Raw genomic sequence first — 57,671 nt, 5'->3', positions numbered from 1 at the left:
CGGACTGGAACCGCTGGCTCAAGGTGAACGGAGGTCTGGCGACGCTGCTCAGCTACGGATTCAGCCGGGAAGAATTGATCACACTGTCGGGCGAGGACTTTCACCTGCCGGATCTGCACTCGGATGCGCTGCTGCAGCATCTGGCATTTATCCGGGAACTGCCGCTCTATTACGAGACATCCGATTATCTGTATGTACATGCAGGTGTTGAACCGGGCAAGAGCGCAGCCGAGACGGCGCCCCGCCAGCTGTTCTGGATCCGGGAACCTTTTCATACCGGCTATCAGGGGAAGCAGCTGGTCGTGTTCGGTCATACGCCCACTTTTTATCTCCATCAGGATGCTGCCAACTTCAATATTTATTACGGGATCAACCGGATTATCGGCATCGATGGAGGAGCCGCCTATGGTGGACAGCTTAATGCGCTGGATACGACGAACGGTATCTCTTATGCGGTGCACAAAAAATAAGGCACAGGGATGTCATTCTCCCTATGCCTTATTTGGATCGCTTGAGTCATTATGCTCCTTGCCTGGTGCTTAGTCCTCGCAAGGCTGAGCCAGTACTTCGTCTTCTTTGCGGGTACGGAAAGAAGCTCCGCAGCCACAGGTAGCAATGGCATTCGGGTTATTGATCGTGAATCCCCCGGCAAGACCAGATTCCTCGTAATCTATTTCCAGACCATTCAGCAGGCCAAGGTCTTCCTTGTTAACGACCACTTTCATCTCCTGAACGTCCATGTATATGTCCTGTTCTGTCTCTTCACTGTCAAAACCCATGGCATAAGAGAATCCGCTGCAGCCGCCGGCACTGACACCCACACGCACAAACAGCCCCGGAATATCCTGTGCAGCCATAATTTCCTTCATACGTGAAGCCGCTGTATCACTAATTGTAATCATTCGTATTCCCTCCTTTTCCCTTTTCATTATACTCTTCTGCCGGTATTGCCTCAAGGATGAATCCCTGCAAAAACCTTCATTTTTTAAGTAATTGTGTTGCCCGTGTCTGATGAGAGGTTTATAATGGATAAGTGAACAATGACGTGAAATGTCGAAATTATGTCAAAAACAATTGCGTTTTTAGCCTTATTTACCGTTGTAACTTTTTTCACAATTATTGTTAATATGGATGACTTCTTATGTACATTGTTGTATATTGAATATTAGGCGTTATTTCAAAACTGATATAGTTGTGTCGAATGTTGTGACAAATCACAGATAACCGAATCATAATATAGGCTTCTATTATTCAATAGTGCCAAATTGGTGTAAGACAGGACAAGAGCGTCTTACGGGATTAGACACCATAGACAGAAGCGTTACAGGAGAACAGGAGGAATCTAGCATGTCCACCCTTATTACACCACATACGGATACCCGGATGGCAGAGATCATTAACAAAGTACGTGCAGGTGAGCGTTTATCCCTTGAAGATGGGGTATATTTATACGAGAGCGAAGATATCCTGACCATTGGCCAGCTGGCGAACGAAGCCAATCTGCGCAAAAATGGCAAAAAAGTATACTTCATCGAGAATATGAGCCTGTACTTCACCAACGTATGTGAAGCCCACTGCGCTTTTTGTAACTTCCGCAAGGATGAAGGCGAAGAAGGTTCGTACACACTGAGCGGCCAGGAAATGGTGGATTATGTGAATCAGCATATTCATCCCGGCATACGCGAGTTCCATATCGTTGGCGGACATAACAACAATGTACCATTCCAATACTATGTGGATTCCCTCAAAGCACTGAACGAAGCATTCCCTGAAGTTACACTTAAGGCTTATACTGCAGCCGAGATTGACTTCTTCACCCGGATCAGCGGACTTGGCATCAAAGAAGTACTCCTTGAGCTGCAGGCAGCCGGCCTGGAATCGCTGACTGGCGGCGGTGCCGAGATTTTGTCGGATGAATACCGCAAAAAAATGCGCGTCGACAAAGCCAATGTCGACCGCTATCTGGAAGTGCACCGCACTGCTCACGAACTGGGCATGCGCACGCATACAACCATGCTGTACGGTTCGATTGAAACCTATGAAGACCGCGTTAACCATATGATTCAAATCCGCGAACTTCAGGACGAGACTCACGGCTTCCAGGTCTTTATTCCATTATCCATGCAGCCAAAAAGCAAAAACGCAAGCATTATGCGTCGCAACTCGGCTTATGAAGATCTCAAAACGATCGCGATCAGCCGTCTGATGCTTGACAATATCGATCATATCAAAGCTTATTTCATTAACATCGGTACCCAGCTGACCCAGATGGCTCTGACGTTTGGCGCATCCGACGTGCATGGTACAATCCTCAAGGAACGTATCAGTCACGCTGCCGGAGCCCTGACGCCGGAAGGTCTGACTCGCAAGGAACTCGTCTGGCTCGTCAAAGGCGCAGGCCGCATTCCGGTGGAGCGGGATACCTTCTATAACGAAATTCAAGTGTACGAATAACCGTCGATCTGCAGAAGTCTAACCGCTCCTGCAGGAACACCTTTATTTGCGCCTCGCATTTCACTATACACCGGGCTTTACTTAATTGAACAGGCATGTTTAGCTGCATGCTTTCTCATTGAAGTAAAGCCCGTTTATCCGCCTGCCGATAAACCTATTATAGCGTCAGGCGATTGGCATTACCCGGTCTCTGCTGTGAATTCCCTGTGCCGGATGATGTCAGTATACATTATCGTTTCCAAGCTATGTAATGCTATCCGGGAATCCATAACATTCTCAATTAATCACACTGCATAAAGGGAGAAGATATTATGAAAAACTTAGTCATTCTCGGCGGAGGGTACGGTGGAACCACCCTGCTGCATGAGCTGCTGGATCACAAAATTCCGGCGGACACTCAATTAATCCTGGTGGATCGCATGCCATTCCAGGGACTCAAGACTGAATACTATGCGCTCGCAGCAGGAACATCCTCCGATATGGAGCTGCGTGTCAAATTCCCTGTTCATCCCAAGCTGTCGATCCGCTATGGTGAAGTGAACGGAATCAACATGGATGAGAAAAGTATCTCCTTTGCTGACGGTGAGCCGCTGCAATACGATCAGCTCGTTATTGCTCTTGGCTGTGTCGATAACTTCCACGGTGTACCGGGAGCCGATACTTTCACCTGCACGATCCAGACGTTTGAAGCTACACGCGAAACGTACCGCCGGGTCAACAACTTGCCTCCTCAATCGACTGTCAATATCGTTGGCGGCGGACTGAGCGGTATCGAGATTGCAGCCGAGATTCGCGAGAGCCGTGAAGATCTGCATGTACGTATTCTGGATCGTGGCGAAAGACTGCTATCCGCTTCTCCTCCACGCTTGTCCAAGTATGTACAGGACTGGTTCAAGGATCATAACGTAGAGATCCGCAACAAAATCAATATCAGCCGTGTGGAAGAAGACTGTGTATACAACGGACCGGATGAACGTATTCCTGCAGACATTACCGTATGGACAGCAGGTATTCGCCCTGTACCATTGGTAGATGAGCTGAACGTCAACCAGGATAACTCCGGGCGCGTCATCCTGGACGATCTGTACCGGATTCCTGGCCGACCGGAAATCTTCGTATGCGGAGACTGCGCTTCCCTGCCGTTCGCAGCAAGCGCACAGGCTGCCGAAGCACAGGCCGAGCAGATTGCCAATGTTATCGTAGCCGGCTGGAAAGGTGAGCAGCCAAAAGTACAACCACTCAAGCTGAAAGGCACACTCGGTGCACTCGGCAAACATGCCGGCTTCGGTTCAGGCTTTGGGTTTGGTGGCAAAAGTTCCGTTACCGGCCGCGTACCACGTCTGCTGAAGAGCGGTGTGCTCTGGATGTCCAGACACCATTTTGGTTAATGAATGTTGTTCCATTACGCCTATCCCTGGTGATATATTGAATAATTGTCGTTATCCGGCATGTCTGTGAGTACAAAAAAGCTGATCTCAATCAAGATCGAGATCAGCCCAGGCATCCGCCTCATTAATTTTATCCATAATTAATGTATATAATTCATCCTCATCTTCGGATGCGACAATTTCTCCGTTAACCAGCGCATACGGCATCGCATAACATTGACCACAGTTGCCCAGACAACCGTATTCGATCACATCGTAATCCGGGTTGCTGTCAAGCTGCTTCATAATGCGGTCTGTGCCATTATGCATATTGCTCTGACAAAATTCAATAATGGGTCTCATGTGATACTCTCCAATCTATATCCTTTCAATTGTGCCAATAACGACGGTTTTCTGCTCGGTACATCTGATCTATTTTAGCATGTTCTATGCCAATTGTGCCGGAGTAGTGACTCATTTTCAAAATAAATTTGAAATGAGTATAAAAATCAATGGCGCAAATGCTGAAATTGGTTTACTTTTATATTATAATATACTTACGAAAGGAGTTGAACAATATGAGTGAAAGCGTACAAGCTGAAATGTATGATGAAGTAATGGAAGTTCTGGACAAACTGCGTCCATTCCTGCAGCGCGATGGCGGTGACGTGGAACTGGTTGATGTTGAAGACGGTATCGTCAAACTGAAACTGATGGGTGCATGCGGCAGCTGCCCAAGTTCTACAATCACACTGAAAGCCGGTATTGAGCGCGCCCTTTTCGAAGAAGTTGAAGGTGTGGAAGAGGTAGTGCAAGTATTCTAAGTCATTCCTTTTCATGCATTGATCTATAGGCATTTGCCACCAAAAGAGACCTTCCAGCAGGAAGGTCTCTTTTTTTACGATGTGAAACTACATAGTGAGATTGTCCACAAGGACGACAAGAAATACAAAAACTCAATAAAGCAGGCGTGGAGCCTCACTCCGTGCCTGCTTTATTTGAGGCGATCTATTGTTTACTTTACATAAGGACGAATCGGGTCCAGCCCGCCCGAGATCTCCATAATATTGCCGGTAATAAAGTCTGAATTATTCTCGCACAGGTAGGCAATGACACGGGCGACGTCTTCGCCGCTGCCTGGTCGACCGCGCGGTGTCTCTCCGTCACTCATGCCGATAACTTCATCGATCCGCTTCTCCTTGTTATCCCCGCGGATATCCCCAGGACAGATCATATTGACCGTAATCCCGTTGGACGCTTCTTCTACTGCCAGTGTTTTGGTAAAGGAAACCAGACCAACTTTGGCCGCTGCATAGACGGCGCGATGCGGCCAGGCTCTCGATTCCGCAGCATGACCAAAGCCAAAATGGATGATCCTGCCCCACTTGCGCTCACGCATACCTGGCAGTACCCGGTGATCGAGCAGCATCGCCCCGATCAGATTGCCCTGCAGCATATCCATAATCTCTGAACGTTCATAATCCATAAATAAACGGCGCTCCCGAATAAAAGGGCCGGCATTGTTCACCAATATATCTACACTGCCCAGCTGCTGCTGCACTTCATCCACCAGCCGGTCAATATCCTGTTCTACCGATACATCTGCCTGTACAGCGATACAGCGTACACCGATCTGCTGAATCTCCTGCTGCAGCTGCAGCGCCTCTGTCTCGCTGTTTACATAATTTAGAGCAATATCATAGCCCTGACCGGCTAGCGTAAGCGCCGTCATTTTGCCAAGTCCCTTGGCGCTTCCTGTAATTAGAGCGGTTCTGCGTTCCAATACTATGCCTCCCTGGTCATCAATACTCAATTCGAGTCTATTCATAGTGTACAAACTAGTGATAGCAGATGTCAAAAAGGTTCTCCGGATTTCATCCAATCTTCTTTTTGCGGTTGAATTCATGCTTTATTTTGGATAGATTAGAACCAGAGTACGATTATCGGCAGAAAGGAATCCTGATCATGAGCACCCATAAACAAAAAACGAATGCCATGCGCATTCTCGACAAGGAACAGATTCAGTACCAGATCTACGAATACGATCCGGAAGACGGTCAGATTCACGGTAATGCCGTAGCTGTCAAAATCAACAAGCCTGCCGAAATGGTTCACAAAACGCTCGTGACCCAGGGTAAACAGGGACTGTATATCTTTGTGATATCGGTTGGTGCAGAGCTGGATCTCAAGCAGGCCGCCCGCGCTGCCGGCGAGAAAAAGCTCGATATGCTGCCAGTTAATGAACTGCAGAAATGGACGGGGTACATCCGCGGTGGCTGCTCTCCGGTAGGCATGAAAAAGCTGTACCCTACCTTTATCGATCAGCAGGCAGCGTCACTTGATCGGATGATTGTCAGCGCAGGACGGATTGGTACCCAGATCGAACTGAGGCCGCAGGAACTCGCTCAGGTTGTTCAGGCACAATTTGAGCCATTATGTATGGAGGAATAATGCCGATCTCCCCAATCGCTTTATTCATGCAAAAATACGGTGAGCCATATCTATGGGCTCACCGTATTTTGGTTATTGCTATGCTTATTTCGTTTCGAATGCCGGGATTACTACGCCTTTATACTGCTCTTCGATAAATTTCTTGGTATCGTCGGAAGTCAGTGCTTTAGCCAGCTTTTGGATCGCATCGGAATCTTTGTTGTCTTCACGGGATACCAGATAGTTCGCGTATGGTGCGCTGCTGTCTTCCACTACCAGTGCAGATTTAGGATCGATTTTGGCTTCGAGTACATAGTTCATGTTGATCATCGCCATATCTACCTGGTTCAGCTGACGAGTCAGCATTGCTGCATCCATCGGTATGAATTTCAGGTTTTTCGGGTTAGCTGTAATATCTTTTACATCCGAAGTGATCTTCGTTTTGTCTTTCAGTTCAATCAGTCCGTTATTCGCCAGCAGGATCAGTGCACGTGCGCCGTTGGATACTTCGTTCGGGATGGCGATACTTGCGCCGTCAGGAAGCTGATCCAGGGAAGTGTACTTTTTGGAATATCCGCCGAATGGCTCGATGTGTACGCCTTGTACAGTTACCAGGTTCATGCCGCGGGATTTGTTTTGCTCATCCAGGTAAGGCTTGGTCTGGAAGTAGTTGGCATCCAGTTTGCTATCGTTCAGCTGTACGTTCGGCTGGATATAATCCGTGAATTCGACCACTTCCAGGTTGATGCCTTCTTTGGCCAGAGCCGGTTTGAGGTGGTTAAGGATCTCGGCGTGTGGAACAGCGGTTGCGCCGACACGAAGTGTTACTTCTTTGCTGCCTTCAGCTGCTCCGGATTGTGCGGAATCTCCAGTTGTTTTGCTGCCGCAAGCTGCGACAACAGCGATCAGCATGATGCTGATCAGAGCGAGTGCCCATTTTTTCATAGTATGTTTGCCCCTTTATGATAGTTTGGTTGATCTATTGGTGATATGGAATTCGGAGGAACCGATTCAGGCAGCGCCTGTACCTGTTCTTTCCTATCTCCGTGAGAAATAAATGACCAGACGGTCGCCGATCATCTGCAGTACCTGCACAATGACGACCATCAGCACAACCGCCACCAGCATGACGGCTGTCTCATAGCGGTAATATCCATAGTTAATTGCCAGCGTTCCCAGTCCACCGGCGCCGACCATACCGGCCATTGCCGTATTGGAGACGAGTGCCACGACCGTAACGGTCAGACCGGCAATCAGTCCAGGCATCGCTTCCCGGATCAATACCCGGCTGATAACCTGCCATACGGAAGCGCCCATCGCATGAGCGGCTTCGATCACGCCGCGATCCACTTCACGCAGCGCCGTCTCCACCAGTCTGGCAAAGAACGGCGCAGCTGCGATAACGAGCGGCGGGATCGTTCCTTTGACACCAATCGTCGTACCGACCAGCTTATCCGTCAGCGGCAGCAGTGCCACGATCAGGATAATGAACGGTACCGACCGCAGAATGTTCACAATCACCGACAGTACCGTGTATACGACGCGTACGACAGGTGATGTGGAACGGGCCGACATAAACAGGATGACTCCCAGCGGCAGTCCCAGAATAAGGGTGAACAATGCCGAAGCGCCGAGCATGGCGAGTGTATCCTTGGTAGCTGTACCAAACTCTGTCCAGTCTACCTGTGTAAAATCAAGTGCTCCCACGTCCATTACTCGATCACCTCCACATCCAGGCCTTCGCCGGTCAATATTTCAATCGTACGGCGGATCAGCGCCTCTTCCCCTTCAAAACGAACAATAAGCTGTCCGTAAGGGACATTTTTCAGTGTGGAGATAGTACCCTGGATAATGGCAAAATCCACGCCTGTCTGACGCACGGTCTGCGATAGAATGGACTGATACGTCTTGTCACCCAGGAACGAAATCTTCACGGCCAGTGAGGAAGACGCATGCGGTGCATCCAGCGCGATATCAAGCAGTTCGGCATGGGTGTACTCCCGGTTGATAAAGTCGCGGGTCACAGCATGCTGCGGCTTCAGGAACACTTCGGCCACAGGACCTTTTTCCACAATTCCTCCCTGATGAATAACGGCTACACGGTCACAAATGCTCTGAATAACGTGCATTTCGTGTGTAATCAGTACAATCGTCAGGTTGAAGCGGCGGTTGATATCCAGCAGCAGCTTCAGAATGGAGTCGGTTGTCTGCGGATCGAGTGCAGATGTTGCTTCATCGCAGAGCAGCACATCCGGATCACTTGCCAGCGCACGAGCGATACCGACACGCTGCTTCTGTCCACCGGACAGCTGGGCCGGATATTTGCGTGCATGAGCTTCCAGACCAACCAGCGCCAGCAGTTCTTCCACTTTGGCACGAACATTCTTTTCCGGTGTCTTGACGAGACGCAGCGGGAAAGCGATGTTGTCATAGACCGTAGCCGAGGACAGCAGGTTAAAGTGCTGAAAAATCATACCGATCTTGCGGCGGCGGGATTGCAGCGCGGATTTGCTGAGACGGGTCAGGTCCACTCCATCGATCCATACCCGTCCGGAAGTCGGGCGTTCCAATAAATTAATACATCGTATAAGCGTACTCTTACCAGCACCCGAATGGCCGATAACGCCGAAAATCTCGCCGCGTTCGATCGAGAGATTCAGCTCGGACAAGGCAGGGGTTACATTTTTGCCTTTGCCATAGGTTTTGGTCAAATTCTCCAGTTGAATCAAGCTTCAGATCCTCCTCCTTGTAGCTTGCTCGGTTACGAGCCTTTATACTGTCATTCAGTAATTTTTCTTCAAGCGACCGCTTTATACACAAAAAGAGCCCTTTGCAGAAAAGGGCTCTCTATCATCTAGATATTGCCTTCTCATCTGCCAAAATCGCAGGATGCTGTAAAATATGCATCTGCCATTTTGAAGGATTTAGCACCATGTCATTTGGAAAATAAGACCTTAACGGTCATTTCCAAATCGGCTGCCGGGTTTCATCGGGCCAGTCCCTCCACCACTCTCGATAAGAAAATATGAAAACGTCGAATGAAAATCTTTACTCAGTATATTGAAGATCACATCGTTTGTAAAGCAAAAATATATGGAATTTCGATGAATTCAGCAAAATTTCATCAAATACTACGTAAAGTTAATCAGAATACTTGGGATTCGTCAAAAGTTACATATTCCGGTGCTGAAATAGAAGGCTGGTCGCCGGTAAACAGGCTTGGTAGAGATTGGGAGGAAGCTTTCCTTTTCAAAAGGTGGAAGTGGCCTCTTACTCTTTTTCGTCTGAAAAGGGGGATTATGTTAGATCTTTTTCTTGGGCTGGCAGAGTCGGTGAATCGTTATGCAAAGAAAATTCATTTTCATTGGTGGGTATTTGTGAGAGCGTCTCTTGTTGTGACGAGCGGTGTATAGTTCGATGTATAGTTCATCCGCTTCGAGAAGAGATTCTACCATTCCCTCCGGTTAAGAATGGAGATCTTGAATAACCGCTTGCAGCAGTCGATCTCCATTCTTAAATGTCGGTCATTGGTAGAATTCTCTTCTCTCCGCTTAGTGCAAGGTGAAATTGTTGCGTGGTCCAGGAAGAAAAAGTAATCTTACTGCTCTTACTGCTCTTACTGCTCTTACTGCTCTATTGTGATGTACTCTGTTCAATGCAAATAAAAAAGCCGTCCGGTGATGAAGGACGGCTTTGGTACGGTGATCTGTAATCTACAGTTAGACTGCGCTGCTAATAATACATGTGAGACAGTGCAGCTTGTCTATTGTTCATGCATCTAAATAGGAAGCGACAGATCAATGACGCAATTATAAATCAATTAATGTAAAGTACCTGTCTTCTGGTCCGCGGTACTTGTGCCTTCTCCCCAGGCATTCGGGGCCAGGCGGCCGTAGGAGCCGCGGCTGAGCTGCCATACGCGCAGGCTCATGTAGCAGAGGATGCCGAACAGGAACTGAATGATCAGCGTATGCGACATGGTGGCGAAGAAGTAGACTTCCGGTGTATCCATTGTAAAGATGTTAATTGCTCCGCTGACAAATTGCAGCAGGATGAACAGTACAGCCAGGATTCCCATTTTGCGGATACCCGGGTTGTGCGGATGGCGACGGTAGGCGTAGTGGCCGAGAATGGCAATTACGATGACGAGTGCCACAGCCGCGACGCGGTGCAGGAAAGCTACCGCTACGCCGCCGGACAGTTCAGGGACAAGTGCTCCGTTACAGAGCGGGAAGCCCGAACAGCCGCCGCGTGAATCAGTATGCGTCACAAAAGCACCGGTATACACAACGATGTAGGTAAAGATCGTAGCGAACCAGGTCAGATTGCGGAACCCTTTGCTAACCGGAGGCTCGTCGGCAATATCGTGAATGATCTGCCGCAGATGCAGCCGGCGGGTGCTGAACGCGAGCAGCGACGAGCTGGCAAACGCGATCATCGAGAAACCGAAGTGCAGTGCCATAACGGCAGACGATTGGGAAAATACGACTGCAAATGCGCCCATGATTGCCTGCAGAATGACAAAGAACAGAGTAAATGAAGCGTACACGCGCAGCTCTTTGTTTCTATTGAAAAACATGAATCCAATAAAGGAAAACAGTGCCGTAAGTCCGGCAAATCCGCTGACTGCACGGTGTGAATATTCAATCAATGAAGCGATCGTATACGCCGGGATAAATTTGCCGTGACACAGCGGCCACTGTGCTCCACAGCCCATACCGGAACCCGTCTTGGTCACAACCAGGCCGCCCATCGTCGCCAGGAACATGGCGAGACAGGTGATATAGCTCAGCCATTTCAGTTGCTTAATCGTTATTAGTGGCTTTTTTGCCATGATGAGAATCACCCGCTATTTATATGATAGTGACGTTCATTTGAAGTCAATCTTATTATATCAATTCTGATCGAATCCTAGCGGCCGGTTTGTGACAAAAAATGATCAATCTCTGTAGTATGACAGAACGGGAGGACGGTAGATATGATGTTTGATACGGGAATACCGGATTCTTTTGAAATCGGTTATATAATGTCTTATCTCACCTATCATCCACTGTAAAAAAGCAGCCTTTGCCATATCCATAGGCTGTAAGCATCAGGGTAAATGTATATCACCCCATGCCCGACAAGTCTCAGGATTGGAAAAGGCTGCTTTTATTCAACATATTATTCTCACAGGCAGACTTATCTGCGCTGCCGATGATATCGTTTTAGTTTTGCTGTCTTACTTTACTCCGCTGCCTGTGTATGGAGCGTCTCATACACAGCCACCGCGCGGTCCAGGAACTGTTCGATTTCCTGGCGGGATTTGCGGGCTTTGTTGACGAAGCGAACCAGTTCTTTGCCACTCGCATAAGCGACAAAGCTTGGAATACCCAGGATATTCTGCTCCTGGCTCACATCGCCTACGCTTTCCACGTCCACTTCCACCAATTGAAGACGATCTGCATAATCAGCTTCGACTTCAGGCATGAATGGATCGATAAATTTGCAGTCTACACACCAGTCGGCCTTGTAGACGGCAACCGTCAGCTTGGGAGAGTTAATTGCTGTATAAAAGCTTTCGCTTGTTGTAATCATTTGCATAGAGATAAATCCTCCTTTATTTGTAATGGATGATCAGCCTTTGCGGGATTGCAGACGCATCAGCGGTGACAGCAGCTTGCGCAGCGGTCCCGGATACGAGGACAATTCTTCTGAACGCACCACGCGCAGGATCACCAACATCACCGGATACAATACCAGTGTCGCTATTCCTACCATACAACAACCAAGGAAAAATGCAACCCTGTCGTTCATCCAGGCCGTTAGTCCGATCCCCGCCTGATTCAGCACGAGACCGACCAGACCGAGCAGCACGACGGTAATCAGGAAGCCCGGCCAGCGGCTGCCCAGTACAGAGAAGTTGACCACCTGATGCAGCGAACGCAGATTCAGTATCGTAATCAGCACAAAGCATAATCCGGTCGCCGAAATAATGCCGTAAATGCCAAAAAATTGCGACAGCACCAGACTCAGTACCAGCTTGAGGGCAATCCCGGCCAGTACGTGAACCATCGACAGATTGACTTTGTTAATCCCGATCAGCATCGAGTTGCTCGTCATCATCGTAATCTGGAAAATCGTACAAATCGTCAACAGCGCAATAATGCTTGGTGCATCTGCCCCGCCGCTGTCATTGGCACTAAACAGCAGTCCATTGATGCAGTAGGCTGCCGTCGCCAGCATCAGCACGATCGGCACTCCGGTCAATACCGATATCCGCAGCGCCAGAGTCATCTGCTTTTGCAGATTCTCCTGTTCTTTGCGGGCATAGGCTGCCGAGATAATCGGAATCAAGGAGGTACTGAGCGCGATAGCCAGAATCGGCGGAATTCCCGCAATACTCTGTGCACGCTGTCCCAGAATACCAAGGGAAGCTGTCGCTGCCAGATTGCCGACCTGATCGATCAGCAGCGGCTTGATAATCGAACTGTCGATAATATTGACTGCCGGAATCGTCAGCGAGGCGATAACGATCGGTATGGACAATTTAAATATATCCTTGTAAATCTGACCCAGAGGAATGACCGATTCTTCGCCGGTCTTTTTCATTTCCATGCGGCTGGCTGCATCCTGTTTGCGCAGCTTGAAGGTAAAGTAAATCATGACCGCAAAAGCACCGATACTGCCCAGCACACTGCCGAATGAAGCGGCAGCAGCTACTTCCACATCACCATAACCGATGCGGACGAGCAGATACGCCAGCAAAATAGCCGTGAATACACGGGCAAACTGCTCCACAACCTGCGATACACCGCCCGCTATCATCATATTGCGTCCCTGGAAATAACCGCGCATCATGGCGATTGCCGGGAACAGCAGCAGAGATGGAGCAATCGCCTGCAGCGACAGCGCCGCCGCCGGCTCCTTGGACATTGCCGCATAATACGGCGCTCCAAAATACAGCAGCAGGGTTATCACCACACCTGCCGCTCCGGCAAACAGAAGCGCCGCATAATAAATGCGCTGCGCTTCATGCGGGCGTCCCAGCGCATAACGCTCGGACACCATTTTACTGAGTGTGCTCGGAATGCCTGCGGTAGCAACCGCCAGCAGCATCAGATACACATTATTGGCAATCGAAAATGCCGCATCCCCGGTAAAACCGAGTAAATGCTCCAGCGGTACACGCTGTGCCAGTCCCAGCACACGGGCGACCAGTGCCGCCACGGCCAGGATGATCGTTCCTTTGATAAATGATTCTGCCTTAGCCAAAATAGTTCCCCTTCTCTCATGTCACATCATGGATGCACAGTATTCGGATCATCTCATTATATTCATTGCTCTGCCGCCTGCTGCCTATTGGCCTGTACAGCAGATTCATCTGCAGCATCCGAAAGATTGCGGACTGTCTATGTAACCGAATCGGCACAAAAAACCGGAAGGCTGATTCGCCTTCCGGTCGTCGTCTTACGTCAGCATTACTATTATAGACAAGCTTCTGCGTAATTCGCAATGTACATCCGCTTAATGCACGACAATCCAGATAATCCAAATGATAATCATGCCCAGCTGGAGAATGATCTTCACGATTGCGCTGGACAGCAGTCCAAGCATCGTTCCCCAGGCGACTTTGAGTGCCGTCTGGAAGTTCTTGCCGCTGATCAGCTCACCGGCGAGTGCCCCGATCAATGGACCCAGAATCAGACCAAAAGCCGGAATCACAAACGGTCCGATAATCAGACCAATCGTGGACAGGATGACCGATAGCCTTGTGCCTCCGAACTTTTTGGTCCCATAGGCGCTGACCAGATAATCTGCCACAAACAGGGCAATAACAATAACCGTCTGGATAATCCAGAACCACGGTCCAAATTCAGCGAACGAGAAAAACCATCCGTATACAAAAAATGCAAAATATATTGCCAATGCTCCCGGTAATACGGGATAGATCGTTCCGAGCATCCCGATTACAAACAGGGCAATGACCAGTATCCAACCTATAACTTCCATCTGTCATCTCTCTCCTTTGTCCGATCCGGACTATCCGGATTGGCACATTATCATCCATGTTCATTCAGGGAGTATCTTCACAGCGCAAGGTATACTCTAACTCTAGCTGCGCTTCCGCAGAAACAGACCTGTTCGCCTGCTTCTGCAGATATACTCTACTATTTGTATACCTGTATACTGTCCAAATGACACATTGGTTTCAAATTGTGCGGAGAATGTGGAGACTCCTGCAGGTTAGACCAAGATATGATCGCGAATCACTTCGACGATTCCATCATCATTGTTGCTGGCGACGACCAGATCGGCTTCGGATTTGACGGTCTCCTGGGCATTGCCCATCGCTACGCCAAGTCCTGCAGCCTGGATCACTGCGAGATCGTTCAGGCTGTCACCGACAGCGACCACTTCGGACATATCAATATTCAGCAGCTGGCACACTTCGGCGATTCCTGCCGCTTTGTTAATGCCAAGCGGGTTGATTTCCAGATTGTAAGGAGAGGAGTTGGAGATTTCCAGTCCGCCCATGTCCTGCAGCGCCATCAGAATCTCATGACGAAGCTGGTCATTTTCGGTATTATAGCCAAATTTGAGCCATTCCACCTGTTCCAGCGGTGTATTTTCCAGCCAGCGGTCACGGTTATACAGACGCTCGACCGAATAGGCCCAGAACCATACATCCTTTTCCATCGCCAAGTCGTGCATCTGGCGTACCAGCGCCGGGTCCAACAGGGTGCGGCGGTACAGCTCACGCGGTGATTTCCATACTTCACTGCCATTCACGGTCACCATCGGCGTCTCCAGTCCCAGTTCCTGTCCATACGGCAGTGCACTGCTGGCTGCACGACCAGTCGAGAGGCAGACATGAATGCCTTCGTCCATCGCTTTATTGATCCATTTGCTCGTTTCCAGGGTGATCTCATGATTGTCGTTGAGCAGTGTTCCATCCATATCAAGTGCGAGCAATTTGTATTTGCGTGTTGTCATTGCGGGGTGTTCCTCCATCCATTTTCTTTATTTATTTGTAAACTGTTGCTTGCACAGCTTTGAACCGCAGGGGTATCAGAGGTATTTTAGCATATTATGTTCAACGCTCACAAAAGCTTTTGTAAAGTGGGAGTTATTTAGTGACTGTTCGTAATGAAGGCGGTAATGGCAATTACCTGAGGGAATTGAAAATGTACAGGTGGTGAGGGCAGCCACTGCGGCAAGGAATAAGGGCACGTCCTCCGGTGGAACGCAGGAATCTACAGAGTAGGAATATATGTGGATTCCCGCACTCCAATGTCGTCCTTTGCCCTTATTTCCTTGCCTGCGTTCCATGCGTATTGTGTCATTTGCAATGTACTTATTTAATTCTATACTTAGACACACATGAGATCCATTATTGAATTTTGTCAGAACAATATGCATAATGATACGGTTCTTTTTGCAGCAAAAAATGACCAGCAGGCTATACTGGTCATTTTGTTTACATTTTTATATGCTGTTTTTAACGCAGATCAATCTGTGGTTCATGAGATTTTTATTCTGCGGCAGCAGATGCTGCAACTCGTTTTTGCTGCAGTTTACGGAACAGAATACCGTGACGTGGAGATAGCAGGAACGTAATGATGAACAGGATACCCGCCACGGTTACGATGCTGCCGCCGATGGAGGCGTTAAGCACATAGGCGGTGTAATAGCCCGCAATCGAGCTGACGACACCGACGATGACGCTGTAGACCAGCATTCTGCCAAGGCGGTCTGTCAGCAGATAGGCCGTAGCGGCCGGGATGACCAGCATGCCTACGACCAGAATGGCGCCAACACTTTCAAAGGAAGCAACTGACGTCATCGATACCATACCCATAAGCAGATAATGGAACAGCATCACCGGGATGCCGCAGGCTGCCGCCATTGCCGGATCAAAGGCAGTGATTTTGAACTGCTTGTAAAACAGACCAAGCAGCGTCAGAATGACCAGCAGCGCGAATCCCAGCATCCATACCGAACGCGGACCCATATCCATGCCATTCATCATCCAGGTATCCCACTGTACATAGGCGATTTCCCCGAACAATACACAGTCCAGATCCAGATCGATATTACGCGCATTCAGACTGACCAGAATGACACCAATCGCAAACAATGCGGTGAAAATAATACCGATCGAGGCATCTGATTGAATACCTGAACTCTGCAGCCATTGGATCAGAAATACAGCGATCAGCCCCAGCGCAGTGGCCCCGATCATCATCGCCATCGAATCACGTCCACCGCTCAGCAGGAAAGCAATAGCAATCCCTGGCAGCACCGCATGGCTGATCGCATCCCCGATCAATGCCATTTTACGCAAAATCAGAAAACACCCCAGCAGCCCGCAGCACGCTGACATCAGCGCAGCCGTCAGCATAATCCAGAAGTCACTGCTCATGAGATACCCCTCCCTGCTTTTGCCATTCCAGCCGATTCTGCCGATGCTGCCAGAGACGGGCGACCCATCCGCGGCGTGGTGCGAATAAAGCGGACACTGCAAATATGAGCGTCGCTGCCAGTACCGTGACCGGTCCCGTCGGCAGCTGGGATACCATACTGCTCCATACCGTGCCTGCCGCCCCGCTGACCGCACCAAAGATACCAGCCAGGATGACCATAATATGCAGCCGGTCTGTCCAGTAGCGTGCAGCTACAGCCGGTGTAATCAGCAGCGCAGACATCAGCACTACCCCGACGGCCTGAATGCCCGCCACGACGACAAGCACTGTCAGCAGCAGAATGATCTGCTCCAGCCAGACGACCGGCCAACCAAGTCCACGTGCAAAGCCGCGGTCAAAGCTCACCAGCTTGAACTGCTTGAACAGCAGCGTACAGATAGCGATCAGTAATATGCTTATACCGGTTAGCAGATACAGATCTTCCCGCATCATCGAAGCGGCCTGACCAAACAGGAACTTGTCCAGTCCACTCTGTCCACCGTTGCCGCTATGCTGAATACGAGTCAGCAGCAGCACCCCAATCCCGAAGAAAAACGATAAAATGATGCCCATTGCCGCATCCTGTTTGATCCGGGAATGTTCGGTAATCCAGCGAATACCTACCGTCGCCAGCATGCCGGCGATTAATGCTCCAATCAGGAAGCCTGCGGTCGATTTGACTCCGAGCAGCATAAAAGCGATACAGATTCCCGGTAGTGCCGCATGAGCCAGCGCATCGCCGATCAGACTCTTCTTTTGCAGCACCATAAAGGAACCGATCACGCCGCTGCTGAGACCAAGCAGCATGCAGCCGAGGATAATCCAGCGTACATTGGGATCGTTCATGATATAGACAAGCATATCCAGCAATGTAGTCCCTCCTTATTTCCCCGCCATAATTATACTGCCGCTATCCTGCAAAAAGGTCAGTCGACCGCCGTAGGTACGCTGCAGCATCTCGGTATTAAATACATTCTCCACCGGCCCGGCAGCGATCAGTTCCCGGTTCAGCAGCAGTACATCATCAAAATAGGACTCAACCGTCGACAGATCATGATGCACGACCAGCACGGTCTTGCCCTGCTGCTTGAGCTGCTCCAGCAGCGTAATAATCGCTTTCTCTGTTGCGGCATCCACACCGGCAAACGGTTCATCCATCAGATACAGATCAGCCTGCTGGGCCAGTGCCCGGGCCAGAAATACACGCTGCTGCTGTCCCCCGGACAGCTGGCTGATCTGACGGTCCGCATAATCGGCCATGCCTACTTTGGACAGCGATTCCAGCGCAATCTCGCGCTCCTGACGCCCCGGACGACGGAACCAGCCGAGACGTCCATAGGTGCCCATGAGTACGACATCCAGCGCATTGGTCGGGAAATCCCAGTCGACCGACTCGCGCTGGGGCACATAACCAATCCGTTTGCGCTGACTGGCATAAGGCTTGCCGTAAATGCTCACTTCTCCGCTGATTGCAGGCACCAGTCCAAGCATTGCTTTGAGCAGTGTCGATTTGCCGGCTCCATTCGGTCCGATCAAGGCGACCAATCGACCTTCATCAAGGGTAAAAGATACATTTTGTACAACAGGCTTTTTGTGGTAGGCCACAGTGATGCTCTGGGCATTCAGCGGACTGACTGCTGTGTGAATCGGTAGATTAACAGGCTTTGTATTCATTTTAATTCCTCCTTTTATCGTTAGTGTGAAGATGACTTATGTCCGTACATTCTATAGATATGGACTGTGTTTGACCTGGTTTCGAAGAAATAATATCCGTCTCATCCAATGGACAGCGAGCTTTCTGCCATCTGCAATCTGTTCTGTTATGAAGAGCGACTGTAAAAAAGACAGTTTATGCTTACCATTACTCTGTTTTGTCCTGTCTTTTACCGGAGCGCCTTGACGATGGTATCCGTGTTATGGCGAACCATACCGATGTAGTCTCCGGCATCGCTGCCCTGTTCACCGAGTGCATCGGAGTACAGTTCACCGCCGATATTCACCGTATGTCCCTGCTGTGCTGCTCCGGCGATAATGGCTTCCATGGAGCGCGCAGGCACACTGCTTTCGACGAAGACGGCCTTAATACCGCGCTCCACCAGCATATCGCGCAGTTCACTGACATCCCGGGAACCGTATTCCGAAGCGGTACTGATTCCCTGCAATCCGCGTACTTCAATGTTATACGCATCTCCATAATAGCCAAAAGCATCATGAGCGGTCACCAGCACTCTGCTCTGCTGTGGAATAGAGGCTATCTGCTCCCGTACATCCTCATCCAGCTGCTTCAGTTCAGCCAGATAGGCTGCAGCGTTGGCTTGGTAATCCTGTGCATGATCAGGATCAGCAGCGATGAGTGAATCGCGAATCTGCTCGACACACTGCATCCACAGACGCACATCAAACCAGATATGCGGATCATGCTCGCTTGAATTCTCTTCGCTCTGCCGCAGCTCACTGACAGGGATGGAGGCAGTAACAGCGGCTACATTGCGGGTTCGGCTCATCTTTTCCATAATATTCGTCATGCTTCCTTCCAGATGCAGTCCGTTGTACAGTACGAGATCGGCTTCATCCAGCTTGCGGATGTCTCCCTGGGAAGCTTTGTACATATGCGGATCGACGCCGGGCCCCATAAGGCCGGTGACGTATACATGCTCTCCGCCTACCTGACGAGCTGCATCCGCAATCATACCGGTTGTGGCGGTAATCCGGAATTTACCTGCTCCCTGATCGGCTGCAGCATTTTCTGAAGCAAATGGATTATTGCTGCAGCCTGTCAGTATCACGATGAGCAGAAGCAGCAGAGCTGCAGATCCAACGGTAGACAGCCTGTGTTTACGCTGCTGAATTTTGTGTTTGGACAGCCTATGAATCAGGCTTTTATCCTGAACCTGTACATCCCGCTTCATAATCTCTCTCCTTTTACTATAGAAATTTGCTGTGAAAGTGAATGGCTCGCATGAGTCTGATGTTATGAAGTATTTTCTGTCTCTTTAACTATTGCTCATTCACAAAAGTATTTCCTATATGACTTTATTTTTATATTTTGAAATAATGTTTCCTTGATGCAAATTTTAAGGTGTAAAATGTAAAATTGCAAGTACTAAAATAAAGCTATGATATATTAAAAAAGGCTCCCTCCCGATAAAAGGGAGAGAGCCTGATGATATAGCTTGAATAGTTTCAACAGTTTGAAACTTGCGCCAAGGTAATGATCATCTCATAGATTACGAGCTGCTTACTGTGCGGATTCTCCAGCAGTTGCCTCGTCTGTAGTGGCCGTCTTTTTCTTTGGAATGCCATCCAGGCCGTATTCCTGATCATAAGCATCAAAGATCTTGATCGCTACCGGTGCTGCACTTCGGGAACCGAAGCCGCCTTCCGGAATGACTACTGCCACGGCGAGCTTTGGATTATCACGTGGAGCAAAAGCGATAAATACACCGTTATCGACGATTTTGCCGTATACGGACTGCTGGGATGTACCGGTCTTACGGGCTACATCATAATGATAGCCATTCAGGGCATCCACTTTACTGCGCATTCCGTTAATGACTGTGTTCCAGTACTCTGGCGGGAAGTCGACGGTATTCAGCACTTCCGGCTTGGTTACTTTTACGACATTGCCTTTGGCATCCGTAATCTTGCTCACGAACTGCGGCTTCAGGCGTTTGCCTTTGTTGGCAATGGTGGTGACATACTGGGCAAGCTGGAGCGTCGTATAACGTCCCTGCTGACCAAAGGAAGCATATGCCATCGCTGCCTGTACACTACCTGCTGCCTTAAGGTTGGTATACTCGCCACGGCCTTCACTCTCATAAGGCAGACCGCTCTGAGTTGTTACGCCAAGACCAAATTCTTTCATGTATTTATCCCATACATCAATGGCCTTGCTGCCATGTTTAACCACGAGCTGTTTACCAACCATATCAACCATAAAGGCATTGGATGATTTTTCAATAGCTCTTGTTGGATTTAATGAATTCAGCACTTCTCCCAGGGCATTTCGTACTCTGGTTTCATGACCTGCTTTACCAAATTCGGCATAACCGCGATCATAGTACCATGTATCTGCAGTAAATAATCCTTCTTTCAGACCGATCATAACGCTGAGCGGCTTGATAACGGAGCCCAACAGCACCATGGAAGATGCACGTCTGCCGTTATAAATCTCCCGGATCGTTCCGTTAGGATAAACAGATGCCAGATCAGCAATTTGCTGCTGCGTCGGTGACTTCGACCAAATATTGGAATCATAGTCAGGCATACTGGCCATAGCGATTACATTGCCGGTCTGTACTTCCATCGCTACAGCATATCCGGTCAGTGCATTACCGGTACCTCTCTGGTAACGCAGCTGGGCAACCTGATTCGTGATGGCCTGCTGAGTCGCGAGCTGCACATTTTTATCGATAGTCATCCAAATATTATGACCTTTTTGTGGTGGTGTCAACGTATCACGTCCATCGGCACGATTCAATGCATTGACCGGTGTGCTGCGTACCCCATTTTTACCACGCAGTTCATCCTGATACATATACTCCAGTCCATCCATACCTACAAACTCTGTATCTAGATAACGTTTGCTTGCTCCGGTAAGATTGCTTCTGTTTTTATATTTTTTCACAGTTTCTTTAACTCCAGAAAATCCCTGAAGATAACCGACTGCCTGGACAGCTACACGATCCGGGCTGTATTGACGAATACTTTCTTCGCGGACTTCAATTCCTTTGTAGTCGCTCTTATGCTCCAGAAAATAGGCAATCTCTTTATTACTAAGATCCTTTTTAATCCGGCGCGGCGTATAACCAAAGTTTTTACGATACGTAATGTCCATAGCATCGATAATTTCTTCAGCCGTCATTCTCTTATCGGGATCACCATATTTGTTAAACACCCGCTTCAGATCGCCGACAATTTTGTAAAATTCCGGTTTGTTCTTTTCCAGCTGGTAATCCTTGTTCAATGTAAAATACAGAGACTGTGTCGGAATCGAGTATGCCACTTTGGTACCGGAAGCATCGTAAATAATCCCGCGGCTAGGCAGAATCGGCGTCTCGTTGTTGGTAATGCTGGATTCTTCCTCTGTCAGCGTGGGACCTTCCACAAACTGCAGAATCGCCAGACGTACGACCAGTATACTAAATATCAGAAACGTAGCAAAAAAGAAAATATTCAGCCGGATCGAAAACTGGCGCCGATGACTCTCTTCAAATTCTTCCGATTCGGATGAACCTATTTTTTTCATGAACGTCATAAACCTCCCTTTATTCTGGATGTATCCTCTATTTTAGAATGCTCTATAAATAAAGCATGCCATAATATGTAGTTGTTTCTTCATTTTAGCATAACTTGACGCGGGAACACATCCTTAGAGCGTTATCTATTAACCGCATTCAGCCATTGTACAAGCAGTCATATTTAAAAATATATCTATCCCATCCTGAGCCGCTGAATGAGGATCATGTTCAGACCAAATACTGCGCAGCATGCGCGATAAATCTTTCGGCTCCTGCATGTGCATATCCTCCATTTCACCTGTTACTTATCAAATAAAAACAGGAAGCAGACTATATAGTCTGCTTCCTGTTGGTTTCAACAATTGGTAGCTAATCGTTCTGTTGTTAGATCATATAATCCGTACAAAAACAAGTAATGCCAGGCAATGAATAACATCATTCTGCTTGTCGATTCATCTTTTACTGATTGCTGTCCTGTGCCGCAGCATCAGTAGCAGCTTTTTTCGGTACGCCATCCAGGCCGTACTCCTGATCGTAGGCTTCAAATATTTTGCGTGCTACAGGCGCTGCACTTTGCGCTCCGAATCCACCTTCCGGAATAACCACGGCTACTGCCAGCTTTGGGTTCTCCCGCGGGGCAAAGGCAATAAATACACCGTTATCCACAGTATGTCCATAAATGGATTGCTCGGATGTACCTGTTTTACGGGCCACATCATACTGATAATCCTTGAATACAGATACTTCACTGCGCATGCCGTTGATGGCTGTGTTCCAATATTCATCCGGCAGATTGATCGTATTGACAACTTCCGGTTTGAATTCTTTTACTGTATTGCCTTCGGCATCCGTAATTTTGCTGACAAACTGCGGCTTCAGACGTTTGCCTTTGTTGGCAAGCGTCGTAACATATTGTGCCAGCTGCAGTGTCGTATATTTACCCTGCTGGCCAAAGGAAGCAAAAGCCATCGCTGCCTGCGCACTACCTGCTGCTTCCAGATTCATATACTCGCCTGAACCGGCGCTTTCACCTGGCAGTCCGCTATTAGTAGATACGCCCAGTCCAAATTCCTTCATGTATTTATCCCATACATTAATAGAGTCAGCCTGATATTTTCGATATAATGGCAGTCCAATTTTATCAATCATAAATGCATTGGAAGAATGTTTAATAGCTGTGGATGGAGTCAAATAACCATAGACATGACCGCTGGAGTTACGCACTCTGGTTTCATGTCCTTCCTTACCAAATTCTGCATATCCTCTATCCTGATATCCGGAGCCAGGTGAGATCAGTCCTTCTTTCAGACCGATCAGTACAGTAAGCGGTTTGATAACCGAACCCATCAGTACCATGGAGGAAGCATGACCTTCACGATATACCTCTTTAATCGTACCATTGGCTACATGAGGCTGAATCTCTTTATACGTTTCACTTGTCATGTTTTCCCAGACGTTAGTATCGTAGTCTGGCATACTGGCCATAGCGACCACTTTACCAGTATTTACTTCCATCGCTACTGCATAGCCTGTCTGAGCATTCGGTGCATAAGAACTGCCACTTCGATAGGAATGCAGATAGGAGAGCTGATCCGTAATCGCTTTTTGCGTAGCCATCTGTACATTTTTATCAATCGTCATCCAGACGTTATTTCCTTTTTGTGGAGCTGTCAGCTCCGTACGCCCTGTTGCAATATTAAGTGAGTTAACAGGTGTTGTTTTCAGTCCATTTTTACCACGCAGATCATCCTGGTAGGCATACTCAATGCCATCTACACCAACATACTCGGTAGACAGGTACTTCTCATCAGCGTCGGTCACTCTAGCCTTGTTGATATAATGATCCATCGTGGTGCTGACACCGCTGAACTGGCGCAGATAACCAACGGTTTGCGTCGCCACCTGATCGGTATCATAGTGACGTACACTTTCTTCTACAATCTCAATTCCCTTGAACTCATCCTTATGCTCCAGGAAATGAGCGATCTCTTCATTGGTCAGGTTCTTTTTGATTCTTCGCGGCGTGTATCCGAATTGTACTTTGGACTCGATGTCCATCGCTTTGATGATCTGCTTGGCGGTCATCTTTTCCTTGGGATCACCGTATTCATTGAACACTTTTTTGAGCTTGCCGACAATTTTATACAGTTCCGGCTTGTTCTGCTCCAGTGTATAGTTCTTGGTCAAAGTAAAATAGAGCGACTGTGACGAAGTGGAATAAGCGATTCGTGCTTTACCCGAGGCATCCATAATATTTCCGCGAATCGGCGGGATCGGCGTGCTTTTGGTTGAGATACTCGCTTCCTTTTCCCGCAGTGTCGGTCCTTCGACAAACTGCAGAATCGCAAGCCGGACAATCAGCACCGTAAATACAATAAATGTCGCAAAAAAGAAAACGTTCAGACGGATAGAGAACTGACGTTGATTTCGGAGTTCGCGCTTGGACGACTCATCAATACCCGATTTTTTCATTTCTTGATCTTTCTCCTTCTTCTTAACGGCATCATAAGGCAGCGCCTTCTTTGGGGAAAGACACTGCTTTATGATGCCTAATCGTTCGTATTTACCGGAGTAAACCTGTATATGCGCCGCTATTCACAGACCAACCTTTATAAAAGGCTCTGTATTGTACGGTTTTGGGCTCTACTACTCAACATGTATTATATTAGCATAGCCAGCAGGCTAATGAGAAATTTCGCGTTTGCAGGTCCATCAGCTGCAGGCTCGCTTAAACCCTGCAGCTTTATAGTACGCTTTGTTCGATATGCGTCTCTGCGAATTTGGGCGGGTTGAACCAATTGCCTGCGGATGCCCATGTCGGATCAAGCGGAATCCACTGCTGCTGATCCGGCAGATAGACTTCATTCCAGGCATGCGGTCCATAACCACCCTTGCCGTTATATCCCAGCCCCGTAACGACACGCACATCAATTCCCTGTGAACGGGCCATTACGGCATAGAGACGGGCATAGTCGATACAGACACCCATGCGGGTAGCAAATGTATCTTCCGGCGTCTGTTCATGCCATACGCCTCGCTGCTCGTAATCCGCTACTTTGCCATAATCATAACTCACTCGCGAGCCGACCCAGTCATACAGGCGCCGGGCCTTGTCTTCCGTTCCACTGGCATCCGCTGCGATCGATGCCGCCGCTTCCTCGATATCTGCCGGAATGCTGCGGTCCACCACATCGTATTTGCGCTGGAAAATACCCGTCAGTTCCTGCTCCACTGCACTGGTGAATACCGGCAGCGTATCCTTGATAAAGGAACCGGTCAACGGCTGCACGACAGCTGTTACGGTATGATTATAGAGCGAGGAAGCTTCCACATAAGAAGACATTCTTGTGTTTGGATACAGACTGATCGCGATAAATAACACCAGAATCACGATCCCGCAGCGCAGCAGTCCGTTCACCAGACCGATCCCCCCGCCCAGCACACGGCTGAACCATGAGGAACGCCGTTCTTCCGCAGGCAGTCCTCCCTGCCGCCATCTCTCCGGCAGCAGCAGTACAGCCAGCAGTGAAAAGCAAATGCTGGCTACGACATAGCTCAGCATAAACAGCACCACAAAGCGCAGCAGTGAGAACTCCGAGATCAGGTAGACCGCCGAGTAATACATTTCCCACCACCACTTGAGTTCGCCCTGCGGGACAGATGACGATACCTGCTCTGCCCAGGTCTGCACATACGGCGATGACCACAATGCAAAAGGAGCAGCCAGAATGATCGCCAGAATAGTCAGCAGTGTTCGCCCAGCCCAGGAGAACAACCGGCCAGCCGAGCGGATAACGCCATGGCGTATCCCCTGCAGCACGGACAGCAGCACAATGGCATACAACAGACAGGAGATCAGACTGCTATCAAATAATGCCTGAATACTACTCAGTTCCATACGTCACTTCCTCCTCTGATTATGTCCATGCTGCTCATCAGGAAGAAGCTCCTGCAGCTGTATTTTGCTTGGCCTGATCGATCAGCGAACGGATCGTACTGTTGATCTCCCATTCTCCCAGCGGCACTCCGCGGAAGGTCACACCGACTTTGCCTGCTCCCGGTGTTCCTTTCAATTCAACCGTCTCGCTCTTGATCGTATACGTTCCGTCCCCATTTTGAATAAAACGGGCACTCTTTGCTTCATCCTTCATCACATCCATGGCCTGCTCCTGCAGAGCCGCCACTGTCTGCCCGGTTACTCCGGAGACCGTATCACGAATCTGATCCATGGAAATACCGCTGTATATGAACACGGCAACAACAATAATAATGACGATCAGCCATTTGATCACCGTTTTGACCAAGTTGATGACCATAAACAATATAATCAGGGCAACCAGAATGATCAGCCAGTTCTGCCTGAAAAATTCACTCCATACCTGCCAATCCATCTTGTTTCCCCTCCATTCTTTTGCATTTGCTGAGTCAAATTCAGCACAATTGGTGTATTCATTACAATTCAGTAATTTATCATTTGCTCCCGGTTTTGCAGGCAAGCTAGAATCATTATAACCGAAGTATATACAGGGTGTCAGCAGTTTCGCGTACTCGTGTTTTTGCATAGGAAGAGCCACATCCTATACAATTATTGATAGAGGTGATGACCTTGATTCATATTATCGTCGAAGGCAAAAATGACCGTAGCAAACTGCGAAGGCTGCTGCAGCCGGAAGTGGAGATCTTGTGTACCTTTGGTACACTGAACTCGCAAAAGCTGGAAAAGCTGCGCAAGCAGGTCGGCCAGGACGAAGTGTATCTGTTTATGGATAATGACCCGTCAGGACGCAAGATCCGTGCCGTACTGAGCGACGCTTTTCCGGACGCCACCCATATGTATACACGGCGCGGTTACGCGGGCGTGGAAGGTACACCGGATGAATACGTAGTGGCCCAGCTGGAAAAAGCCGGACTGGACGAATATATTATCGATCCCGATCTTCCGTGGTCCTGAATGAATGGCTGCCTATTAAAAATGCCGCAGAGATAAAATGCACTCTGCGGCTACAATAATAGAGATTCGGTATTACCCGGGAAATGGAGAATATGCTCTTCCATTTTTTGAAGAAACGATAATTTTATTTATGAACCGTATCAATAATCATCAGGATGAAGCTTATTGTCAGGTAGTTGATCGAGAAAATAAATGCGGTTTTTGCCCATTTATCCGTATCCGGCTTGCGGAAGCCCGATACGGCCATGAACAGCCATACGACCGACAGGGCCAGCGATACGATCATGTAGATGACGCCGGTATAGTTGTACACATACATCAGAATCGGGATCGGAATCAGCAGTGCAATATACGGCAGCATCTGATACTTGGTACGCTGGATTCCTTTGACAACGGGAAGCAGCGGGAATCCTGCCGCACGGTATTCTTCCACCCGGCGTATACCAAGTGCCCAGAAGTGCGGAGGCTGCCACAGGAACAGCATCGCAAACAGCAGCCAGGCGGCCAGATCAATATGATTGGTCACGGCTACATAGCCGATTACCGGCGGCATCGCACCGGAGATTCCACCAATGGAAGTACTCCATGTAGACGAGCGCTTCAGCCACAGTGTATAGATGACCACATAGACGAACATACCGAGCACGCCCAGAGCAGCAGCGAGCAAGCCGGAGAATACAGCCAGTACACCAAGACCCAGCACACCGAGTCCAATCGCATACCAGAGCACCACATTAGGTGACAGGCGTCGTGTTGCCAGTACCCGATCCTGTGTCCGTGCCATCTTGGTATCCAGATCACGGTCAAAATAGTTGTTAAATACACACGAAGAAGCCATAACGAGCATTGTACCGAGCAATGTCCAGATCAGATGTATAAAATGAACATTCCAGCCGGAAGCAAGCCAAAAGCCGCCAAACGTAGCCACCAGATTCGATCTAAGAATCCCAGGCTTGGTTAAAGCGACAAAATCTCTCCAGGTCACGACCTGGTCTTGCGGAGATGGGCTTACGAACGTTGTGGAATCCGGGGGAGTCTGATAACCCAAATGTTTATCCACGTTTATAAGTTCCTCCTTAAAATTCAGCTGAAAACAGCCGATGAGTAAACAAGAAGTATAGTCATAAAAATATTCACTCTCTGTATATCATCTGAAAATGCACTTCACATTTTTACAGATTTCCACAAAAAGTGAATAAAATAAATCAAACAAAATAATTGCTCTATAAACTTTATCATACCTGTATGCAAATGTCTTTGGAATTCAGAAGCATGATCGGTCATTATTATGACAATTTATTGACAAGGCACTCCAATTTATTAGAGTTTAATATTTTCATCTTCCGTTTATGGTAAACTACAGGCTAACCGAAACGGATATATATTTATGAAAGAAACCAGGCAGCGACGATGCTGCTTCTGTTGTGCCAGCCCTCCTATTCCTCATGAATAGAGACATCCTGAAAGTCATAAGGAGAGAATACCGAATGGATACTGCCACCCATTTTGCCATGGGTTTTGGACTTGCCGGACTTGCCTATGTTGACCCTGTTGTCGCTTCCGATCCACGGCTCGCTATTGCCGTTATGGTCGCGACCATAATTGGCTCCCAGGCACCGGATTCCGACACCATTTTACGATTGAAAGATAACGCGACCTATGTGCGCAATCATAGAGGTATCACCCACTCCCTGCCATTTATGGCACTGTGGATTGCACTGATCAGCGGATTCACTTCGCTGCTGCTGCATCAGGAAGGCTTCTGGCATATTCTGCTGTGGACAGCCGTAGCGGTAGGATTACACGTTTTTACAGACCTGTTTAATACGTACGGCACCCAGGCGGTACGGCCATTCAGCGAGACCTGGATCTCCTGGAACATTATCAATATTTTTGATCCGTTTATTTTTGGGACTCATATCATAGCGCTGCTGCTGTGGCTCACCGGACTGGTGGCGCCGGCTCCGCTGTTCGTCACCTTGTATGCGGTCATTGCCGTTTATTATGTATGGCGCACGCTGACCCACTGGTATCTGACACGCAAAGTCGAGCAAATGGATATTGAGGATGGCCGCTCTCCGGAGCCGGACGGTCACTATGTGCTCATCCCTACTATTTCCCTACGCCGCTGGCATGTCGTGCATGCCAAAAAAGACGGCAGCTACCGGATCGGCTGGTACACTCCGGACAAACTGATCTGGATCGATTCGATTCAATCGATGAGCCATCCGGCAATCGAAGCTTCGCGCAATCATCGTGATATCCGTGCGTTGCTTTATTTCTCTTCCTATACCGTATCCGAGGTGGAGAAGACATCCAACGGTTATATTGTACGCTGGGCGGATGTACGCTATCGCCATCGTCGTCAGTATCCGTTCGTCGCTGTGGTGGTTATGGATGAGAATTTTAACGCCATCGATTCCTATGTGGGCTGGCTGAGCCCCGACAAGATGAACGACCGAATCAGCCTGCATATGAGCTAAGGAATCAGCATATGCACAATTGAATAAGATGTGCTTAGTGAACAGTATATCTGTGATACACACAGTATGATTTGCTAAATGAACTGAATAAAGCCCCTGCTTTTCTCTATACGATCAGATGGAATTCATCTGGATACAGTATGAGGAAAGCAGGGGCTTTTTGAGTTAGCTATTTTGAATGCGATGGATTTCGCTTGACCCATGACTCGCTGTCAGGCACAATAGATATAGAACATTGTTATACGCTTACATCACCTATAACCCATTCATTTTATATCACTAATTTTATTTTTCAGGAGGCTGTTATCCCCATGAGTAAAGCTCTTTCCCTATGGTTCGCCGTTTCTTCCATCATGCTTCTGCTGCTCTGCGCGATCGCCATTTCCCATTCCGCATGGCTCGCTGTACTGCTTGGTGTACTGGGCGTTGCCAATATCGGTTGGGGCTTTGTCATCAAAGCCCAGCGCGAGCGCCGCAGCAGCAACTATCCGGCCTGAATTAGAATCCTTTAGGCAGGAATCCCATTTTATCTTTGACTCCGGTTAGAATTTTCTCCGCTGCGGCCTGTGCGTTTTGTGCACCCTGGCGGAGAATATCGCGGACCTCACCGGTCTGACGAATCTCCTGATACCGCTGCTGCAGCGGCTCCAATCCGGCTACTACCACTTCTGCCAGATCCTTTTTGAACGGGCCGTACATCTGGCCTTCGAATTTCTCCGCTACCTGTGCCAGTGACATTCCCGAGAACTGCGAATAAATGGTCATCAGATTGCTGACTTCCGGTTTGTTGGCCGGATCATATTGTACTTCACGTCCGGAATCTGTTGTCGCCCGGCTGATTTTTTTGCGAATGACATCCGGCGGATCAAGTAGAGCAATATAGCTGCCTGTGTTCGGGTTGCTTTTGCTCATTTTTTTGGTGCCGTCATCCAGGGACATGATGCGTGCACCAACTTCCGGGATATATGGCTCCGGCAGTGTAAAGAATTCACCGAATCGGTGGTTAAAGCGTGCTGCCAGATCGCGGGTCAGCTCCAGATGCTGCTTCTGGTCATCGCCAACAGGCACGACGTCTGCGTTGTACATCAGAATATCGGCTGCCATCAGTGCCGGGTAGACGAATAATCCTGCACCGACATTTTCTTTGCCTGCCGATTTATCCTTGAACTGGGTCATACGCTCCAGTTCGCCCATCGAAGCGAGTGTTGTCATAATCCATCCGAGCTCTGCATGCTGCGGTACATGGGATTGCAGGAAAATATTTGCTTTGGACGGATCCAGTCCTGCCGCCAGATACAGAGCAGCTACCGATTCGGAAGCTTCGCGCAGTGCCGCCGGGTCCTGGGCGACTGTGATCGCATGCAGATCCACCACCATAAAGTAGCAATTGTACTCGTTTTGCAGTTCCACAAAGTTCTTGATCGCGCCGATATAGTTACCGATGGTCAATAGACCGCTCGGCTGAATGCCGGATAATACAGTTTTCATCAATGATTCCTCCTCAAAGTAATGATGCATGGGGATACTTTTAAATAGTGACTTCAGCAAAGCCTATCTATCCGATCTGCCATGGCAATCATCTGCGGCAGAGCCGGCTATCGCTTTGTTCGGCTATACTTTTACCATATTACGGAACGCAAAAAGGCCACACATCCTGCAAGGGACGTGTGACCGTGGTGCCACCCTCATTTACCGGTATCGATGGCTGCAGCACAATCACCACAGCACGGATCGAGTCCGGCCTTATCTGCGTTCCGTTAACGGTGAACAAACCGGCCCGCCTAATCCGGAATCATCCGCAGATGTCCATTTCAGCCAGGCACTCCTGAGTCCATTCAGCAGACCATCTTCACCGGTTCGCATCAACCACCGGCTTTCTGGAGAAGCATTCTTCTGCCTACTACTCTCTATCATCGTATTCCCAGTATCTTGCACTCATCATAATTCCCAATTCCTTAAATGTCAAATTCCTTTTTATCCGTAAAATCTGGTATGATAACTGTATTATTCTCACTCCCATTTGTTCTGAAAGATCAGGAAGGAGCAGCGCAATGAAAGTGACCAAAGGAACCTGGAATAAATACGAGACGTACATTTTAAAAAGCAAGCAGCTCGAAGTGACGCTGCTGCCCAAGCTCGGCAACAATGTTATCGGTATTCGCGACTTACAGGAGAACCGCGAGATTCTCCGTCGTCCAGAAGAAAGCGAGCTTGATTTTTATCTGCAAAAACCGTACCACTTCGGCATGCCTATGCTGATGCCGCCTGGCCGGATTCGCCGCGGGCATTTTGAATATGATGGTGTGGAGTACCAGTTTGACCAGAACACCGCCAATGATAATCATATCCATGGCTTGCATCGTACTCAGCCATGGCGTATATCCGATATCGATGAGAACGATGCCGGCTGCCAGATCGTCACCGAGCTGCTGACAGCGGATGATCCCAACTGGATCAGACAGTACCCGACACCGCTCAAGCTGGAAATGACGCTTCAGCTGCAGGGGACTTCCCTGATGCAGCGGCTCAAAATTACCAATCTGGGCGAACATTCCGCTCCATTTGGATTTGGACTGCATACCTGGTTCCTGCTGGATGGCGAGCCGGAACGCTGGACGCTCAAGATTCCGGTGAGTGACCAGCTGCTTCAGGACGAAGAGCAGATTCCGACCGGTGAAGTGGTCCCGCTGGATGAATGGGAAGAACTGAATACCGGTATGAACATGGCCAATCGCAACTGGGATAACCTGCTGCGCATTGGTGACAAGCGTCCGGTAAGTGCCGAGCTGAAGCGTGATGACGGCTACGGTCTGCGCTATTCGGCAGATCCCGATTATTTCAAATACTGGGTATTGTATACCAAAGGCGAAAGCGACCAGTTTCTCTGCATCGAGCCGTATACCAGCCTGCCGGATGCTCCCAACTCTTCGCATCCACCGCAGTTTACCGGCCTGATCGAACTTCATCCCGGTGAACCGGTTGAGCTGAGTCTGCAGCTGGATGTAGTCGAGAAGTCTACCATGCTGTAATCTGACATAAAATTATAAAAAGGGCTTCCCGATTGGGAAGCCCTTTTTGCCAATGTTCCATCCCAGTACACCGGGTATGCGGCTCAATCGAACCAAATGGAATAATATAATATAAACGTATAATGGCAGTAAACGTGATGCCTGTTCAGATACAATGGCGGTGTTATTGCTTTTTGTTACTTTCTCAAAAATGAAATGGTACATTGCTGCTTGCAGATCATTCTCATGACTTTACGATAATTCTGCGTTAGTATCGCTGTATGTAGCTCTTGGATAGCGAATCATGTGGTTAGCCATGTTGTAGTTCGATTCAATCACCGTGTCGACCGCGATCAGCCCTTTGCGCACTGCAAATTCATAGCTGATTTCCCCATGCGTCCAATGGTTTTTGAATTTGAGCGATTCAATTGCCATTTGGCGAAACGATTTGATTTGAATCGCACTCAATCCCTCTTCAGGACCATTCCACTCTCCGTCTCTACCAGCAATCGGGTTGTGCTTGATGCCAAACTTTCCAATCATGTTATTGCGGATCTGAATAAATACCGTCCCCGAATCCAGATAGGATAATTCACTCTCAAGCTCCTTAAAGACGATATCAAGTTGTCTCGCCAGAGAAACCAGATCATTTTTAGGCATATGTTCCCCTTCCCCTCTCCATCTAGTCCCATGTAATCAGGACTTAAGACTCATTATATGTCGATTATTACAATCTATCAAGTCATAGATGTAAATTTAGGTATTAAGAACCATTATTCGACATGAAATTCCTTTAACTACTAAGTGACTTTATTTTTATCTTCTCTTTGAAATATATTAAGTTCATTTTCCCTTTCTTATTTTTCGAAAAAAATGATTGAACAAAAACAGCCTTCTCCATCTCCTGTACGGAATATGGAAAAGGCTGCTGTTATTCTTTGCCCCTGATCAGGAACGGGCATAGGAAGCTGTCATTTTCAAGAACAGCTGTACATCCGCAATACCAACATCTACCGCTCCCTGCCAGAATTCCGGCTGGGTCAGATCGACGCCCAGATGCTTCTGTGCCAGTTCCTCGACGGTCATCCGTCCGGTATCCTGCAGCAGCGCATCATACTTGGCGGCAAATCCTGCGCCTTCACGCTGAGCGAGCGCATAGATGCCTGTGCTGAACAGATAACCGAATGTATACGGGAAGTTGTAGAACGGCACACCTGTTTTGTAGAAATGCAGCTTGGATGCCCAGAAATGCGGATGGTAGGACGACAGCGTATCACAGAAAGCTTCACGCTGCGCTTCTTCCATCAACTGGCTCAGTTCTTCACTGCCAACCATGCCGGAGCGGCGCTGTTCGTAGAATCGTGTCTCGAACAGGAAGCGAGCATGGATATTCATGAAGAATGCAATGCTGCGCTGGATTTTATCTTCCAGCAGAGACAGCTTTTCTTCCTCGCTTTTTGCTTCTTTCACCAGAGAATCTGCGACGATCATCTCGGCAAAAGTCGATGCCGTCTCGGCGACGTTCATCGCATACTGCTGACTGAATGCAGGCAGATCATTCATCACATGCTGATGATAACCATGTCCCAGTTCATGAGCCAGTGTCGATACATTGGAAGCCGTACCGCTGTAGGTCATAAAAATACGTGTCTCCTTGCTCAGCGGCAGGGAGGTACAGAATCCGCCTGGACGCTTGCCGGCACGATCTTCCGCTTCAATCCAGCGCTTCTCAAAAGCCTGGGCGGCAAAATCAGCCATCTCCGGATTAAACTTGCGGAACTGCTCCACGATCAGATCAGCTGCATCATCATAACTCACCGTGCTGTCCACATTGCCGATTGGTGCATCGACATCGTTCCAGCTCAATCGCTCTACACCGAGCACCTGGGCTTTACGCTCCAGATAGGAGACGAATACCGGTTTGTTTTTGACAATAACATCCCACATCGTATCAAGCGTCTGCTGGGACATCCGGTTGATCGCGAGCGGTTCCTTCAGTACGCTGTCCCAACCGCGGCGGTCGTAAAGCTTTAGACGGAATCCGCCAATGTGGTTCAGTGTATCCGCACAAAAGTCCTCCACACCTGTCCATGCTTCTTCCCATTTCCGGAACATCTCTTCACGAGTATTGCGGTCCGGGTCGCTCATCTTGTTGGCTGCCTGGCCTGCCGACAGCATCACAGTCTCTCCATTTTGTTCAAATGGAATACGTACATGGCTGACAATCGTATCATAAAAGTCGCTCCAGCCATGATAGCCGTCTACCGCAAGTCCCAGTGCCAGACTCTCCAGTTCAGGAGACATCTTCTCACGGGCAACCGCACGAATCTCATTCAGGTAAAAGGCGACCGGTGCTACCTGTGGACGCTCGATCCAGCCAGTGAATACCTCATCAGACGTATCCACGAGAATACTCTGGAACTGTACGAACAATGCCTGCAGATTGGCCGATAGATCGGACAATGCAGCAGACAAACGGGTCGCCTGTTTGTCGCTCTGATCCTGGGCGGTAAGACAGCCGGCAAATGATCCCGCTTCACGCAGACGTATGCGTGTATCCTGCAGCTGTTCCAGCAGTATATCAAAGTTCTGTGTCTCTTCTACCTGCTGCGGAGCCTTCTGATGCTTCAACTCGGACGTCAACCGATCGATGTCCTCTGTCAGCTTGCCCAAAAATACTTGTAATTGTTCCGAAGTGGAGCCTCCTGCGAAAATAGGCTCCAGATTCCAGGTTGGATTCAGCGGATGGTTCATGTTGAGACATCACCTTTCTGTGTAGGTCTGCATGCAGACAGAATATGAATATGACCAGTGGTTAATTACAGTTTGCGGCAGTGCATCATGTTCAGCATTTCTCTGCTTCATAAAAGGTCAGATTGTTCATCCATATGTATGGTTCGTTTCTTGCGGTGAGCGGACAGAAGAGCAGGAGAATGATTAATGGCTTGCTAAGCCCTTTATATTGCCTTTTAGCTGCTTCTGCTCACTCATAAGGGGATGAACAAATGCCCTGTTCATGGAGCTCTCGGAGCCGTAATATCAGGCTGCTGCTAGCTTCCTCTGTGCCGGATTGAGCAGTATCATCGCCAAGAGGGTATAACTATAGTATACTCTAATTCAATACTATTTTGTAATGAGGAGGGAGCCTTTGATGCGACCACTACAGATTTCTGCGGATACGGCTGTCAAACTGGCCGAGAAGCTTAATGTTCCTCTGGAGCAGCTCATGCATATGCCACAGCACATCCTGATGCAAAAGCTGGCCGAACTCGCCAAGGATGAGTCAAAGGGCGGCAATGAATAATGATTCCATTTAATCAGGCCTGGCCTTACGATATTGTAATGAACGATGTATATATTCAGGATTGTCCTTTCTGTCAGACTGCCAATGTACTGCTGCCAATTCGTCCCAAAGAGCTGGCGACCATTCATAATGGCAAAAAGAAACTACTGGTCTTCCCATGCTGCAGCAACCGTGTGACCCTGCTGGACAGCGACTCGGATTATCTGCTGACCGATACGGTACTGCGCTAAGCAACGCACAGCAGTTCAAATGAGTGATAGCCTGCTGCTGTAATTTGTATACCTCTGCCGTCACCATATAATGATGCGATCAGACGATACTGTACATTCTGCTCAATCAGCCATCAAAAAAGGAGCCCTCTTCCGGAGTGGCTCCTTTTTTCTGTATCATCGTTGATTTGGTTTGCCTTACTGCTGCATCTCTTCCGGCAGATCGATATTTTTGGACAGCATCTGTTCCCGCAGTACAACCCACTGTTCACGCGAGGCTCGAATCATTGCCGAATCGGTAATACGCTTATCGTTAATGACACGCGAGAACCATTTCACTGCATCGTTGAATTCACCCAGACGACGATGCAGTTCCCCGATCAGATACAGGAGCTTGGCATCGCTGCCGCTAACACTTTCCAATTCAAAGACGCGGATATACGATTCCAGACAATAACGGATAAACCGCAATTCCTGCTCGGTCTCTCCATTGTAACGATACAGCCAGGCAATATGATGCAAAAAGCTGGCCACGATACGTTCACGATCCCCTACCGTCTGTGCACACATTAGTGCGAGTTTGTAAGCTTCCAGGGCCTGTTCCCCCGTACGCTTCCCGCCCATATCGCGCTTGGCGACACGGCTGCCGATCTGCTTCATATATTTTTTTTTCTGTTCATTGCTCAGCTTGGAGACAGAATTCTCGGTCGAGGCGAATCCGCAGTGCGGGCATATCCGTACCACATAAAAATCAGGATTCTCATGCTGATAATAAGCACAGAAATCCGAATCCCGTCGTACCGCCCGCTTCATGCTTGGACGAACACGACTGGTTTTAAAGTCCTCCTCGCATTGTGGACAATTTACCGTTATCTGATATAACGGCTCTAGTTCCAGTGACTCCCCCATCTGATCCATCTTCCCCCAACATTAATTTGTATTTACAAAGTGGTGTGCCGGTCCGGACAGACGGTCTATGATAAAGACACGCAGTTCGTCCTCTACCCCAATATCAGTCAATGCTTCATTCATACACGCCAGCCACGCATCCGCTTTTTCATGCGTAATCGGAAACGGCATATGCCTTGCTCTCATCATTGGATGACCATGTTTTTCCGAGAACAGCGGTGGTCCGCCAAAAAACTGCGACAAAAACATATATTGCTTTTCCATTACCGGATCAATATTTTCCGGAAATAAAGGACCAATCAACGGATCACGCTGAACTTTCGGGTAAAATGCTTCAACCAGACGACGAAGACCTTCATCTCCGCCAAGCAGCTCGTAAATGGATTGATCAAATTTCACAGTGAATCGCCAACTTTCCATGCGTCATTACCAAAATTATAACATAGTTGGATGGGTACTTGAATGAAGGGGGTATAATTTCCCATAATATTAGCCATTCGGATATGAACTCAATAAAAAGAACGCTAAAGTAAATTAGCGCTCCCTGCCATTCCACACCTTATACAGTGAAAAATGGATATATGAGTAGAAATTAAGTTAGGTTAAAGTGTCGAAACAATCAGTACATGCTTCCGTCTTCTTCACCAGGATGTGTGAACGAGGATCGGATGACATACACAAACGCACATACAACAAGACCGGATATAATACTTACACTCATCTTGATCACTCCGTTTCTCAAAGTTATGTTGACTTCCGACGAGAGGTACGTTTTATTCTTGTCTTTATTTTACCATACACTATATGAAATAGGACTATTTTTGTAAGCGTTTACTTTAACAATTAGATTACAGGCTCTTTACAAAACGGTGTATTGTTGCGTTTATATTGCGCCTACGTAACTATCTGGTTTTCCGGTTAATTATTCAGTAAAACATTGTGTTCCCTGTAAGAATTGATTATCATCAAAAGTGAGTAGGTTAACCATATTGGACAAAGGAGCTTCCTTAACTTGAGATACTATGTACTTGATCGCGGAGACCAATTATCCATTGAACTTAGTGAACGATTCCATAAGCTGGCTGCCAAGTACGGTTTTGAACTCGATGCGGAATCACCTGAGATTGTCGTCTCCATCGGTGGAGACGGTACGATGCTGCATGCTTTTCATACTTTTATTGATCATATTCCTGACCTTGCCTTCGTCGGTATTCATACCGGACATCTGGGCTTCTATGCAGACTGGAAAGCCGATGAATTAGAGGAACTGGTCAAATTTATGGCAGGTGAGTCCGGTGACAGCATGGAACACCATCCGAAAATCGTCAAATATCCGCTTGTGGATCTGGAGATCAACACCAAGAGCGGTACATCCCATTACACGGCTCTGAACGAGTTTACGCTCAAAGGCGTAGACGGTACAACCGTAGTCGCTCAGGTCGATATTAATGACGAGATTTTTGAAATGTTTCGCGGCGACGGCATCTGCATCTCAACGCCATCAGGAAGTACTGCCTATAACAAAGCACTTGGCGGGGCAATGGTACATCCTACTATCGAAGCACTGCAGATTGCAGAGATTGCCTCAATCAACAACCGTGTCTATCGTACCCTTGGTTCATCCATGATGCTGCCCAAGCATCATCACTGCGATATTCATTCCCGCAAGCAGCAGCGCCTGCAGCTGACAATTGACCACCTGAATCTGTCGATTGATGATCTGATCTCCATTCGCTGCCAGGTGTCCAAAGTACGAGTCAGCTTTGCCCGATATCGCCCGTACCCGTTCTGGAACCGGGTCAGACAATCTTTCCTTGGCTGATTACGCCAGGACCGACGGATAGCGAGTAAAAGCGCATTTTCTTTTATATTCCTTCTTAATGCTATATTGTTTATTACATCGTCCTATCGTTACAAAGATAACTGTGCTGGTTACTCTCACCGGGCAGCAGACAGATTCAAAAAAGCTGACTTCGTAAAAGAAGTCAGCTTTTTTGCGTATTCTATCCATCTTATTGCGTTCATATGCAAGATACCAACAGCACTCTGTATAGCACAGAAAAAGTCGTAATACAAGGGACATCCATGGAGCCATGCATTCTTCCAAGCAGATGAGTTATTCCGGTCGCTGTGAAGCTTCCTCATGATTCTCAGCAGTACGATTTGGTTCTTTGGGCAGCGGCGATGTCATTTGATTCTCCGCTGCAGGCCTTGGTGTTGTTCCAACTGCAGACTGCAAAGATGCGTTTTTGGTTTCCACCGCTGGCTGTTCTGCTGTCTGCTTAGCCTCTGTTAACGGCTGCGACACTTTAGTTTCCACTACTGGTTGCGATGCCGGTTGGATCTCAGCTGATGACTGCAGCGGTGAGACTTTGCTCTCCACTACCATCGGCTGCACTGCCGCCGGTTTAACCTCGGCTGGTACCTGCGGCCGTGAGACTTTGGCTTCCCCTGCCGGCTGTGCAGACGGTTTGGATCCGGCTGCAGGCTGCTGTGAAGCGACTTTAGTCTCTCCTGCAGACTTGGACCCTCCATTGCCTCTGGATCGGGAACCGCTGTCCGCTGATGCGGTTTTATCGGTTTTGTTGTGCTTATCCTGCCGGTCCTTGCGCGAGCCATGTCCTCTGGATGGCTTATCCGGCTTCTCGGCTTTTTCTCCTTCGGCAGCAGATTTAGGCGGATTTCCGGTATCTTTTACCTTTTGAAGTACAAAATAGGCACAGCCAAAATTGCAGTATTCATTAATATATTCGGTCATACTGGATAGCGATGTATCTTTACCCGCTTTAGGATGACCATCACGGTAAAATCCTTTGAGACGCAGCTGGTTGTATCCCCAGTCGCCCAGAATATAATCGTAGCGGTCCAGCACTTCACTATAGCGGTCACGGAATACTTCCACATTCCATCCGTCCCGGTTTTCTTTGATAAGCTCGTAAGTTTTGCCACCAATCTGAATCAAGTTTTCCCCGCCTTTCAGCAATTAAACGGTCGAAGCTTCCTTCGACTTGGATGCGGATTTCACCTGTTCATGCGCATGATAAGAACTGCGGACCAGCGGACCGGATTCTACATGACTGAATCCGCGTTTGAGTCCTTCTTCTTTGAGGATTGCGAATTCTTCGGGAGTATAGTATCGAGCCACGTTCAGATGTTTGGGACTTGGCTGCAAATACTGACCCAGTGTCAGAATATCGCAATCCACCGCACGAAGATCATCCATTGCTTGTAAAATCTCATCCCACTCTTCACCTACACCCAGCATGATACTGGATTTAGTCGGGATGTCTGGTTGAAGTTGTTTGGAATTGCGCAGCAGTTCCATGGACCGCGGATACTTGGCTCTTGCTCTGACACGGTCAGACATCCGTTCCACGGTCTCAATATTATGATTAAGAATATCCGGCTTGGCATCCATAACGATTTTGAGGGAATCAATATCCCCCATAAAATCAGGAATCAGTACTTCCACACTACAGAGTGGAAGACGCTTGCGCATCGCACGGATGGTCTCCGCGAAAATGGTTGCGCCTCCATCTTTCAGATCATCGCGGGCCACACTCGTAATAACACAATGATTCAGGCCCATCTTCTCAGCGGCTTCCGCTACCCGTTCTGGCTCTTGCAAATCAAGCTCCGTTGGCATTCCCGTATTGACAGCGCAAAAACGGCAAGCACGCGTACAAATATCTCCCAGTATCATAAACGTTGCAGTACGATTGGCCCAACATTCGTATATGTTCGGACAGCGCGCTTCTTCACACACCGTATGCAATGTTTTGGAGCGCATCATGCTCTTGATTTCCTGATAGTTTTCGTTGTTGGTCATCTTGATTTTGATCCATTCGGGCTTCGGTTGCTTAGCTTTTGTAGACAAGATGTTTGACCTACCTTCCTCGGTTGTATTGTTTTTCAGGATTTATTGATCATTGGGATACATTATAACACGAAATGCATGAGGCTGAAATCTTTGCTTTCTTCATTCCCCATGATCGTATACACTGTATGTTGTTGCATAGACAACGAAATGTTTTTTTGGAAAGGACGATTCCTGTATATGAACAAATCTGCTTCACCCAGCCCTCTGACTGCCGCGGGCCTGACCAAATCCCGGCGGCTCTGGATTGCCCTGATTCTGGGCTCCCTATCGGCTTTTGCTCCTTTATCGATTGATATGTATCTGCCTGCGCTGCCTACACTTGCCGAGCATCTGCAGACCAATGCCTCGCTGGCACAGTTGAGCCTGACAGCCTGTCTGCTCGGTCTGGCCTTCGGACAGCTTATTGTAGGTCCGCTCAGCGATGTCAAAGGACGCCGTACACCGCTGATTATTTCATTAGTGCTCTACGCTGTGTCTTCGCTGCTTTGTGCATTGACAGGCAATATATGGATGCTGATCCTGCTCCGCTTTATCCAGGGAGTGACAGGAGCCGCAGGCATCGTCATTTCGCGTGCGGTTGTGCGTGATCTGTACTCCGGTCATGAACTGACCCGTTTCTTTTCGCTGCTGATGCTCATAAATGGAGTCGCACCAATTGCAGCGCCTATTATTGGCGGACTGCTGCTCAAATTTGTACCGTGGCAGGGTGTGTTTATCGTACTTGCTGCGATTGGCGCGATTATGTTCGTTATGGTTCTGTTTGGACTGCCGGAGACGCTCTCTCCAGCGCGTAAAGTCAGCGGCGGATTGGGTAATACACTGCGTACATTCGGTCGGCTGATTCGGGATCGCGCTTTTATCGGCTTTGCCCTCTCGCAGGCTTTTATAACCGCTGCCATGTTTGCCTATATCGCCGGATCGCCTTTTGTTGTGCAGGATATTTTCGGCGTTTCCGCACAGGGATTCAGTCTGTTTTTTGCCATTAATGGGGTGGGTATCGTTATCTTTGCCCAGCTTGCGGGCCGCCTGTCCGGCAAATACGGCGAATACCGGTTGCTGCGGATCAGTCTTGTGATTGCCTTTATCGCTTCGCTGCTGCTGCTTGTTATTGCTTTTGCAGGGGGCGGGTTGATTCCGATTGCTGTGATGCTGTTCCTGGTCGTATCATGTGTAGGTTCGGTAGGGGCCACTTCCACCTCGCTGGCGATGCAGAGCCAGGGCAGTTCGGCAGGCAGTGCATCTGCGCTGCTGGGACTGCTGCCACTGCTGCTCGGCGGCGCGGCTTCACCTCTTGTCGGCCTCGGCAGCGGATTAACCGCGGTACCCATGAGCCTGGTGATCTTTGGCGCGGAAGTGCTGGCTGTACTGAGCTTTGTCGTACTGGTTCGACGTCAACAGCAGTAAGCTGTCTGCTGGCATAAGCAAGCAATCGGCAACGCTGGTACCAGCCGTAAGCACACAGTAGGCAATGCATGCTGATGCAAGCAGTGAATAAAACAGGATAGCACCAGCATGTTGATCCGAATTGAATATAACACTGCTTCCATAGCTGCTGGATGCGGCTGGATATGAATAACGGGTAAATTAAAAACACCGTAGAGACAGAAGAACGCTCCTCTGTTTCTGCGGTGTTTTCTATTTTCAAATATTAGCACAGTGGTTATTCTACAGTCTCCGCTGACGCATCGCCTCAAACAGCAAAATCGTCGAGGCCATCGCCGCGTTCAGTGATTCGGCCTGTCCCTGCATCGGGATCAGGATATGCTCGTCCACCATGGCTGCTGTAGACTCGGAGATCCCTTTCCCTTCATTGCCGATTACAATCCAGGCGCCACTGCCAAAATTATACGTATAGCATGACTTCTCCGCCTGCAGCGACGTGCTTAGCAGCACAGCGCCCTGCTCTTTGGCAGCAGTCAGGATGTCCTGCAGATTGCCTTCCAACACCGGCAGATGGAACAGGGAACCCATCGTGGAACGAATCGTTTTGGGATTGTACAGATCGGCACAGCCTTGTCCAAGTATTACACCAGCCGCTCCCGAAGCATCCGCACTGCGGATAATCGTGCCGACATTACCTGGGTCCTGCACACCATCCAGTACGATTACGATTCCTTTCGGCACTGTCAGAATCGATTGCAGCAGCGCATTACGCTTGTATACAATTGCAAATACCGGCTGCGGTGTCCGGGTATCTGTACATTTGGCCAGCACCGCCTCTGAGACGGCTACATACTGAGCCCCGCCTGAATACGAAGCGATATCCGCCTGCAGTTCTGCCGGTATCCCTTTCTCCGTATCATAGACGATATACTGAATATCCCAGTCGCTGCGCAGTGCTTCGCTGACCAGATGGATGCCTTCGATAATGAACTTTTCCTGCTTGTCCCGGTGCTTTTTCTCCAGCAGTTGGGCCCACTCTTTTACACGTGCATTTTGCGTCGATAGAATTTCCATTAGTTTTCCAGATCCATTTCCATTTTGATCAGATCGTGCTTCTGGCCGACAATGACCAGTATATCCTCGGCTTTGAGCCGCTCTTCCGGCGCCGGCGCGATATTCATATGACTATTACGTTTGATCGCCATTACGTTGCAACTGTAGCGGGCTCGGATGTTCAGCTCGATCAGGTTATGACCAACCATGGAGTCGGTCGCTCTCATTTCGACAATACTGTAATCGTCGGACAACTCAATATAATCCAGCACATTCGGTGAGGTCAGATGATGAGCTACGCGAACCCCCATATCCCGCTCCGGGAAAATGACCTTGTCTGCTCCGATCCGCTGTACCACTTTGCCGTGCAGCTCATTCTGCGCTTTGACCAGAATCATCGGAATCTCCATTTCTTTCAAAATGAGTGTCGTCAGAATGCTCGCCTGAATATCTTCACCAATCGCTACCACAACCACGTCAAAATTACGCAGACCGAGCGCCCGCAGCGCTTCCTCATCCGTCGAATCCGCGACTACCGCCTGTGTTGCAATATGGGACACTTCCTGTACGCGATGTTCATCTGAATCGATCGCCAATACGTCAAATCCCATTTCACTCAGTGTCTTTGCAATACTGGAACCAAAACGGCCGATTCCAATAACCGCATACTGCCTTCTAGCCATAATCTACCTCCAGCACATTCATTAAAATACCAATATCCACTACAGTTATTTACATTCGCTGACTATTATTCGTTTAAATTGTAACAGATGCCATAAACAAATGCAGATTGCTGAATAGGAATATCTTCTGTATTCAACAATCTGCATATTCAACTTATATTAATACATGATTGGCTTCTTATGGAGCGGTCTGCAGGAACTGCGCATCCGGATTTTTCTCTACGGCTGTACGCATGGCATATTCATTTTCGAACAGTACAACATGATTTCCTTTTTTATCCTTAACCAGTGTCGAGTTGATCCGGAACTTGGATGGATCCAGATTGTCGGCGACGATCCAGCGTGCAAACTGGAATGGCATCCGCTGCAGCTGTACATCCACGCCATACTCATTTTTCATCCGGTATTCGAATACCTCAAACTGCAGCTGTCCGACCACGCCCAGAATCGTATCATCAAAGCTGACGGTGTTAAATACCTGGATGGTACCTTCTTCGGTCAGCTGATCGATTCCTTTTTGATACTGCTTATATTTCAGAGCATTCTTGGCAGTCACTTTGGCAAAGATCTCCGGAGAGAAAGTAGGCAGCTCGTCAAAAACAATGCTGCTGCCTTCACTCAGAGAATCCCCGATACGGAAAATACCTGGATCGAACAGACCGACGATATCGCCCGGATAAGCTGTCTGTACGATATCACGGTCCTGTGCGAGGAATTGCTGCGGCTGAGCCAGTTTGATATCTTTGCCGACACGTACATGCTTGACGCTCATGCCGCGTTCAAACTTGCCGGATACGACACGCAGGAATGCAATCCGGTCACGGTGAGCCGGGTTCATATTCGCCTGAATCTTGAATACATAACCGCTGAATTTCTCATTGGTCGGTTCAATCAGCCCTGCTGTACTGCGGCGCGGTTCCGGCTTCGGTGCCAGTTCCAGGAAGTTCTCCAGGAAAGTCTGCAGTCCAAAGTTATTGATCGCACTGCCGAAGAAGATCGGAGTCAGTTCACCCTTGAGTACTTTTTCATAATCAAAAGGATCGCCTGCCACATCGAGAAGTTCGATATCCTGACCCAGCTGATCATACAGGAAATCACCAGCCATCTCCTTGATGATTGGATCACGGTAATCTTCCACCTTTTTCACTTCGATTGTAGAATGGTCATCGCCCTGGAACAGTTCGACCTGATTTTTCATACGGTCATAGACGCCACACAACTCACGTCCCATGCCAATCGGCCAGTTCATCGGTACCGAGCGAATACCCAGTACCTGCTCCAGCTCTTCCATCAGATCGAATGGACTGCGTCCTTCACGGTCGAGTTTATTAATAAATGTGAAAATAGGAATCCCACGCTGTGCACAAACTTGGAACAATTTAATCGTCTGTGCCTCGACCCCTTTGGCTACGTCAATCAGCATGACTGCCGCATCTGCTGCAGTTAATGTACGGTAGGTGTCTTCACTGAAATCCTGGTGACCCGGTGTATCCAGAATGTTGATCCGGTGACCATTATAATCAAATTGCATAACGGAAGAAGTAACCGAGATACCCCGCTGCTTTTCAATTTCCATCCAGTCACTTGTCGCGTGTTTGCTTGCTTTACGCGCTTTGACTGTTCCCGCCAGACGAATGGCGCCACCAAACAGCAGCAGCTTCTCCGTCAAAGTCGTTTTACCCGCATCCGGGTGAGAGATAATCGCAAACGTTCTGCGTTTGTCGACTTCCTGCTGTAGTTCTTTATCTATCATTTTACTCATTATCATTTTCCCTTCATCACTTGAATAGACTGTACTTATTGTAGCATATCCACAGCAAAAACACTCTTATGTCATACCAACATAAGAGTGTTTATTCGATAAAAGACGCTTCTTTTATTGTATTCCATCCAGACTGGAGTGTCTATACGTATCCTGCAATCAGGAAAGGTTTAAAGCAGCCTACTCGATGAATGGATGTAATCTGACTGCTCCATTTCGCTGACCATACAGAACCGTTTCATTCCACTCGCTTGCGTAACTTTAGCGGCTGTTCGCCTGCCAGATTACGTCATCCTCATCCTGTCCATTAACGGGCCACCAGTGAAACCCATCCCGCTGGAGCAGCTGATGTGTCTCTTCCGGTCCCCAGGAACCGGCTGGATAGGTTTTCACATCCGATGGATGCTGCTTCCAGGCCCGATCAATATGATCAATAAAACTCCAGGCTGCTGCCACTTCATCCCAGCGGGTAAAATAGGTGGAATCGCCCTGTGCCGCATCTTCCAGCAGACGCTCGTATGCTTCCGGTGAGTTGATACCGATCATGCAGCTTTGACAAAATTCCATCGCCAGCGGCTGAATTTCCGAATCGGAACCCGGCTTTTTGGCATTAATCTTAATGTAAATGCCTTCCATTGGATTAACCCGGATGACGAGCAGATTGGGTTCGAGGTTATGCCGCTGACCCAGATATACATTGGTTGGCGTACGCTTAAACTCCACGATGATTTCCGTGGTTTTTACCGGCAGGCGCTTACCTGTTCGGATATAGAAAGGCACACCCGCCCAGCGGAAATTATCTACCAATACTTTCGCCGAGAAATACGTTTCTGTATTTGATTCGGGATCTACCTTATCTTCTTCACGGTAGCCCGGCAATTCCTTGCCTTTGGCGGAACCAGCAGTGTACTGGGCACGGACAACATTCTTGTCTACTTCTTCTGCCGTTAGATAAGGTCGCAGCGAGCGCAGTACTTTTACTTTCTCATCATGGATATCTTCCGGCAGCAGACGGCTTGGCGGTTCCATGGCGATCATCGCCAGCATCTGCAGCATATGGTTCTGTCCCATATCCCGCAGCGCTCCGGAATGATCATAATAGCCTCCACGCTCTTCGACACCTACGGTTTCACTGAGCGTAATCTGTACATTCGCAATATGCTGATTATTCCAGAGCGGCTCAAAGAAGGCATTACCAAATCGGATCACTTCAATGTTCTGAACCATTTCCTTGCCCAGGTAATGATCAATCCGGAAAATCTCATCTTCTGCAAATACCTGCGCCAACTCGGTATTGAGCTTGCGCGCCGATTCCAGATCATAGCCAAACGGCTTCTCAATAACCAGACGATTCCAGCCCTGTCCATCCATCATACCGCCTTCACGCAGATTCAGTGATACGCTGCCGAACAGCTCCGGTGCCAACGCCAGGAAGAACAGGCGGTTACCCGGGATGCTAAACTTCTGCTCCAGCACTTCGGTCTGCTCCCGCAGTTCACGGAAACCGGCGACATTATTAATATCCAGGGATTTATATTCAAAATGTTCCGCAAATTTGTTCCAATCCTCACCAGGCTGGACTTTATAGCGGCAGAACTCATCAATCGAATCATGCACATTATTACGGAATTCTTCATTCGTACGCGGGCGGCGAGCTACACCGATAACCGCAAAATCTTCTGCCAGCTTTCCTTCACGATACAAGCTGTAGATGGCAGGAAATAATTTACGACTGGCCAGATCGCCAGTGGCTCCGAAAATAAAAAATACTGCACTCGGTGCCTGTAATGTCTCAACGTCAACAATTGGGTTCTCTGTCATGGCTCCTCCACTTCCTATGTAAATTTTTGTTTTAACGCAAACAGATGCTGGACAAAAATCACTTGTGTAGAATGATGCTCATGATGCTTCATACGCACAGTATACCTGATATTACCGGCAAAGCCCAAAGGACCCTTTTTAACCGGAAAATTACAGATCGACTGTTCTTGCCTGAACCGCTTTATAAAGGAAAAATCTCCCGCACATCTGCACTCAGGCAAACGTATTTTACCATAATTACCCGGATTGGCACTATCTAACCACTCATAAAAAGTACTTATAATCGTTAAAAACAAAACTGATAAACGAGTCTGTTTATAAATTTATCAACATATGAATATAGCAGTTTCACTCAGCCAATCCATTTTTATAAGCATAAATAGCCGCCTGGGTACGATCTTCTACCCCCAGCTTGGCCAGCAGATTGGTTACGTGGAATTTGACCGTTTTAATCCCAATAATCAGCTCATCCGCAATATCCTGATTGGATTTACCCTGAGCGAGCAGACGCAGTACATCCATCTCCCGCTCGGTTAACTGCTCATGAAGCGCACGTTCAACCGGTTCACGGAAACGGCTCATCATTTTGGAAGCTACCTGGGATTCCAGTACGGACTGTCCTCTGGCTGCTGCCCGGATCGCATCGGCAATCTCGCTCGCCCGTGACGTTTTCAGCAAATAGCTAAAAGCCCCCGCTTCAATAACGGGATACATTTTCTCATCATCCAGATAACTGGTCAGTACGATGACTTTGCACTGCGGGTGAATCTCCAGTACCCGACGCGTCGCTTCAATGCCGTCCATTCCGTCCATCACCAGATCCATCAGTACGACATCCGGGTTGTATTCCTGCGCGAGCCGGATACCATCCGCACCGTTACTTGCTTCCCCGACGACTTCAATACCGTCTTCCGTATCCAGTACCGCAGCCAGTCCGATTCGTACCATTTCATGATCGTCCACAAGCAGCACCTTGATCAGTTCACTGTTATCCATCTTATTATGTCCACCTGCTTTCTTCTGTATTCAAAGTCACGATCGGGACGACAATCTCAATTCGTGTTCCTTTGCCAGGAGCGGTAATATACTGAATCGTTCCGCCAATTTCATTAATCCGTTCCCTCATGGTAGACAGTCCATAGGAAGTCTGTTTGGTGTCATCGAGCTCAAAGCCAATGCCATCATCCCGGAGGGTAACCCGTACCGAATCCGTTTTTTGGACAATCCGGATCTCCATCCGGCTGGCTTTGGCATGACGAAGGGTGTTTGATAGTGCTTCCTGGACAATACGGAACAGATGATTCTCGACCCCTTTCAGCAAGCGTACATCCTCATCCATCTCCAAAGCAATTTCCATCGGAATCTTGGCCTGCAGCTCCTGTACGAGTTCCTGTATGCCTTCATATAACCGTTTGCCTTCCAGATAAACCGGACGCAGGTGCAACAGCAGCGCTCTCATTTCCGATTGCGCAACAGAAGACATTTCCTCAATCAATTCCACCTGACGTTTGGCCCGCTGCAGATCTTTGTCAAAAGTACGTCCTACCGCTGTCGCAGTCATGGATATTGCGAAAAGCTGTTGGGATACCGCATCATGCAGTTCACGCGCCAGACGCTGCCTTTCTTCAATAATAGCAGATATTCTGGCCTGTTCCGCCAGCTGTGCATTATTGGTGGATAGACGCTGAAGACTTGAGATCTGATCGCCCCACTTTTTGCCGATCCGGTCCATCTGTTCACCAAGGCGTGCCCATTCGTCACTTCCCCATTCAGGAGCGGATTGTGACCAACTGCCCTTTTCCCACATTAGCAGCGTATCCCGCAGCTTGCCCAGACGCATTTTCAGACGCAGTGCCTGGTATAATCCGTACAGAATCCCCACAGTAAGTACAGGAATCAAAAGTGCTATACCGGTGCGTAAAACAGCTTCCCATGTATAATCGATCATCAGATGCTCCGACGTATAGAGTACATACACGACAACGATTAATAAAAGGACTGCCAGCAGCACTCCCTCACTCATACTGCGGATAATAATATCCGCAGACTTCTTATTTCTCATACGCCGGTCCCCCACTTCGATCATGACCTACACCTACACCTACACCTACACCTACACCTACACCTACACCTACACCTACACCTACACCTACACCTACACCTACTATTTTAAATGGGTTTACGCAGACAAGCGAATATTTAAATCTCCAGCCACATAGAAAATGACCAGCTTCACTCGCTGTGTACTATTCATATAATTGGCCGATTTCCATTGTACACGGTTGAGCACACCCTGACGGCGTTCAATTCCGGCGTGATAATCGGGATTAAAATCAATCTGTCCAAATAACAAATGAGCTTCAATCTCCACACCATACTCCTCTGGAATTGTAAAATCAAGATCACCAATCAGTCCATGAAAATACAGTACGGTATCCGCTTCTTCTGCCAACGCGAGAGACAGGTCACAATCAATATCACCGATCGCATGCCAGGAGCTGGTACTGCGCATCATCCATGGATCACGGTTATGCTGAAGCGTTTTAATAAAATTCTGCTGGGAATGATGCTTTTGTCCCCGATGAGCTTTATTGGCACGTACATAAAAGATACCGAGCGAGATCAGGCCAATGCCAAGCACCAACGCCAGATGATCCAGCAGAAGTAATCCTGCTCCCGTCCCGAGACAAATATAGCCTCTGCGCATATTTCCGTGACGAAGTCCGGTTACGCCAATTAGCAGCAAAAGAAGAGCGACAATCGTAAAAAATCCAATATATGGTCCCAGCAAGACAAGCATTCCGACTCCGATCAGCATCACAGCAAAAGCTTCTCTTTTTCTACTCATGTCGCACCTCCTTTACCGCTAATAGTAGTGGAAAAGCCATACGGCATGCATGAGACACACGCTGTATGGCTTAGCCTTTCCTAGCATATCATATTATTCGCTTGCCGACTAACTGTATCTCTGGGCGTTTAGCAATTAGTGCCGAGATGACTCATCTGCCGGGCTTGCACTGGATTCAATTGTTTTCGGAGCGGAAGAACCGGACAGCTTGTTTTTCAGCAGGTTCAGCTGCTCATCCACTTTCATTTGTTTCTCTGCTTGTTCGGCACTGATATATGGAGTGTTATAGCCGGAGCTGTAAGGTACACGCATAACATCCGCTTCTGCTTCCAACTGCATAATTTTCTCTTCCATACGGCTGAATCCGAGGGATGCGCCGCCTTTATCGATCGAATTTACAGAGCTCATTTGAGACATTTGTTTTTTGGCTTTGGCCATTTGAGCACGGGATACCAGCTCATTGCGCTTGTTGCGCATTTTGTAGAACTCGTCTTTCATTTCATGCAGCTGCTGCATCAGATCGCTCACCTGGGTTTTAGCCTGTGCATGCATATCGCCATATTCGGTATATTTCTGATCGAAGTAAATTTTCTCTTCCAGCAGCTTGCGAGCCACTTCTTCCTGACCGTTTTTCAGAGCTGCGGTAGCCTGGCTTTCACGCTGTACAGCCATACGGCCTGCTTCTTCCACACGCTGCTTCATACGACGCTCGTTAGCCATTTGCTTGGCAACAGTAACCTCTGCCTGATGAATTTCAGCCTCCATATCACGCAGATACTGGTTAAGCATCACAATTGGATCTTCCACCTTGTCCAGTAATTCATTCACCGATGCCTTTGTCATATCTTTCAATCTTTTAAATACTCCCATGTTAACGTTCTCCCTTCTCGATTTGAGCAATTTTTTTACGTAATTCTTCAACTTCTTTACGAAGTGCTTTTTTCTCGATATCTTCCATCATGGAGTCCAGATCAGCCTTCTTACGGCCAACCGGATCCGGCTGTTCATATGGTGGGCGATTTTTGCCAAAGTCACGCGAATTGCTTTTATGTGGAGCATCATACATATTGGGCTCATAGGCATTCTGGGAAGTTCCCCAGTACCCGCCATATGTGTGACGCGGACCATAACGATCTTCAGGCTGCTGATCATAGGGACCATATTCAAATGGGCGATAAGCTGGTGGTTCTTTCGGTACGATGAATATAGCGACCAGATAAATCAGGATCGTAGATCCCCCGGTAAACGGAATGCTGAGAATAAATAATACTCTGAGCAGGGTAGGGTTAATCTGAAAATATTCTGCCAGTCCTCCGGTTAAACCGGTAAGAATCCGGTCATGTGCCGAGCGGTATAACTTTGGGCGCATCGATTATCCCTCCTTCCGTTCATCATCCAGCTTGCGTCTCAGACGTTCCAGCTCTTCATCAAGAGCCGTACTGCTGGTGCCGGATGGATAATGATCCATCTGACGTACATCTCTCATCGCTTTTGCTTCCATCTCCCAATCAGAGATGCGGTCTTCCAAACGTCCAAAGGAAGGTGGATTGTTCTGCATCGTACCACCAAAGCGGCGATTCATCTGCTGCTGAAGACGTAGAGTCTCCATTCGTGCATAATAGTACTCCCGCTTGCTGTAGACTGCCTGATATTCAGACTTAAGCGTATTCAGCTGGTATTCAATCTCGCTCAGCGCTTCTTTGTTTTTCTGCAGCAGATCGTTATATTGGTTTTCCTTTTCTTCGTACATTACTTTTTCCTGCAGAGCCATCCGGGCCAAATCTTCTTCCTCTGCCTTTAGAGCCAGCATAGCCTGCTCTTCACGCTTTTTGCGCATGGAAGATGCTTTCTCCACATGCTGGTGCAGCTGGCGTGTATGCTGCGCTATATTGTTGTACAGTTTCTCTGCCTCGTTGATTTCCTGACGTGTATCCAGCAGAAACTGATCAATTAATCTTACCGGGTCCTGGCTTTGTTCCAGCTTTTCATTCAAAGTGGCTACGGTAATATCCCGTATACGTTTAAACATATTCATGATATTAGTGCTCCCTCCTTTACGTGCTCAATCAAGCGGTACACTGCAGTTGTTGACCAGCTTTAGTTCCAGACTTTCAGTTCCACAACTTTCATCCTCGCCAACATATTCCACTTTGTACTCATAAGATGTCTATCATTATAAGATGAATACAACAGTATATATTTATTTATCGTAAAGTGTTTTAAGCTTTATTAGCAACTTACCCATTCGCTCTAGGTAGGACACGACTAAGCTGCTAATTAAAACGTTTGACGGCGATTTTTTAGAAGAGTAATACCCCAGACCACCAATGCTATTCCAAGGACGGGACCGATAAGAAAGGACAATTTTGAAAAAAGGATACAAGCTCCGATGATGCTCAGTACAATTCCCAATACTTTTCTTCCACTTTGAAGAGCATAGTAACCGAGGATCAGCATTGCTACCGGAATCAGCAGCCCAATCAGTTCCCCCATCAGACTATGTACTACAGGGAAGAACTTGCCGAATACCATCAGAATACCTACTGCGATTAATGCTACCGCTGCGATACTTTTACGATTGATATTCATTCCATTCACCTCCTTCTCTTTGAGTTTGAAAAGCTTGAGTACTTCCGCCAACTACTATTTACTATCATCCATAATTAATTGGGCAGTTCACCAGTTAATTGCTACCGGTTACTGTCAGGCTGACTCGCTTTGCCTTATAGTTACATTCTAATAGAATAAACTGCTGTCTGAAATGGACTGAGGATGGTATTTTATCCTAGACCTAAGGCGGGGCTAACTCTGGACCGACGCCTTATATAGAGCTTTCCGCTTATAATCCACCTATTCTTCCACTTCAAATACTCATGCTTCATAATTCATATCCCACACTCTATACTTTGTACTCTCTACTCTTTACTTCACACTTCACACTTCACACTTCACACTTCACACTTCACACTTCACACTTCACACTTCACACTTCACACTTCACACTTCACAGAATAATTATACGCTACTAGAAAAAGATATAACGAAAAAGCCTGGTATAACTGCTATAATAGCAGTTATACCAGGCTTTTCACTTCCTGATGAAAAACGCGCCCTAAGAGATTCGAACTCCTGACCTTTTGATTCGTAGTCAAACGCTCTATCCAGCTGAGCTAAGGGCGCTCAAAATAAAATACTGGAGGCGCCACCCAGATTCGAACTGGGGATAAAGCTTTTGCAGAGCTGTGCCTTACCACTTGGCTATGGCGCCGTATGAAATTAAAATGGAGCGGACGACGGGAATCGAACCCGCGACCCTCGCCTTGGCAAGGCGATGCTCTACCGCTGAGCCACGTCCGCTCATTTGCAAAAAATGGCTGGGGATATAGGATTCGAACCTATGCGTGACGGAGTCAAAGTCCGTTGCCTTACCGCTTGGCTAATCCCCAATATTGAAAATAAAAAGGGCGATCGACGGGAATTGAACCCGCGAATGTCGGATTCACAGTCCGATGCGTTAACCCCTTCGCCACGACCGCCATGCTATAAAATATATACTAAAATTAAAATAATTGGCAGGGGCAGCAGGAATTGAACCCACACCAACGGTTTTGGAGACCGTTGTTCTACCTTTAAACTATGCCCCTATAACTGGTGGAGGCTGATGGATTCGAACCACCGAACTCAGAGAGAACAGATTTACAGTCTGCTGCGTTTGGCCACTTCGCTAAGCCTCCATAGTGGTGCCGGCGAGAGGATTCGAACCCCCGACCTACTGATTACAAGTCAGTTGCTCTACCAACTGAGCTACACCGGCATAAAACTATTAGTTATTCAATTAATGGTGGCTCGGGACGGAATCGAACCGCCGACACGAGGATTTTCAGTCCTCTGCTCTACCGACTGAGCTACCGAGCCGTAGCTTAATGTATTGCTTCGTGTCGACTCTTCTACTCTAGTTCACTTTACAATTAACAAGTAGTGAGTGGATACTAAAAATGGCGGAACCGACGGGATTTGAACCCGCGATCTCCTGCGTGACAGGCAGGCATGTTAACCCCTACACCACGGTTCCAAAACTATTGCGGGGACAGGATTTGAACCTGTGACCTTCGGGTTATGAGCCCGACGAGCTACCGGACTGCTCCACCCCGCGTCATCATGCAAAAAGTATCTATGGTGGAGACTGAGGGGATCGAACCCCCGACCCTCTGCTTGTAAGGCAGATGCTCTCCCAGCTGAGCTAAGTCTCCATGGGACACAAGAGTGATTGTAACATGCTTATTAAGTTAATGTCAAACACATTCACTTATTATGTACAATTCATCTCTATATGAAGTAAAACAATGACCCGTAGGGGATTCGAACCCCTGTTACCTCCGTGAAAGGGAGGTGTCTTAACCCCTTGACCAACGGGCCTTACTATTTATAGAAGAAATATGGCGGAGAGAGAGGGATTCGAACCCTCGAGACGCTTGTGACGCCTACACGATTTCCAATCGTGCTCCTTCGGCCAACTCGGACACCTCTCCATATGGCTCCCCGAACAGGACTCGAACCTGTGACAACTCGATTAACAGTCGAGTGCTCTACCAACTGAGCTATCAGGGAATAATACCCGCTCTCTTCGAGCGGAAGTCTTGCTTGTTTTCGCTTGGCAACGTCCTACTCTCCCAGGACCCTGCGGTCCAAGTACCATCGGCGCTGGAGGGCTTAACGGTCGTGTTCGGGATGGGTACGTGTGGAACCCCTCCGCCATCATCACCAAACGTCTTGCCTTGCAGGTGTTGATCACCTGAAAACTGAATCCGAAACGAAACCTCGCTGCTTTAGAAGCTTTTTGGATAAGCCCTCGACCGATTAGTATTGGTCAGCTCCATGCATTGCTGCACTTCCACCCCCAACCTATCTACCTCGTCGTCTTCAAGGGGTCTTACTAATTGGGAAATCTCATCTTGAGGGGGGCTTCACGCTTAGATGCTTTCAGCGCTTATCCCTTCCGCACGTAGCTACCCAGCGATGCTCCTGGCGGAACAACTGGTACACCAGCGGTGCGTCCATCCCGGTCCTCTCGTACTAAGGACAGCTCCTCTCAAATTTCCTACGCCCACGACAGATAGGGACCGAACTGTCTCACGACGTTCTGAACCCAGCTCGCGTACCGCTTTAATGGGCGAACAGCCCAACCCTTGGGACCTACTTCAGCCCCAGGATGCGATGAGCCGACATCGAGGTGCCAAACCTCCCCGTCGATGTGGACTCTTGGGGGAGATAAGCCTGTTATCCCCAGGGTAGCTTTTATCCGTTGAGCGATGGCCCTTCCATGCGGTACCACCGGATCACTAAGCCCGACTTTCGTCCCTGCTCGACTTGTAGGTCTCGCAGTCAAGCTCCCTTATGCCTTTACACTCTTCGAATGATTTCCAACCATTCTGAGGGAACCTTAGGGCGCCTCCGTTACATTTTAGGAGGCGACCGCCCCAGTCAAACTGCCCACCTGACACGGTCCCTGTACCGGATTACGGTACCAGGTTAGAACTCAGATGCGATCAGGGTGGTATCCCAACGGCGCCTCCAAGGAAGCTTGCGCTCCCTCTTCGTAGGCTCCCACCTATCCTGTACAAATCGCACCCCAGTTCAATATCAAGCTGCAGTAAAGCTCCATGGGGTCTTTCCGTCTTGTCGCGGGTAACCTGCATCTTCACAGGTATTAAAATTTCACCGGATCTCTCGTTGAGACAGCGCCCAAATCGTTACGCCATTCGTGCGGGTCAGAATTTACCTGACAAGGAATTTCGCTACCTTAGGACCGTTATAGTTACGGCCGCCGTTTACTGGGGCTTCGGTTCATAGCTTCGCTTGCGCTAACCACTCCCCTTAACCTTCCAGCACCGGGCAGGCGTCAGCCCGTATACTTCGCCTTGCGGCTTCGCACAGACCTGTGTTTTTGCTAAACAGTCGCTTGGGCCTTTTCACTGCGGCCCCCTCGTGCTATTCACACTACCGGGGCACCCCTTCTCCCGAAGTTACGGGGTCATTTTGCCGAGTTCCTTAACGAGAGTTCTTCCGCGCGCCTTAGAATTCTCTTCTCGCCCACCTGTGTCGGTTTGCGGTACGGGCACCTGCTTCCTGGCTAGAGGCTTTTCTTGGCAGTGTGAGATCATGACCTTCGCTACTGTAATTTTCGCTCCCCATCACAGCCTGGCCTTAGAGTGTGCGGATTTACCTACACACAAGCCTCACTGCTTGGACGGACATCCATCAGTCCGCGTCACTACCCTCCTGCGTCACCCCATTGCTCATAACGGCTTTCGGTGGTACAGGAATTTCAACCTGTTGTCCGTCGACTACGCCTTTCGGCCTCGCCTTAGGTCCCGACTTACCCTGAGAGGACGAGCCTTCCTCAGGAACCCTTGGGCTTTCGGCGGATCAGATTCTCACTGATCTTTTCGTTACTCATACCGGCATTCTCACTTGAATTCTGTCCAGCGCTCCTTACGGTACACCTTCAACCTAAATTCAACGCTCCCCTACCCCTGATGCATTGCATCAAGCCATAGCTTCGGTGGTGTGTTTAGCCCCGTTACATTTTCGGCGCAGAGTCACTCGACCAGTGAGCTATTACGCACTCTTTCAATGGTGGCTGCTTCTAAGCCAACATCCTGGTTGTCTAAGCAACTCCACATCCTTTCCCACTTAACACACACTTGGGGACCTTAGCTGATGGTCTGGGCTGTTTCCCTTTTGACAATGGACCTTAGCACCCACTGTCTGACTCCCGGAATAAAGTCTGCGGCATTCGGAGTTTGACTGAACTTGGTAACCCTTGCGGGCCCCGCATCCAATCAGTGCTCTACCTCCGCGACTCACCTTCCGAGGCTAGCCCTAAAGCTATTTCGGGGAGAACCAGCTATCTCCGGGTTCGATTGGAATTTCTCCGCTACCCCCACCTCATCCCCGCACTTTTCAACGTGCGTGGGTTCGGACCTCCAGTACGTGTTACCGTACCTTCATCCTGGACAGGGGTAGATCACCCGGTTTCGGGTCTACGTCCACGTACTAAGTCGCCCTATTCAGACTCGCTTTCGCTGCGGCTCCGGCTTTTCACCTTAACCTTGCACGGGAACGTAACTCGCCGGTTCATTCTACAAAAGGCACGCCATCACCCCTATATCGGGCTCTGACTTTTTGTAAGCACACGGTTTCAGGTTCTATTTCACTCCCCTTCCGGGGTCCTTTTCACCTTTCCCTCACGGTACTGCTTCACTATCGGTCGCTAGGGAGTATTTAGCCTTACCAGATGGTCCTGGCAGATTCATACGGGGTTTCACGTGCCCCGCACTACTCGGGATCCGTCTCGGAGAGAACTGACTTTCAGCTACAGGGCTTTCACCTACTATGGCGGGCCTTTCCAGACCTCTTCACTTACCCAATTCCTTTGTAA

Annotated in this window: 53 protein-coding genes, 15 tRNA genes, 2 rRNA genes, 1 riboswitch and 1 other annotated feature (2 of these 72 only partly in view); of the genes, 14 read left to right on the top strand and 56 right to left on the bottom strand. The window is 48.5% G+C overall.

The window, feature by feature from the left end:
• A protein-coding gene (locus M1D61_RS04670) for a metallophosphoesterase (RefSeq protein ID WP_458122407.1) crosses the window boundary here: on the top strand, positions 1-470 show its 3' portion. Its footprint begins 247 nt before the window's first position; only the last 470 of its 717 coding nucleotides appear in the window; its start codon lies off the left edge, out of view; the stop codon is at positions 468-470.
• A gap of 69 nt (positions 471-539) precedes the next feature.
• Here M1D61_RS04670 and M1D61_RS04665 read toward each other — a convergent pair whose 3' ends face one another.
• Positions 540-902, bottom strand: coding sequence for a HesB/IscA family protein (locus M1D61_RS04665; RefSeq protein ID WP_046215828.1), 363 nt, complete (start codon positions 900-902; stop codon positions 540-542).
• A 445-nt stretch (positions 903-1,347) separates the two neighbouring features.
• On the opposite strand from M1D61_RS04665, the gene mqnE reads away from it, so the two are divergent.
• Together mqnE and M1D61_RS04655 are read left to right on the top strand one after the other, a co-directional pair.
• Complete coding sequence (gene mqnE, locus M1D61_RS04660; RefSeq protein WP_458121349.1) at positions 1,348-2,454, top strand: aminofutalosine synthase MqnE; 1,107 nt, start codon at positions 1,348-1,350, stop codon at positions 2,452-2,454.
• 311 nt (positions 2,455-2,765) lie between these two features.
• Complete coding sequence (locus M1D61_RS04655; protein ID WP_458121348.1) at positions 2,766-3,842, top strand: NAD(P)/FAD-dependent oxidoreductase; 1,077 nt, start codon at positions 2,766-2,768, stop codon at positions 3,840-3,842.
• Positions 3,843-3,929: 87 nt separating this feature from the next.
• Here M1D61_RS04655 and M1D61_RS04650 read toward each other — a convergent pair whose 3' ends face one another.
• Positions 3,930-4,184: a YuzB family protein gene (locus M1D61_RS04650; protein ID WP_046215831.1), complete on the bottom strand. Its 255-nt coding sequence runs from the start codon at positions 4,182-4,184 to the stop codon at positions 3,930-3,932.
• A 215-nt stretch (positions 4,185-4,399) separates the two neighbouring features.
• Here M1D61_RS04650 and M1D61_RS04645 point away from each other — a divergent pair, with 215 nt between their 5' ends.
• The gene (locus M1D61_RS04645) at positions 4,400-4,645 is read left to right on the top strand and encodes a NifU family protein (RefSeq protein ID WP_017815716.1); all 246 of its coding nucleotides are present in this window, start codon (positions 4,400-4,402) and stop codon (positions 4,643-4,645) included.
• A gap of 191 nt (positions 4,646-4,836) precedes the next feature.
• Here M1D61_RS04645 and M1D61_RS04640 read toward each other — a convergent pair whose 3' ends face one another.
• A complete protein-coding gene (locus tag M1D61_RS04640) occupies positions 4,837-5,649 on the bottom strand; it encodes an SDR family oxidoreductase (RefSeq protein WP_458121347.1) in 813 nt (270 codons plus the stop codon).
• A 137-nt stretch (positions 5,650-5,786) separates the two neighbouring features.
• Here M1D61_RS04640 and ybaK point away from each other — a divergent pair, with 137 nt between their 5' ends.
• Positions 5,787-6,272, top strand: a complete 486-nt coding sequence (ybaK, locus tag M1D61_RS04635) for a Cys-tRNA(Pro) deacylase (protein ID WP_458121346.1) — start codon at positions 5,787-5,789, stop codon at positions 6,270-6,272.
• A gap of 84 nt (positions 6,273-6,356) precedes the next feature.
• Here ybaK and M1D61_RS04630 read toward each other — a convergent pair whose 3' ends face one another.
• The 3 genes from M1D61_RS04630 to M1D61_RS04620 form a co-directional block, all read right to left on the bottom strand.
• Positions 6,357-7,196 carry a MetQ/NlpA family ABC transporter substrate-binding protein gene (locus tag M1D61_RS04630; protein WP_458121345.1) on the bottom strand — a complete coding sequence of 280 codons (840 nt, stop codon included), beginning with the start codon at positions 7,194-7,196 and terminating at the stop codon, positions 6,357-6,359.
• Positions 7,197-7,289: 93 nt separating this feature from the next.
• Positions 7,290-7,958, bottom strand: coding sequence for a methionine ABC transporter permease (locus M1D61_RS04625; RefSeq protein ID WP_152663595.1), 669 nt, complete (start codon positions 7,956-7,958; stop codon positions 7,290-7,292).
• A 5-nt stretch (positions 7,959-7,963) separates the two neighbouring features.
• The gene (locus M1D61_RS04620) at positions 7,964-8,980 is read right to left on the bottom strand and encodes a methionine ABC transporter ATP-binding protein (RefSeq protein ID WP_046215836.1); all 1,017 of its coding nucleotides are present in this window, start codon (positions 8,978-8,980) and stop codon (positions 7,964-7,966) included.
• A gap of 137 nt (positions 8,981-9,117) precedes the next feature.
• Positions 9,118-9,273: riboswitch (SAM riboswitch) on the bottom strand.
• Positions 9,274-9,289: 16 nt separating this feature from the next.
• Between M1D61_RS04620 and M1D61_RS04615 the strand changes: the two genes are divergently transcribed.
• Positions 9,290-9,664 (top strand): hypothetical protein, encoded by a 375-nt coding sequence (locus M1D61_RS04615; protein ID WP_458121344.1) that lies wholly within the window; start codon positions 9,290-9,292, stop codon positions 9,662-9,664.
• Between the two features lie 407 nt (positions 9,665-10,071).
• On the opposite strand, the gene M1D61_RS04610 is transcribed toward M1D61_RS04615, so the two are convergent.
• From M1D61_RS04610 to M1D61_RS04545, 14 genes are all read right to left on the bottom strand, one after another.
• Positions 10,072-11,085: a COX15/CtaA family protein gene (locus M1D61_RS04610; protein WP_458121343.1), complete on the bottom strand. Its 1,014-nt coding sequence runs from the start codon at positions 11,083-11,085 to the stop codon at positions 10,072-10,074.
• 392 nt (positions 11,086-11,477) lie between these two features.
• Positions 11,478-11,834 carry a thioredoxin family protein gene (locus tag M1D61_RS04605; RefSeq protein ID WP_458121342.1) on the bottom strand — a complete coding sequence of 119 codons (357 nt, stop codon included), beginning with the start codon at positions 11,832-11,834 and terminating at the stop codon, positions 11,478-11,480.
• 33 nt (positions 11,835-11,867) lie between these two features.
• A complete protein-coding gene (locus M1D61_RS04600; protein ID WP_458121341.1) occupies positions 11,868-13,505 on the bottom strand; it encodes a putative polysaccharide biosynthesis protein in 1,638 nt (545 codons plus the stop codon).
• A 252-nt stretch (positions 13,506-13,757) separates the two neighbouring features.
• Positions 13,758-14,243, bottom strand: coding sequence for a DUF456 domain-containing protein (locus tag M1D61_RS04595; protein WP_458121340.1), 486 nt, complete (start codon positions 14,241-14,243; stop codon positions 13,758-13,760).
• A 234-nt stretch (positions 14,244-14,477) separates the two neighbouring features.
• On the bottom strand, positions 14,478-15,227 hold the full coding sequence (locus M1D61_RS04590) for a Cof-type HAD-IIB family hydrolase (protein ID WP_458121339.1): 750 nt from the start codon (positions 15,225-15,227) through the stop codon (positions 14,478-14,480).
• 538 nt (positions 15,228-15,765) lie between these two features.
• Positions 15,766-16,656 carry a metal ABC transporter permease gene (locus M1D61_RS04585; RefSeq protein ID WP_458121338.1) on the bottom strand — a complete coding sequence of 297 codons (891 nt, stop codon included), beginning with the start codon at positions 16,654-16,656 and terminating at the stop codon, positions 15,766-15,768.
• On the bottom strand, positions 16,646-17,557 hold the full coding sequence (locus M1D61_RS04580; RefSeq protein ID WP_458122406.1) for a metal ABC transporter permease: 912 nt from the start codon (positions 17,555-17,557) through the stop codon (positions 16,646-16,648). Before M1D61_RS04580 ends, M1D61_RS04585 begins: the two co-directional genes overlap by 11 nt.
• A 21-nt stretch (positions 17,558-17,578) precedes the next feature.
• Positions 17,579-18,370 carry a metal ABC transporter ATP-binding protein gene (locus tag M1D61_RS04575; protein WP_458121337.1) on the bottom strand — a complete coding sequence of 264 codons (792 nt, stop codon included), beginning with the start codon at positions 18,368-18,370 and terminating at the stop codon, positions 17,579-17,581.
• Positions 18,371-18,579: 209 nt separating this feature from the next.
• Positions 18,580-19,605: a metal ABC transporter solute-binding protein, Zn/Mn family gene (locus M1D61_RS04570; protein WP_458121336.1), complete on the bottom strand. Its 1,026-nt coding sequence runs from the start codon at positions 19,603-19,605 to the stop codon at positions 18,580-18,582.
• A gap of 329 nt (positions 19,606-19,934) precedes the next feature.
• The gene (locus tag M1D61_RS04565; RefSeq protein WP_458121335.1) at positions 19,935-21,944 is read right to left on the bottom strand and encodes a peptidoglycan D,D-transpeptidase FtsI family protein; all 2,010 of its coding nucleotides are present in this window, start codon (positions 21,942-21,944) and stop codon (positions 19,935-19,937) included.
• 138 nt (positions 21,945-22,082) lie between these two features.
• Positions 22,083-22,214 carry a hypothetical protein gene (locus M1D61_RS04560; RefSeq protein ID WP_458121334.1) on the bottom strand — a complete coding sequence of 44 codons (132 nt, stop codon included), beginning with the start codon at positions 22,212-22,214 and terminating at the stop codon, positions 22,083-22,085.
• A gap of 181 nt (positions 22,215-22,395) precedes the next feature.
• Positions 22,396-24,408 carry a peptidoglycan D,D-transpeptidase FtsI family protein gene (locus M1D61_RS04555; protein ID WP_458121333.1) on the bottom strand — a complete coding sequence of 671 codons (2,013 nt, stop codon included), beginning with the start codon at positions 24,406-24,408 and terminating at the stop codon, positions 22,396-22,398.
• A 271-nt stretch (positions 24,409-24,679) separates the two neighbouring features.
• Complete coding sequence (locus M1D61_RS04550; protein WP_458121332.1) at positions 24,680-25,834, bottom strand: CvpA family protein; 1,155 nt, start codon at positions 25,832-25,834, stop codon at positions 24,680-24,682.
• A 37-nt stretch (positions 25,835-25,871) separates the two neighbouring features.
• Positions 25,872-26,327 carry an ATPase gene (locus M1D61_RS04545; protein ID WP_458121331.1) on the bottom strand — a complete coding sequence of 152 codons (456 nt, stop codon included), beginning with the start codon at positions 26,325-26,327 and terminating at the stop codon, positions 25,872-25,874.
• A gap of 215 nt (positions 26,328-26,542) precedes the next feature.
• Here M1D61_RS04545 and M1D61_RS04540 point away from each other — a divergent pair, with 215 nt between their 5' ends.
• Positions 26,543-26,887: a toprim domain-containing protein gene (locus M1D61_RS04540; protein WP_458121330.1), complete on the top strand. Its 345-nt coding sequence runs from the start codon at positions 26,543-26,545 to the stop codon at positions 26,885-26,887.
• Between the two features lie 124 nt (positions 26,888-27,011).
• On the opposite strand, the gene cyoE is transcribed toward M1D61_RS04540, so the two are convergent.
• Positions 27,012-27,947: a heme o synthase gene (gene cyoE, locus M1D61_RS04535; RefSeq protein ID WP_458121329.1), complete on the bottom strand. Its 936-nt coding sequence runs from the start codon at positions 27,945-27,947 to the stop codon at positions 27,012-27,014.
• Between the two features lie 427 nt (positions 27,948-28,374).
• Here cyoE and M1D61_RS04530 point away from each other — a divergent pair, with 427 nt between their 5' ends.
• Both M1D61_RS04530 and M1D61_RS04525 read left to right on the top strand, forming a co-directional pair.
• Positions 28,375-29,370, top strand: coding sequence for a metal-dependent hydrolase (locus M1D61_RS04530; RefSeq protein ID WP_458121328.1), 996 nt, complete (start codon positions 28,375-28,377; stop codon positions 29,368-29,370).
• A gap of 311 nt (positions 29,371-29,681) precedes the next feature.
• Positions 29,682-29,867, top strand: coding sequence for a hypothetical protein (locus M1D61_RS04525; protein WP_458121327.1), 186 nt, complete (start codon positions 29,682-29,684; stop codon positions 29,865-29,867).
• Between the two features lies 1 nt (position 29,868).
• Here M1D61_RS04525 and trpS read toward each other — a convergent pair whose 3' ends face one another.
• Entirely contained in the window at positions 29,869-30,858 is a 990-nt protein-coding gene (gene trpS, locus M1D61_RS04520) for a tryptophan--tRNA ligase (RefSeq protein WP_458121326.1), read from the bottom strand.
• A gap of 168 nt (positions 30,859-31,026) precedes the next feature.
• Positions 31,027-31,293: a binding site (T-box leader), on the bottom strand.
• Positions 31,294-31,421: 128 nt separating this feature from the next.
• Here trpS and M1D61_RS04515 point away from each other — a divergent pair.
• Complete coding sequence (locus M1D61_RS04515; RefSeq protein ID WP_458121325.1) at positions 31,422-32,399, top strand: aldose epimerase family protein; 978 nt, start codon at positions 31,422-31,424, stop codon at positions 32,397-32,399.
• Between the two features lie 231 nt (positions 32,400-32,630).
• Here M1D61_RS04515 and M1D61_RS04510 read toward each other — a convergent pair whose 3' ends face one another.
• On the bottom strand, positions 32,631-33,038 hold the full coding sequence (locus M1D61_RS04510; protein ID WP_458121324.1) for an O-methyltransferase: 408 nt from the start codon (positions 33,036-33,038) through the stop codon (positions 32,631-32,633).
• Between the two features lie 288 nt (positions 33,039-33,326).
• Positions 33,327-35,132, bottom strand: coding sequence for a M3 family oligoendopeptidase (locus M1D61_RS04505; RefSeq protein ID WP_458121323.1), 1,806 nt, complete (start codon positions 35,130-35,132; stop codon positions 33,327-33,329).
• A gap of 397 nt (positions 35,133-35,529) precedes the next feature.
• Between M1D61_RS04505 and M1D61_RS04500 the strand changes: the two genes are divergently transcribed.
• Entirely contained in the window at positions 35,530-35,682 is a 153-nt protein-coding gene (locus tag M1D61_RS04500; RefSeq protein WP_082096937.1) for a YycC family protein, read from the top strand.
• On the top strand, positions 35,682-35,912 hold the full coding sequence (locus M1D61_RS04495) for a hypothetical protein (protein WP_458121322.1): 231 nt from the start codon (positions 35,682-35,684) through the stop codon (positions 35,910-35,912). The genes M1D61_RS04500 and M1D61_RS04495 overlap by 1 nt, the downstream gene beginning before the upstream one ends.
• Before the next feature lie 177 nt (positions 35,913-36,089).
• Here M1D61_RS04495 and M1D61_RS04490 read toward each other — a convergent pair whose 3' ends face one another.
• Both M1D61_RS04490 and M1D61_RS04485 read right to left on the bottom strand, forming a co-directional pair.
• A complete protein-coding gene (locus tag M1D61_RS04490) occupies positions 36,090-36,809 on the bottom strand; it encodes a DUF2225 domain-containing protein (RefSeq protein WP_458121321.1) in 720 nt (239 codons plus the stop codon).
• A 12-nt stretch (positions 36,810-36,821) separates the two neighbouring features.
• A complete protein-coding gene (locus tag M1D61_RS04485; RefSeq protein WP_046215867.1) occupies positions 36,822-37,220 on the bottom strand; it encodes a globin domain-containing protein in 399 nt (132 codons plus the stop codon).
• 592 nt (positions 37,221-37,812) lie between these two features.
• Here M1D61_RS04485 and M1D61_RS04480 point away from each other — a divergent pair.
• Positions 37,813-38,622: an NAD kinase gene (locus tag M1D61_RS04480; RefSeq protein ID WP_046215868.1), complete on the top strand. Its 810-nt coding sequence runs from the start codon at positions 37,813-37,815 to the stop codon at positions 38,620-38,622.
• A 294-nt stretch (positions 38,623-38,916) separates the two neighbouring features.
• On the opposite strand, the gene M1D61_RS04475 is transcribed toward M1D61_RS04480, so the two are convergent.
• Together M1D61_RS04475 and lipA are read right to left on the bottom strand one after the other, a co-directional pair.
• A complete protein-coding gene (locus tag M1D61_RS04475; protein ID WP_458121320.1) occupies positions 38,917-39,762 on the bottom strand; it encodes a YutD-like domain-containing protein in 846 nt (281 codons plus the stop codon).
• Positions 39,763-39,783: 21 nt separating this feature from the next.
• The gene (gene lipA / locus M1D61_RS04470; RefSeq protein ID WP_082096939.1) at positions 39,784-40,677 is read right to left on the bottom strand and encodes a lipoyl synthase; all 894 of its coding nucleotides are present in this window, start codon (positions 40,675-40,677) and stop codon (positions 39,784-39,786) included.
• Between the two features lie 180 nt (positions 40,678-40,857).
• Between lipA and M1D61_RS04465 the strand changes: the two genes are divergently transcribed.
• Positions 40,858-42,084, top strand: coding sequence for a multidrug effflux MFS transporter (locus M1D61_RS04465; protein WP_458121319.1), 1,227 nt, complete (start codon positions 40,858-40,860; stop codon positions 42,082-42,084).
• 261 nt (positions 42,085-42,345) lie between these two features.
• On the opposite strand, the gene M1D61_RS04460 is transcribed toward M1D61_RS04465, so the two are convergent.
• The 28 genes from M1D61_RS04460 to M1D61_RS04325 form a co-directional block, all read right to left on the bottom strand.
• Positions 42,346-43,137, bottom strand: a complete 792-nt coding sequence (locus tag M1D61_RS04460) for a TrmH family RNA methyltransferase (RefSeq protein WP_458121318.1) — start codon at positions 43,135-43,137, stop codon at positions 42,346-42,348.
• Entirely contained in the window at positions 43,137-43,799 is a 663-nt protein-coding gene (locus M1D61_RS04455; RefSeq protein WP_046215871.1) for a potassium channel family protein, read from the bottom strand. The genes M1D61_RS04460 and M1D61_RS04455 overlap by 1 nt, the downstream gene beginning before the upstream one ends.
• A gap of 178 nt (positions 43,800-43,977) precedes the next feature.
• Complete coding sequence (locus tag M1D61_RS04450) at positions 43,978-45,561, bottom strand: peptide chain release factor 3 (RefSeq protein ID WP_458121317.1); 1,584 nt, start codon at positions 45,559-45,561, stop codon at positions 43,978-43,980.
• Positions 45,562-45,822: 261 nt separating this feature from the next.
• Positions 45,823-47,382 (bottom strand): glucose-6-phosphate dehydrogenase, encoded by a 1,560-nt coding sequence (zwf, locus tag M1D61_RS04445; RefSeq protein WP_458121316.1) that lies wholly within the window; start codon positions 47,380-47,382, stop codon positions 45,823-45,825.
• A 348-nt stretch (positions 47,383-47,730) separates the two neighbouring features.
• Positions 47,731-48,378, bottom strand: coding sequence for a response regulator (locus M1D61_RS04440; protein ID WP_046215875.1), 648 nt, complete (start codon positions 48,376-48,378; stop codon positions 47,731-47,733).
• A 4-nt stretch (positions 48,379-48,382) separates the two neighbouring features.
• On the bottom strand, positions 48,383-49,444 hold the full coding sequence (locus tag M1D61_RS04435; protein WP_458121315.1) for a sensor histidine kinase: 1,062 nt from the start codon (positions 49,442-49,444) through the stop codon (positions 48,383-48,385).
• A 117-nt stretch (positions 49,445-49,561) separates the two neighbouring features.
• Positions 49,562-50,230: a cell wall-active antibiotics response protein LiaF gene (gene liaF / locus M1D61_RS04430; RefSeq protein ID WP_458121314.1), complete on the bottom strand. Its 669-nt coding sequence runs from the start codon at positions 50,228-50,230 to the stop codon at positions 49,562-49,564.
• Between the two features lie 135 nt (positions 50,231-50,365).
• On the bottom strand, positions 50,366-51,100 hold the full coding sequence (locus M1D61_RS04425) for a PspA/IM30 family protein (RefSeq protein ID WP_046215877.1): 735 nt from the start codon (positions 51,098-51,100) through the stop codon (positions 50,366-50,368).
• Between the two features lies 1 nt (position 51,101).
• A complete protein-coding gene (locus M1D61_RS04420) occupies positions 51,102-51,599 on the bottom strand; it encodes a PspC domain-containing protein (protein ID WP_458121313.1) in 498 nt (165 codons plus the stop codon).
• Between the two features lie 3 nt (positions 51,600-51,602).
• Positions 51,603-52,265, bottom strand: coding sequence for a PspA/IM30 family protein (locus tag M1D61_RS04415; RefSeq protein ID WP_458121312.1), 663 nt, complete (start codon positions 52,263-52,265; stop codon positions 51,603-51,605).
• Between the two features lie 242 nt (positions 52,266-52,507).
• Positions 52,508-52,819, bottom strand: a complete 312-nt coding sequence (locus M1D61_RS04410) for a hypothetical protein (protein ID WP_458121311.1) — start codon at positions 52,817-52,819, stop codon at positions 52,508-52,510.
• A gap of 517 nt (positions 52,820-53,336) precedes the next feature.
• Positions 53,337-53,410 (bottom strand) — tRNA-Arg (locus M1D61_RS04405).
• Positions 53,411-53,424: 14 nt separating this feature from the next.
• Positions 53,425-53,498 (bottom strand) — tRNA-Cys (locus M1D61_RS04400).
• Positions 53,499-53,512: 14 nt separating this feature from the next.
• Positions 53,513-53,587: transfer RNA gene (locus tag M1D61_RS04395), tRNA-Gly, on the bottom strand.
• 14 nt (positions 53,588-53,601) lie between these two features.
• Positions 53,602-53,676, bottom strand: a tRNA-Gln gene (locus M1D61_RS04390).
• 17 nt (positions 53,677-53,693) lie between these two features.
• A tRNA-His gene (locus tag M1D61_RS04385) sits at positions 53,694-53,766 on the bottom strand.
• Between the two features lie 34 nt (positions 53,767-53,800).
• A tRNA-Trp gene (locus M1D61_RS04380) sits at positions 53,801-53,874 on the bottom strand.
• A 5-nt stretch (positions 53,875-53,879) separates the two neighbouring features.
• Positions 53,880-53,964 (bottom strand) — tRNA-Tyr (locus tag M1D61_RS04375).
• Between the two features lie 4 nt (positions 53,965-53,968).
• Positions 53,969-54,044: transfer RNA gene (locus tag M1D61_RS04370), tRNA-Thr, on the bottom strand.
• Between the two features lie 25 nt (positions 54,045-54,069).
• A tRNA-Phe gene (locus tag M1D61_RS04365) sits at positions 54,070-54,145 on the bottom strand.
• Between the two features lie 81 nt (positions 54,146-54,226).
• Positions 54,227-54,302: transfer RNA gene (locus M1D61_RS04360), tRNA-Asp, on the bottom strand.
• Positions 54,303-54,309: 7 nt separating this feature from the next.
• Positions 54,310-54,383: transfer RNA gene (locus M1D61_RS04355), tRNA-Met, on the bottom strand.
• Between the two features lie 21 nt (positions 54,384-54,404).
• Positions 54,405-54,480, bottom strand: a tRNA-Val gene (locus tag M1D61_RS04350).
• Between the two features lie 94 nt (positions 54,481-54,574).
• Positions 54,575-54,646, bottom strand: a tRNA-Glu gene (locus tag M1D61_RS04345).
• A gap of 21 nt (positions 54,647-54,667) precedes the next feature.
• Positions 54,668-54,759: transfer RNA gene (locus tag M1D61_RS04340), tRNA-Ser, on the bottom strand.
• Between the two features lie 3 nt (positions 54,760-54,762).
• Positions 54,763-54,838 (bottom strand) — tRNA-Asn (locus tag M1D61_RS04335).
• Between the two features lie 41 nt (positions 54,839-54,879).
• A 5S ribosomal RNA gene (gene rrf / locus M1D61_RS04330) occupies positions 54,880-54,996 on the bottom strand.
• Between the two features lie 71 nt (positions 54,997-55,067).
• A 23S ribosomal RNA gene (locus M1D61_RS04325) occupies positions 55,068-57,671 on the bottom strand (it continues 319 nt past the right edge of the window).

This window comes from Paenibacillus sp. Z6-24 (genome assembly GCF_054161335.1).
Note: the sequence above shows the minus strand (reverse complement) of the source record. Positions and strands in the feature narration are given on the sequence as shown.

Excerpts from the sequence above, each read along its gene's own strand:
- M1D61_RS04485 (WP_046215867.1), bottom strand. The coding sequence starts at position 37,220 with ATGGAAAGTTGGCGATTCACTGTGAAATTTGATCAATCCATTTACGAG.
- M1D61_RS04585 (WP_458121338.1), bottom strand. The coding sequence starts at position 16,656 with ATGAGCAGTGACTTCTGGATTATGCTGACGGCTGCGCTGATGTCAGCG.
- M1D61_RS04425 (WP_046215877.1), bottom strand. The coding sequence starts at position 51,100 with ATGGGAGTATTTAAAAGATTGAAAGATATGACAAAGGCATCGGTGAAT.
- M1D61_RS04505 (WP_458121323.1), bottom strand. The coding sequence starts at position 35,132 with ATGAACCATCCGCTGAATCCAACCTGGAATCTGGAGCCTATTTTCGCA.
- M1D61_RS04510 (WP_458121324.1), bottom strand. The coding sequence starts at position 33,038 with ATGCCTAAAAATGATCTGGTTTCTCTGGCGAGACAACTTGATATCGTC.
- M1D61_RS04435 (WP_458121315.1), bottom strand. The coding sequence starts at position 49,444 with ATGAGAAATAAGAAGTCTGCGGATATTATTATCCGCAGTATGAGTGAG.
- M1D61_RS04465 (WP_458121319.1), top strand. The coding sequence starts at position 40,858 with ATGAACAAATCTGCTTCACCCAGCCCTCTGACTGCCGCGGGCCTGACC.
- M1D61_RS04570 (WP_458121336.1), bottom strand. The coding sequence starts at position 19,605 with ATGAAGCGGGATGTACAGGTTCAGGATAAAAGCCTGATTCATAGGCTG.
- M1D61_RS04615 (WP_458121344.1), top strand. The coding sequence starts at position 9,290 with ATGAAAATCTTTACTCAGTATATTGAAGATCACATCGTTTGTAAAGCA.
- M1D61_RS04590 (WP_458121339.1), bottom strand. The coding sequence starts at position 15,227 with ATGACAACACGCAAATACAAATTGCTCGCACTTGATATGGATGGAACA.
- M1D61_RS04500 (WP_082096937.1), top strand. The coding sequence starts at position 35,530 with ATGCGACCACTACAGATTTCTGCGGATACGGCTGTCAAACTGGCCGAG.
- trpS (WP_458121326.1), bottom strand. The coding sequence starts at position 30,858 with ATGAAAACTGTATTATCCGGCATTCAGCCGAGCGGTCTATTGACCATC.
- ybaK (WP_458121346.1), top strand. The coding sequence starts at position 5,787 with ATGAGCACCCATAAACAAAAAACGAATGCCATGCGCATTCTCGACAAG.
- M1D61_RS04525 (WP_458121327.1), top strand. The coding sequence starts at position 29,682 with ATGAGTAAAGCTCTTTCCCTATGGTTCGCCGTTTCTTCCATCATGCTT.
- M1D61_RS04630 (WP_458121345.1), bottom strand. The coding sequence starts at position 7,196 with ATGAAAAAATGGGCACTCGCTCTGATCAGCATCATGCTGATCGCTGTT.
- M1D61_RS04490 (WP_458121321.1), bottom strand. The coding sequence starts at position 36,809 with ATGGATCAGATGGGGGAGTCACTGGAACTAGAGCCGTTATATCAGATA.
- M1D61_RS04645 (WP_017815716.1), top strand. The coding sequence starts at position 4,400 with ATGAGTGAAAGCGTACAAGCTGAAATGTATGATGAAGTAATGGAAGTT.
- M1D61_RS04595 (WP_458121340.1), bottom strand. The coding sequence starts at position 14,243 with ATGGAAGTTATAGGTTGGATACTGGTCATTGCCCTGTTTGTAATCGGG.
- M1D61_RS04450 (WP_458121317.1), bottom strand. The coding sequence starts at position 45,561 with ATGAGTAAAATGATAGATAAAGAACTACAGCAGGAAGTCGACAAACGC.
- M1D61_RS04610 (WP_458121343.1), bottom strand. The coding sequence starts at position 11,085 with ATGGCAAAAAAGCCACTAATAACGATTAAGCAACTGAAATGGCTGAGC.
- M1D61_RS04410 (WP_458121311.1), bottom strand. The coding sequence starts at position 52,819 with ATGAATATCAATCGTAAAAGTATCGCAGCGGTAGCATTAATCGCAGTA.
- M1D61_RS04515 (WP_458121325.1), top strand. The coding sequence starts at position 31,422 with ATGAAAGTGACCAAAGGAACCTGGAATAAATACGAGACGTACATTTTA.
- zwf (WP_458121316.1), bottom strand. The coding sequence starts at position 47,382 with ATGACAGAGAACCCAATTGTTGACGTTGAGACATTACAGGCACCGAGT.
- M1D61_RS04650 (WP_046215831.1), bottom strand. The coding sequence starts at position 4,184 with ATGAGACCCATTATTGAATTTTGTCAGAGCAATATGCATAATGGCACA.
- mqnE (WP_458121349.1), top strand. The coding sequence starts at position 1,348 with ATGTCCACCCTTATTACACCACATACGGATACCCGGATGGCAGAGATC.
- M1D61_RS04565 (WP_458121335.1), bottom strand. The coding sequence starts at position 21,944 with ATGAAAAAAATAGGTTCATCCGAATCGGAAGAATTTGAAGAGAGTCAT.
- M1D61_RS04455 (WP_046215871.1), bottom strand. The coding sequence starts at position 43,799 with ATGGCTAGAAGGCAGTATGCGGTTATTGGAATCGGCCGTTTTGGTTCC.
- M1D61_RS04415 (WP_458121312.1), bottom strand. The coding sequence starts at position 52,265 with ATGAATATGTTTAAACGTATACGGGATATTACCGTAGCCACTTTGAAT.
- M1D61_RS04605 (WP_458121342.1), bottom strand. The coding sequence starts at position 11,834 with ATGCAAATGATTACAACAAGCGAAAGCTTTTATACAGCAATTAACTCT.
- M1D61_RS04555 (WP_458121333.1), bottom strand. The coding sequence starts at position 24,408 with ATGAAAAAATCGGGTATTGATGAGTCGTCCAAGCGCGAACTCCGAAAT.
- M1D61_RS04550 (WP_458121332.1), bottom strand. The coding sequence starts at position 25,834 with ATGGAACTGAGTAGTATTCAGGCATTATTTGATAGCAGTCTGATCTCC.
- M1D61_RS04560 (WP_458121334.1), bottom strand. The coding sequence starts at position 22,214 with ATGCAGGAGCCGAAAGATTTATCGCGCATGCTGCGCAGTATTTGGTCT.
- M1D61_RS04580 (WP_458122406.1), bottom strand. The coding sequence starts at position 17,557 with ATGCTTGTCTATATCATGAACGATCCCAATGTACGCTGGATTATCCTC.
- M1D61_RS04640 (WP_458121347.1), bottom strand. The coding sequence starts at position 5,649 with ATGAATAGACTCGAATTGAGTATTGATGACCAGGGAGGCATAGTATTG.
- M1D61_RS04440 (WP_046215875.1), bottom strand. The coding sequence starts at position 48,378 with ATGGATAACAGTGAACTGATCAAGGTGCTGCTTGTGGACGATCATGAA.
- M1D61_RS04495 (WP_458121322.1), top strand. The coding sequence starts at position 35,682 with ATGATTCCATTTAATCAGGCCTGGCCTTACGATATTGTAATGAACGAT.
- M1D61_RS04575 (WP_458121337.1), bottom strand. The coding sequence starts at position 18,370 with ATGAATACAAAGCCTGTTAATCTACCGATTCACACAGCAGTCAGTCCG.
- M1D61_RS04665 (WP_046215828.1), bottom strand. The coding sequence starts at position 902 with ATGATTACAATTAGTGATACAGCGGCTTCACGTATGAAGGAAATTATG.
- M1D61_RS04530 (WP_458121328.1), top strand. The coding sequence starts at position 28,375 with ATGGATACTGCCACCCATTTTGCCATGGGTTTTGGACTTGCCGGACTT.
- M1D61_RS04655 (WP_458121348.1), top strand. The coding sequence starts at position 2,766 with ATGAAAAACTTAGTCATTCTCGGCGGAGGGTACGGTGGAACCACCCTG.
- liaF (WP_458121314.1), bottom strand. The coding sequence starts at position 50,230 with ATGAGTAGAAAAAGAGAAGCTTTTGCTGTGATGCTGATCGGAGTCGGA.
- M1D61_RS04420 (WP_458121313.1), bottom strand. The coding sequence starts at position 51,599 with ATGCGCCCAAAGTTATACCGCTCGGCACATGACCGGATTCTTACCGGT.
- M1D61_RS04460 (WP_458121318.1), bottom strand. The coding sequence starts at position 43,137 with ATGGAAATTCTATCGACGCAAAATGCACGTGTAAAAGAGTGGGCCCAA.
- M1D61_RS04545 (WP_458121331.1), bottom strand. The coding sequence starts at position 26,327 with ATGGATTGGCAGGTATGGAGTGAATTTTTCAGGCAGAACTGGCTGATC.